This is a genomic window from Kitasatospora sp. NRRL B-11411 (genome assembly GCF_000721345.1).
Taxonomy (GTDB): Bacteria; Actinomycetota; Actinomycetes; order Streptomycetales; family Streptomycetaceae; genus Kitasatospora; species Kitasatospora cineracea.
In genome coordinates, this window is record NZ_JOGH01000009.1 from 1 (window position 1) to 57,671 (window position 57,671).

Here is a 57,671-nt window from a genome sequence, read left to right on the forward strand (position 1 = left end):
GCCATCGCGTGCAACCGCCTGAAAGCCATACCCGGCGCCTCTGGATCTCTGGACCTTACGACGGCCCGTCCAACCCACCAACAACGTAGGACCGCCTGAGAGCCCAGCCCACCCGCCGGCACCGGCCCGGCCAGGCTCTACAGCTCACCAACAGCCAGGAAGCGCGCTCCTGGCTGGAGTCGACGGCCCCCTCCCTGCTCGCCGTCCTGGCCGCCGCCCGCACTGCCCGCGAGGACGCCGCGGCCCTCGCGCTCGTCACCGCCTGCTACGCCTACTTCCACCTCTTGCGCGACCGCGACCTGTGCATCCCCGTCCACGAGCAGGGCCTGCTCGCCGCCGAGCGCTGCCACGACCAGGCCGCCGTACGCAGCATGCTCCACACCCTCGCCATGGGCCACTGCGACCAAGGCCGCCACGACGCCGCCATCGCGCACCTGACCCGCGCCCGCGATATCGCCACCGCCACCGGCGACGAAGCGGGCATCGCCCAGCACACCCGCGGCATCGGCGCCTGCCACCACGCCGCCGGCCGCTACGCCGAGGCCCTGCCGCACCTGGAGCAGGCCCGCGGCCTGCTGCGGCCGCTCGGTCAGCCCCGCGACCTGGCCCTGGCCCTCATCCTCCTCGGTTCCTCCCGCACCGCCCTCGGCGAGCCCGGCGCCGCGATCGACCTGCTGGAGGAGGCCCTGCGGCTGCTCGCCACCCTCCCGGGGCACGACGGCGTCAACGTCGGCCGGGCCCTGGCCTTCCTCGGCGAAGCCCACTCCGCCGCTGGCGGGCGCCCCGAAGCCACCGCCCACCTCTCCAGGGCGCTGGGCCAGTTCGCCGAAACGGGTGCCCAGCCCTGGGTCGCCCGGACCATGCTGCTGCTCGGCGAGGCCGCCCGCCGCGCCGGTGACGAGAAGACCGCCAGGATCTGGTTCAACGCCTCCCTCGCGATGTTCCAGGCGCTCGGCCGCACCACCGACGCCCAGCGTTTGGTCCTGCGACTGACGGGAGCCGCAGGCCAGTGAGTGTCACCACCACCCTTGAGCAGCGAGCCGACTCCTCCCGTGCGGCTCTCGTCGCCGCCGCCGAACTCCAAGGGCTCGACCCGAGCGGCGCCGAACTGATCTACGACGCGCTGAACCGGGTCTACCGCCTGCCCGACGCGGGCGCGGTCGGGAAGGTCCATCTCCGCGGCACGCTCGCCGACGCCCAGCGTCGAGTACGCGCCGCGTGCGCTCTGCTGGCCGCTGGCATACCCACCGCTGCGCCGGTCGGGTGCCTGGACGAACCGGTCGTCGTGGACGGCACCGTCGTCAGCTTCACCGAAGACCTCGGCCGGCGGCAGCCCAGCCCCGGCCAGTTCGGTGAACTGCTGGCCCGGCTGCACCGCATCCCGCCCCTGACCGGTATCGGACTGCCCCATATGGACAAGATCGCCAGGGCCGCCGCCCGGATCGGCCGCCTGGGGCCCGAGGCGCTCACCGACCGCCAACGGCTCCTGCTCCGCCGCCGCCTCGCCCAGGCCGCCGACACATACGGGCGCGTCAACTGGAGCCGTCCCTGCACCGTCCACGGCGACGTCGGCAAGAACAACTTCCTCCTCACCAAGGACCGCGGAACCGCGCTGATCGACCTGGAGAGCATGTCGATCGGCCACCCGGAGACCGACCAGGCCGCCCCCGCGTGGGCAGTCGGTGCATTCGGTCTCGACCCCTCCTACTACCAGCAGTTCGCCCAGGGGTACGGCTACGACATCACCACCGTCGACGGCGGGAAGCCCTTCGCCGCCCTCGTGCCGATCTTCGGCATCATGTCCTGCCTGTCCTACCTCGAAGTCTCCCGCACCAGGCCCGACGTGCGCCCGGAAGCCGAACTGCGTCTGGAGACGATCCTCTCCGGCACGCCACAACCCTGGAACTGGACTGTCGACCCCATCCTCGCCCCCACCCACGCATCCACGCGATGACAGCACAACCAGGGCCTACCACGGCCCCGACCACCCTGCCCGCACCGCCGTCACCGCGACCGGCCCGAGAGGTCCCCCGTTGACCTGGCTCACGCGCTCGTCCTGGTGCCGCGCCGCACGGCGACTCCTCCTGGCGCTGGCGCTACTGCCGGTGCTGACCGCCCCGGCGGCCCCGGCCGCCGGCCGCATGGTCCACGGAACGGTGCTCTCCAAGGACACCGCGGTGGTCCGTGTCCGCCCGGGCGAGCTGTTCTCGCTGCACTGGCGCCTCGCCGTGGCCCCTGGCACGGACCACCGGCCCGTGGCTCCGCTGCCCGACCCGGACGTGCTCACCTTCGTCGGAGCCGACAAAGTCCCTCCCCACGGATGGATCGAGACAGCTGGCGACGGCGGCGACCTCTACCTCGTCTTCAGGGCCCGGCACCGCGGCACCACCGTGCTGCACGTCGAGAGCTGCTCGGGCTGCAGGCAGGACTACGGCGACACCTACCGCGAGCGCAACGCCTACCAGGTCGTGGCCGGTGACGAGGACTCAGCAGCCTCGGGGTGCGCTGTCGGTGCCTCGTGGGACGCTGCCCATGCCGAGCTCCAACAGGGTTGCAAATATGACCAGTTGGCCAATTCACCGGATCGTGTGGCTTCTCCGGGGACATGCCGACACGGGCCAGGGCCGCCGCCTACGGTGAGACGTCCGCAAGCGCACTCACGTGCGACGACCGAGCACTCGGCCGATCGCTGCTCCGCCACGCCCGGACGCGGGCGGTTGCCCCGTCCGCGGCCGCGTCCGCGTCCCGAGGAAGGAGAAGTTCCGTGTCACACACCTCGGTGGTGGGAGTCCACCTGGTCCTGATCGAGGGCGGCAAGGTGCTGCTGGGCCGCCGTACCGGAACCTCGTTCGCCGAAGGCCACTGGCACACCCCGGCCGGCCACCTCGAAGCCGGGGAGTCGGTGCTGCGCGGCATGGCCCGGGAGGCGGAGGAGGAACTCGGCATCCACGTCCGCGAGAAGGACCTCGACCTCGTCCACACCCTGCACCACTTGGATGCCGACGACGGCCTGGGGCGGCTGCAGTTGTTCTTCACCGCCCGCTCGTACGCCGGGCCGGTCACCAACCGGGAGCCGGACAAGTGCTCGGAGCTGGAGTGGTGGCCGCTGGAGGCGCTGCCGGATCCGACCGTCGCCTACACGGCCGCCGCCCTCGCCGAGATCGCCGCCGGCCGCCCGCTGTCCGTCTTCGGCTGGCCGACAACGGGAACGGCCGCCGATCCGTCCGCGACGGCCGTGGGGAGTTCGGAGAGTCGGCTGGTGATCGTCCGGGGGAACTCGGCGTCGGGCAAGTCCTCGATCGCGGCCGGGCTCCGGGAGGCGTTCGGGCGGGGCCTGGCCGTAGTCGGCCAGGACGTCCTGCGCCGGGTCGTACTGCGCGAACACGACCGGCACGGCGGCGCGAACATCGGCCTCATCGACACCACCGCCCGCTACGCGCTGGACGCCGGCTACCACGTCGTCGTCGAGGGCATCCTGTCCGCCGCCCGCTACGGCCCGATGCTCCAGCGCCTGGTGGCCGACCACCGCGGCGTATCTCGCTGCTACTACCTCGACGTCCCCTTCGAGGAGACCCTGCGGCGGCACGCTTCGAAGCCCGACCCCCAGCTGCAGGCGGCCGTCACCGAGCGGCACCTGCGCGACTGGTACCGCGAACGCGACCTGCTCCCCGGCGGGATCGAGACCGTCATCGGCGCCGACAGCACCCTGTCGGACACCGTCGGGCGAATCATGCGCGACAGCGGCCTGGCCAACCTCCCCGCCCTCGACGTCTAGCCACCCTGGCCGGCCCACCGGCCGCCTCTTCCACCCTCCATCCCTTCCAACTCTGAGGAGAACCATGGCGCACGCCACGAGCAGGCTGTCGGTCGGTGTCATCGCCCACGACCCGGCCACCGACCGGATCGCCCTTGTCCACTACGGCAAGCCCAGCTGGGCGCCGGGCTCCGCCTGGACCATTCCCGGCGGGAAGGTCGACCCGGGCGAGGAGATCACCCGTGCCGCCGTCCGCGAGCTGTACGAGGAGAGCGGGCTCGTCGCCCGGCCGTCGGCCCTGCGCCTGGTGCACACCATCCACGCCAAGGAGGGCTGGGACGGACTCGGGTCCTTCGTGCTGTTCGTCTTCGCCACCACCGAGTTCACGGGCGAGCTGGTCAACGTCGAGCCGGACAAGCACCTGGAGGTGCGCTGGCACCCCGCCGCCGACCCGCTGCCCGCGCCGATGTTCCCCACCTCCGAAGCCGCGGTGCGGGCCTACCTGGACGGCGGCCCGGCCTACTCCACCCACGGCTTCGACCACGCCTCCGGACCGTACGCACCTGCCTGCGCGTAGCACCCGGCGCGGCACCGTCTTCCTCACGTCGCGGCGGCCCGTCGCCGTTCCCCGTTCCTCCGATGCGAAAGGGCGTCCATGACGCGCAGGACCGAGTCCGCGGATCCGCCGGTCTCCGACAGCGAGCAGCTGCTGTTCGGCGGGCCGATGCGCTATAGCTACGGCTGGGCCAAGCACGAACAAGCCGCCGGGAAGCTGTCGTTCCTCGCGGTGGCCCGGCAGGTCCCGCGGTTCCTGCTGCTGGCCGGGCGGATGGCCTGGACAGCCAGTCCGCGGGCGCTGCTCGTGCTGGTGGTCTCCGAGGTGCTGCGCGGCATCGCGGCGGCGGCGTCGCTGGTCGCTGTCAACCGGGTGCTGGCCGCGCTGCTGGCGCCGGGCGACGTCGGGCAGGTGGTGCGGGCGGCGGTGCCCGCGGTGGCGGCGGCCGGGGCGCTGGCCGCCGGATCGGCGGTGCTGGCGGCGCTGTCGACCTGGGCGACCGGGCGGCTGCAACCCGCGGTGTTCCGGCTGGCCACGCTGGAGTTCCTGGAGGTGGTCAGCCGCTCCGAGCTCGCGGCGATCGAGGACCCGGAGTTCCTCACCGAGGTCGACAGCGCCCGCTGGGGCGCGATGTCGCTGCAGAACATCATCGGGCAGGCCACCGCCGTGCTGACCGGGGCACTGTCGCTGGTCTCGGTGGCCGGGGTGCTGTCCGTGCTGAACCCGCTGCTGCTCGCCATGCTGGTGCTGATCACCGCACCGCGCGGCTGGGGCGCGGTGATCACGGCCCGCCGCCAGTACACCTCCACCCGGGCGATGCTCCAGCACAACCGGGCCAGCACCGCCATCGCCGACATGCTGATCCACCCCTACTCGGCCGCCGAGCAGCGCGTCCACGCCTGTGGCCCGTTCCTGCTGCACCACTACGCGCGGATGTCCGCCGCCTCGGTCAAGGAGCAGAGCCGCCTCGCCCGCGCCCGGGCCGCCACCGACACGCTCACCGCCGCCCTGGCCGGCCTCGCCACCGCCGGCGCGTTCGCCCTGCTCGGCTGGCTCGTCCTCGACCACGCCGTCCCGCTTGCCGCCGCGTTCACCGCCGTCCTGGCGATCCGCACCGGCGCCGCCGGCATCGCCGGCCTGGTGGAGCGGATCAACTCCCTCTACGAGGAGTCGCTGTTCGTCCGCGACCTCGACCGGCTGCGCACCGAGGGCCACCGCCGCGCCATCCCCACCGGCGGCACCCCGCTGCCCGAACGACCGAGGACCATCACCGTCGAGGACGTCACCTTCACCTACCCCGGCAAACCGGCCCCCGCCCTCGACCGGGTCACCCTCACCATCCCCGGCGGGCAGGTCACCGCACTGGTCGGCGCCAACGGCTCCGGAAAGTCCACCCTCGCCCACCTGCTGTGCGGGGTCTACCAGCCGCAGCACGGCAGGATCCGCTGGGACGGCGTCGACACCGCGGGCGCGGACCGGCACCAGCAGTTCCGCTCCACCGTGCTGCTCGACCAGACCTACCAGCGCTGGGCCTTCACCCTGGAGGCCAACCTCCTCCTCGGCCGACCCGAAGTCCCGCTGGCGCAGGCCCAACTGGAAGCCTCCGCGGACTACGCGGGCCTGCAGCGGGTGCTCGACGGCCTGCCCCGCGGCTGGCGCACCCTGCTGGCCAAGGGCTTCGAGGGCGGGGTGAACCTCTCCGGCGGCCAGTGGCAGACCATCGCGCTCGCCCGCACCCACCTGCGCCTGGCCACCCCCGACACGGACGGCCGCCACCCCGCGCTGGTCGTCGTCGACGAGCCCACCAGCGCGCTCGACCCCGCCGCCGAAATCGCCGCGTTCGAACAGATCCGCCGCCTGCGCGACCTCGGCGCCACCGTCATCCTGATCACCCACCGCCTCGCCGCCACCGCCAAGGCCGACCACATCGCCGTCCTCGACCACGGCCGCCTGGTCGAACAGGGCACCCACGCCCAGCTCATGGCCGCCGACACCCTCTACGGCCGGATGTACCGGATCCAGGCCCAGCAGTACGACACCACCCCGGACGCCGGACGGATCCCCGACCAGCCCCGCCCGGCCCCCGCACCCTGACCCCGGCCGGCACCGCCGTCCGGTCCTCGACGAGGATCGGCACCATCAGAACCTCGGTCTTGCCGCCGGCGCCGACCAGCGTCATCGGGACGTCGGCGGGGACACCCTTCTGGTGGATCGCGAAGGTCTGCCGGACCGACGAGCCGTCGACAGCCCGGTCGGCGAACGTCAACCCGCACCCGCCGCAGGTGATTTGTCCCAGACGACCGTCGGCGTGCAGGGCAAAACCTGTCACTGCCTGGCACTGGGGGCAGCGCAGTGTCCGCAGCCACGACTCCCCGGTGGCGAGGTCAGTGGTGGGAATCCACACCTCGACCGGCACGGTCAAGGTGACTCGGCCAGGCCACTCATGCACGTCGTCGTCCATGGACACCAGACGCTACCTGGGTGCCAAACACGCCGCTCGGAAAACGTCAAACCGGTTCGGCAGCGGACCAACTGGCCGCGGTCAGCCCCGAACCAGACCGGTTCGAAAACGGTGCGCCGATCTCGCCCTGGCCAGCCAGCTGCCTGCCTGCCACTGCCAGCATGACGCTCGTCGAGGAGGTCCCCGTCGGCGATGTCCGTGCGCTCGCCACCTCGGACGGAGAAGCTCTCCGCGCGAGCGGAGGGTACATGGCAACCTGCGCAATCTTGGCAACCGCGGCCAGCAAACTTCGGCGGGAGGCGAAGAGCAGGCCACAATCCTCACCCAGTTCTGGGCAAGCTGCGGCGAACCTCTGCACGGGCGGAGGGCACGTCCGCCGTATGGCCGTGGACCTGTGCGTGGTCGGCGAACCTCTGCACGGGCGGAGGGTACAAGGCCCAGGCGTGCGAGAGGTGCACCAACTGCGGCGAACCTCTGCGCGGGCGGAGGGCACCGGGGCGAGCAGGGCGGCGGTGAGGCGCGAACCTCTGCGCGGGCAGAGAGCACCCAGCCATGACCGTCATGTCTACCGCGATCGGCGGCGAACCTCTGCACGGGTAGAGGGCACACGAGGGCGAACCTCTGCGCGGGCGGAGGGCACTCGAACTGGGCGGAGCTGAGCATCGGGTCTCCCGGCGAACCTCTGCGCGGGCGGAGGGCACACGGTCCAGAAGTCCGCACCGAAGTGTCCCCACGGCGAACCTCCGCACGGGTGGAGGGCACCGCACCAGCGCGTTGAACCGCCCCTGCGCCGTCGGCGAACCTCTGCACGGGCAGAGTGCACTTGGTCGGCCGGAGCGCGTTCCACCCCGCGTTCGGCGAACCTTTGTACGAACGGAGGGCACGAACCGTGGGTTCCCAACCAGCCCACCACCGACGGCGAACCTTTGTACGGGCGGAGAGCGCGCCAGCCGCAGCATCCACACCGTCCCCTCTGCCGGCGAACCTCTGCGCGGGCGGAGAGAACCAGCCGATCCCCAGCATGCGCGCTGGCTGGTACGGCGAACCTCTGCGCGGGCAGAGGGCACCCGGACCGCGTGCTGTACGGCGTCGCTGGCGAACCTCTGCACAGGCGGAGGGAACCAGCCGATCCCCGGCATGCGCGCCGGCTGGTTCGGCGAACCTCTGCACGGCGGAGGGCACGCAAGGTTGCGCCAGCGGTCCTGGCCGGGGGCCGACGAACCTCTGCGCGGGCGAGGGACACCGGCCGGTGCCGATGTCGGGCCCGAACTCGACGGGCGAACCTCTGCACGGGCGGAGGGCACGTGGAGTGCAGCAGGTCGTAGTCTTCCTGGTACGACGAACCTCTGCGCGGGCAGAGGGGACGGCCAGCCCGACAACTCGTGGGCCTGGGCCCACGGCGAACCTCTGCGCGGGCGGAGGGCACCCTTTGTGAGCTGGGGCGTTGGAGAGGTTTTGCTGTTTCTTTGTCAAGGAGCGGGGAGGTGGTCGGTGTTGGTCAGGTGGTCCTGTTGCGGGTGGTGAGGCCGAGTGCGGGGTGGAGGTGGAGTGTGTGGGTTCGGGTGGTGTAGGGGCGGGTGCCTGCGGGGGTGACGGGTTGAGGGAGGAGTGCGAGGTGGCGTAGTCCGCCGATGGTGTGCCAGGAGTCGGGTGGGCGGGTGTCGGGATGGTGGCGTGGGAGGAGGGTGGCATGGATGGGGAGGGTGTGGTTCATGAGGTGGCGGATGGTGGTGAGGTCGTGGGGGTCGACGGTTTCGGGGAGGGGGTGGGTGCAGCGGGGGTTGAGCCAGCGGGTGCCGTCGGGGCGGGTGTAGACGGGTAGGACGCGCAGGGTGTCGGCGCCGAGGCGGGTGGCGGGGTCGTCGACGAGTCCTTCGGAGAGGTGGTGGAGGTCGTGGACCTTGTGGGGCGGGTTGATGGCGGCGATGGCGGCGCGGACGGTGTGCTGGGTGTCGCCGACGTCGCGGGCGCGGCCGTCGGGGGTGGTGAAGTCGTCGGCGTAGACGGCTTCGATGAGGGCGGGGACCTGTTGGGGGATGGCGAGGGTGACGGTGCGGGTGTTCTTCGGGGCGAGGGCGCGCAGTTCTTGGCGGGTGTGCAGGAGCAGGCTCTTGTCGTAGACGGGCAGCCAGCTGGGCGGTAGGGCGCCGGGCGGGGTGAGGACGACGAGGACGGGGCGGCGGGCCCAGGCGGGTCGGTCGGTGCGGGGGTGGCGGTGTCCGCGGCCGGCGCGTTGGAGGAGTTGGGCGGCGGGGGCGAGGTCGGAGACGACGAGGTCGAAGTCGACGTCGAGTGACTGCTCGCAGACGGGGCTGCTGATGACGACGAAGGGGCGTTTGGGTCGGGGGCGTCCGGGGCCGGTCCAGCGTTGGATCTGCTTGGTGAGGGTGGCGCGGTGCTGGTCGGGGAGTTTGGAGTGGAGCAGGAGCAAGCGGGGGGTGTGGGGGCCGATTCCCCAGGCGGCGCGCAGTAGTTGGCGGGTCTGCTGGGTGTCTTCGACGGTGTCACAGGTGACGAGGGCACTGCCGGTGCGGGTGTCGTGCAGCGGGGCGAGGGCCTCCAGGAGGGCGCGGGCGCGGCTGTCGGGGGCGGCGGGGTCGTTGCCGGGTTCGGCGTCGGGGATGCGGATGGTGAGGGTGTGGGCGCGATCGGAGGGGATGTCGGGGCGGGAGGCGGTGGTGGTGCCGGTGGCGTCGGTGTAGGTCCAGCCGGGGTAGGAGGGTTGGACGGTGATGGGCTGGGATTGGGGGTTCTGGCCGGTGCGGTAGGCGTTGACGAGGCTGGCGGCGGTGCGGCCGGTGAGGGTGGCGGAGAGCAGGACGACGGGGGTGCCGAGCGCGCCGAGGGGCCTCGTCGATGACGACGACGTGGCGGGTCAGGCCGAGCCAGCGGATCGCGTTGAACTTCACCGGCAGAGTGGCGATGGCGGCCTGGTCCCAGGTGCCGGCGCACGCGTGGGCGAGCAGGCCGCGGTAGCGGCCGCGCAGCCACTCCTCGACGATGGCCCAGTCGCTGTGGATGCTCCCGCCGATCGGGTTGTAGCCGTCGTGGAGCCAGGCGGCGGAGTGCAGCAGCACGGCCGGGTGGCGGCGCCCGGTGAGGCGGCCGAGGTGTCGGCAGTGCTCGCGCAGGCGTTCCCACTGGGGGTCGGTGGTGGCCATGGTGGGCAGCAGCAGGCAGGGCCCGGCGGCTCCGCTGGTGGCGGCGGTGACGGCGCAGGCGAACAGTCCGCATTCGGTCTTGCCGTCGCCGGTGGGCGCGGTGACGAGTAGTAGTCCGGGTCCGCCGGCTTCGACGAGGGCGGGGAGCCGGCGTTCGAGGTCTTCCTGGAGCGGGTGCAGGGTTTTGCCCGCGAGGCGGGGGAACAGGTCGGCGAAGGTGGTGGCCTTCGGCCGGGGTGCGGTGGTGAGCTGGGCGCGGCGCAGGGCGCGGGGTGCGGCGTGTTGGGCATCGTCGAGGTGGGCGGCCCAGTTGCCGGGGTGGTTCTTCCACTGGCGCTGGCGGGCGCGGATCCAGCCGGCTTGGGAGACGAGCCAGTCGGCGAGCATAACGGTGCCGGTGACGAGGACGGCCGCGGGGGCGGGGGCGGGCCGGGTGGGCATGGGCGGGTCGCCGAGGCGGTCGGCGGCCAGGCGGAGCAGGGCTTCGCGCTGGGTGTCCCACTGGTCGTGGCCGAGCGCGGGCGCCGCGTCGAGGGGGCAGGTGAGTTGGTCGCCCTGGTGGGAGAGAGCGGGGTGCCACAGGCCGTGGTGGCCGCCGAGGATCTGGGCGAGCTGGTGGGCGACCAGGCGCAGGGGGCGGTCGTCGAGGGGAAGTCGGTAGAGGCGGTGGAGGAGTTCGGGCAGGGCGAGGTGGACGCCGCGGTCGTGGCGCAGGTGTTCGCCGGGTGGTGCGGGCGGGTAGCCGGGGGTGCCGGTGTGGTGGTCGGCGTCGCCGAGTTGGCTGAGGAAGGCGGGGCTGATCTTGGCGAGGTCGTGGAGGGCGGCGAGGAAGACGAGCAGGGTGCGGGCCTGATGCTCGGTCAGGTTCCAGCCGGTGGCGATGGCGTGGCGCTGGTTGGGGGTGAGGTAGGCGTCCCACAGGCGTGCGGCCATGACGGCCGCGTCCAAGGCGTGGCAGCCGGCCGAGTAGGGCTTCTCGAGGCCGCGCTGCTTGGCGGGGAGACCGGGGTCGAGGGCGGACATGGCGGCTGCGGTCAGGGGCGGTGGGGAGCGATGGACAGCAGGCCCAAGCCGTAGGAGCGGCCCTGGCCGATGCCCTTGCGCAGTGCGGTGCGCAGGGCGTCGGGGTCGGTGATGGTGGCGGTGCCCTCGAAGCGGGTGATCCGGAAGGAGCCGGACTGGGCGGTCTCCCGCAGGACGGTGGCGATGGGCTGGCGCAGGTCGAGGATCGTGTGGGGTTGGAGGCCGGCGAGGAGGGCCTGGCGGTGCCACCAGTCGACGGCGTCCTGGCCGATGAGGCTGACGGGTTTGCCGCGGGGGCGTTCGACGCCGGGCCGGTGCGGTTCGCGGACCGAGCGCTGGGGCTGGGCGTCGATCCGGTACTGGACTGTGCGGCCGGCCTGCGCCCAGTCCAAGAGCGGGGCGAGGTCGCGGTACTCGACGTCGGCGCTGGTGTAGCCGGTGGGCAGGGCGTTGCGGTTGACGGGGATGGCCGACTGGACGAGGAGGGTGGCGCAGCTCTCGGTGCGCTCCAGGCGGAACAGGACGCCGGCGGCGGCGCGCGGGTGGGGGCCGAGTTGGTCGGGGAAGAGCGACTGGACGCGCCGGTGCAGGGAGCCGCGGTCCCTGAGGTCGGCGCGTACTTCCCGGCAGTAGCGGTTCAGGGGGATGCGGGCGAGGTTCAGGGGTGCGGTCAGGACGGTCATCGCTGTTCCTCCAGGTAGTGGGCGAGGGCGTTGAGGTAGGCGGTTCCAAGGCCGGCGTCCGGGGCGGGGAGGGTCCGGGTGCGGTACCAGATGTTGCGGTCGGTGAACTGCCCACCGGGCAAGGGCTGGTCGCGCAGTTGCCGGTCGGGCGGGGCGCCGGGTTCGGGCGGGGTGTCGTGGACGAAGCCGACGGGGCGGGGTTCCTTGTCCCAGGGCGGCGACGGGGGGCGGTGCAGAGGCAGGTGGTCGAGGGCGTCGAGGGCATCGGGGCAGGTGGTGAGGAAGACCGGCACGTCGGGCGGGCAGGAGCGGCGGCCGAGGTAGGGGGCGAAGACGGGCCGGGCCAGGGCCCGGGCGGCGTCGGCGACGGTGCCGGCAGGCCCGGTGACGGCGACGGTGAACGCGGCGTCGCAGAGGTAGGCGCGTTCGGTGACGATCGTGCTGGTGCCCTCGGTGCGGGGGCTGCCGTCGGCGCGGGGCACGGCCAGGTGGGCGGGCAGGCCGCCGCCGATGGTGTGGAAGTCGATCTCCCGCTGTCCGGGGCGGTCGACGCGGATGGTGAAGGCCAGTTGCCGCAGGTCCTGGTTGGGGTGGGTGTCGGGGCGGCCCATCGCGGAGGCGATCAAGCCGATCAGGCCGCTGCGGGTGGGGTGCTTCTCGGTGGGGTGGAAGTGGTGCTCGGCCTGCAGTCCCCAGGACTGCATCGGCGAGGAGAGGTGGAGGAGGATGCCGGTCACGGGGAACTCCAGGAGCGGCAGCGGGGCGGCCCGGCAAGGCGGGGCCGGGAAACGGTGGGGGCCTACGCGGTGAGGCGGGTGACGGCGTCGGTGGTGCTGCTGATGAGGTCGTCGAGGCTCTCCATGCGCTCGCCCAGGTCCGGGACGGCGTCCTCGACGAGTCCGGCGTGGGCGTGGAAGGCGCGGTGGGCGGTGCCGAGGAAGCGGTCGGTGGCGGCGGCGTGCCGGCTGAGGGCGGCCAGCGAGCCGGGTAGGAAGCCGCCGTCCTCGGCCGCCTGGACGGGGCTCTCGAACGCTCCGACGAGGTTGACCGGGCGGTCGGTGCGCACCACGACGTAGACGAGGTGCGGCACGGTGAACGCGGCGGTGTTGTTGCCCTTGGCCGGCAGCACGGTGGTGATGAAGGCGCGAACGAACGCCTCCAGCACCTCCCGTGCGGTGGCTTCGTCGCCGTCGAGGTTGTGCAGCAGTTCGGGCCAGTTCAGCGAGGCGTATCGATGGTACACACCGCTGGTGTACCGCTGGTCGCCGATGTGCCCGGCACCGCTCTCCGTTCCGCCTTTCAGCACGTCGTCCACGGCTGAGAAGAAGTCAGTTTGCACGGACAGGCGGTGGGTGGTCAGGCCGTGGGCGACCTGGACGGCGCCGTTGACGCTGGAGGCGGCCTCGTTGGCGAGCATCCGGCCGTAGGCGGCGACCGCGGCGTTGCGCGAGCGCAGGATCGCCAGCACCGGGGCCTTCAGCTCCTTCGGCGCGTGGGCGTCCATCGCCTTGGCCCGCGCCGACTCCCTCTCCTCTTCCTCCTCCCGCTCCTGGTCCTCGTCGGCGAACGGGGCCGTCTTCTTGCTGCCACGCTTCTTCGCGGGCTTCGCGAGGCCGGCCTCGACCGCGGCGACGGCCACCTTCAGCGCCTCGGCTTCGGCATCCGCGAGGTCGGCGAACTCGGTCAGCGCGCTCTCCGGCAGGAACAGCAGCGCGTTGGTGCCGCCGCTCTCGGCGATCCCCAGCCCCTTGACCCGGGCACAGTGGATGAGCATCTGCGCGGCGGCCAGGGCCTGTTGGAGATCCCAGCCGCGTTCGGCGAGGATCGCGGCCACCTCCTGGGGCACCTGCCGGGTGCGCAGCGCCCGTACGCCGAGTGCCTTCTCCACGTCGGCGCGGGTGTGGCGGCGGGTGTTCTGCGCGGACAGGCGCCCGCGGGTGACCGCGCCGTAGGTGGCGACCTTCGGGACGCCGTTGCGGTCGCGGTTGAGGTTGGAGTACGGGAAGGACTGGAGGAGGTGGACGTCGACGTGCACGGGTTGCGGGGGGTCGAACACGGTGCCCTCGACGGCCTTGTCGGCGGTCATGGGAGGAACCTTCTTCTCAAGGGGTGATGGGGTGGAAAGCCTGGAACCATTCGCGGCGGACCTGCTCGGCGTGGCGGTTCCAGCGGGTCAGGTCGCGCAGCAGCACCGACCAGGCCACCGGCGCCTTCTTCGAGCACAGCCAGCTGATCGCGCCGGGGAGGGCGAGCACCAGGTCGTCGAGTTCGCCGCCGGCCAGCGTCCGCAGCGCGGCCCGGGCGTTGGCCGCGCGTATGCCGTGCTGGATCGCCTCGTGGTAGCTCCAGCCGAGGTTGTGGCGCGCGAACCCGGGACGGGGCGGGCGGAAGCGGTACTCCCCGGCCGTCCGCGGGTTCGGGGCATCGTGGAAGGCGTAGAGGCAGGCGATCATGGTGAACAGCCGGGCCTGCTTGTCATCCTTGAGGAACGCGTGGACCTCCTCGTCGGGCTCGGCGTTCAGCAGTTCCTCGACGATCAATGGCGGAGCACCCTCGCTCAGGTCGTAGGCCAGCCCGTCGGCGAGAGCCCCCCGGCCGCCGGACCTCGTACAGATCTTCGCGACCAGGCGCATGAAGTCGTTGAACACCAGCAGCGGGTCGGGCCGGCCCTCGGCAGCCGCAGGTTGCTGGGCAGAGGCGGGGGACGTGGTCACGGGTTCGGCCTTCCTCGATCGGGTGCCGCGGGGGGAGATGACGGCACGGCGGTGGGCGGTGATCAGGTCCAGCTCCGCAACGGTGGCGGTCTGCGGCGCGCTCACCTCGTCGTAGACCTGCAGTGCGAGGCGGCGAAAGCCCAACGGCGACGCCTGTCTGTCCTCGGCGGGCAGCTGTTCGGCAGTGACCGCGGCCCAGAACGGCTCCTCGGCCCGGTCCCAGAACAGCATGTCCGCCAGCCCCGTCCACGGGTTGTGCTTCGGGTCGCCGCCCGTCTCCCGCCACGCGGCCCGCAGCGCGCCGCCGAGCGACTCCGCAGCGTCCTCGGCCGCCTGACGGGCCCGGGCGACCAGCGCCGCCCGCCCTGGATGCCGCGACGGCAAGAACGCGGCCACCGCCACCGGCGTCGTCTGCGACCACCAGTGCTCCATCCCCCCGGCCTGCGCCGCTTGTTGGCAGCCCAGCACCCGCACCCACACGTTTGACACCGCGTCAAGGACCTTCGGCGCTAGGTCCGCGAAAGCGCCCAGCCACACCGGCGGCATGCTCGGCACCCTGCCGCCCGCCGAGACGTCCCTGGCGTGCACCAGGGAGTCGAAGTCCCGCAGCAGCGACCGCCCGGCGTTCGCCAGCCTCGCTCTCCCCTCCGGCGTCGTCATGGTGAACGGGTCCACCGCCGCCGGCAGATCCTCCTGCGTTGCCCACGCGATCCAGCACGAAACCGTCTGCTCCCCGCCTTCGCCGGGTGCCAGCAGCACCGCGTGCGCTGCCCGCCCCGCCAGCAGCGACACCGGCCCGCACGCCACTACCGGCGCCAGCGGATCCGGCAACCCCTCGCGCTCCCAGGGCGCCAGGTCCTCACCCGGAAGCTGCGGCCACCGCCCCGGCGGCGGGCACCCCAGCACCAGCGACGTGAACAGGCTCGACCCCAGCGGGAAGTACGACACCACCCGCCGGTTCGGACCGGCCTTCGACATCTTCGTGGTCTTCCCCCCGTGACTGCGCAACGCCTCCGTCCCGCACGGCCCGTAGTCCCGCCACGCCAGCAGCCATCCGAACGCCTCCGCCGAGGCCACCGGCTCTTCCTGGGGCACTCGGCTGCGCCACGGCTGTGTGTTCCCCGACGGTCGGGTCATCGCCAACCGCCCCGGCACCGCGACCGTCGTGCACTCCTGCGCCAGCCGCGGGTCCTGCAGCAGCGGCCGGTCCGAGTACAGGTCGAACCGGTCCCCGAACTCCTTCACGTAGTCGTCCACCGCACCCGCGTCGAACCGGCCGGCCAGCAGCAACTCCTGCTGCACGTCCTGCCACACGTCCTCGTCCGCCACATCCAGGCCCCCGACCCGCACGGCCAGAGCGGTCAGGAACCGGCGCAGAGCCGCCTCAACAGCCACGTGTTCAACCTGGAGATCCGCCACCAGATGCGCCGCCTTGAGCGCCTGGCGCACACCGACCCGAGCGACCTCGCCCGCAGCCGCACCGGGGACGAACTCAGCGACCTCCTCGGCGGAAACGTCCTCGCGGAAGCGAACCAGGACGCACGGCGAAGCCATCACGTTGAAACCGGCCAAGGCAGACATGGCCCGCTCCTCTGATCGAAGGAGCCGACGGCAGAGCGGAAACCTGCCGTCGACGCCGCAGAGAGGCCGTAGGGCGGCGTGGTCCGGCCGAACGCTTAGACCCGCTCACCAAGGAGCCGGCCTGCTCCAACCAGACGATACGTATACATCGTATCTTCCAATCAGTTAGTGCATCAGAGCAATGGACGCCTCCGCGCGGTGCAGGCCGAGCCCGTAGGCCATCACGCGGAACACGAGCCCCTCCCAGCGCGCCCGGCGCGGCCACGCCCTGGGCAACGGCGGCGAACCAGCAGCCGACCGAGCCGCGATGCAGGTGCGGCAAGATGCCCCGACGGCGACCTGCCCAACCAGCAGGCCGTCGGTGAGCGCCACGCCCGGCCAGACCGGACCAGCCCGGTGCCCGACCAACAGCCGGTCGATCCGCACCGCCTGTCCATCCGGGGCGAGCAACTCGGCGGACTGGGGCCACCACCGGAACGGTGCACGAAACACTCTGCCGCTACGGCACCTTGACGGTTGAATCGCAGGCCGGACGACCGGGCGCCCCGATTGTGCCGATCTCGTCGATCCACTTCGTTGCGGTCACCGCGAAGACGATCCAGAGCCCGAAGGCGCAGAAGATGCACCCGTAGACGAGGGCTTGGCGCAGAATCTCAGCGCCTGTCGCTCGCGTCACCGCTCCCTTCACGCGGCGGCCCTGCCGCTGGGCACGTCGCCGATGCGCAGCAGTCGTTGGAGTTCGTGCTTGCGGACCCGGTATTCGGCACCCAGTCGCAGCACGTGGCAGGGGTACTGGTCGTTCCGTGCCAGCCTGTAGCCGGTGGTCCGGCTGAGGCTGAGCAAGTCGTTGGCCTCGGAGAGTCGGATGGCCGGCGGCAGGCTGGCCACTCGACGGCGAATTGGCAGGTCAGGCAGGTCCAGCACTCGAAGAAGGTCAGCTGTCACGACGCGGTGTTGATCTCCAACCTTCAGGACAGCGCACGGGTACGCGCCTTCCTGGATCATCCGGTGCCCCGTACTGCGCGTGAGGTCCAGCAACCTGTTGGCGTCCACAAGGAGCAGCGCAGGAGGGAGCTTGGCCAAGGCCTCGTGGGAGAAGCGCTTGGCGCGAACCCCCGATGTCATGTCATCTAAAGCAGCCTTCTCCCATCTGGAGTGTTCCCTGTGGGAGAAACTTCTACCACACTTGCTCACAAAGCAGCACTTCTTCACGTTATGCTGCTTCGCATGACGACAAAGCCAGTACCAACCGCACTTACTCTCCGCGTAGGCGAAGCCCTCCGGGACGCTCGCACTCGTCAGGGCCTGTCCGCGCCCGAGGTCGCCAGGCGCTGTGCCGATCTCGGCGTCCCGATCCCGCCTACGGCGATCAACAAGATCGAGACCGCCGGACGCGGGAGCCTCAAGGTCGAGGAGATCCTTGCGTTCGCCGCAGCGCTGAACGTTCCTGTCGCCTCCCTGCTCGTGCCGCTCGGGGCGGAGCCAACCATTGACCTCCTGCCGAACCTTCGCCTGTCCCCGTGGGAGGCCGTGCAGCTGATCACCGGCGAAGGTCCCTTGGCTGATGAGTCGGAGGGCAGTCCACGCTTCACGCTGGCGATGTTCCGCGAGCACGAGGTCGACGTGCAGACGGCGACAATCTCCACACGCGCTGCCCGCGACTGGCGGGAGCAGGCAGGCAAGTCCTCCGTCGGCTCGGACAGATACGACCAACTAACTCGACAGGCAGCCGAGATGGAGCGCATCGCCCGTGAGGACTGTCGACGTCTGTTGGAGACCCGCCAACGAATGCGTGATAGCGGCCTACACCCGGCGCCACTGCCGGAACATCTCGCATTCATCGCCCAGGAAGAGGAGGTGCCCTAACTGAAGGGCTCCATAACCCGCACGTGCTACTGCCGGGATGCGCGGAGATTGCATGACGGCCCCAGCGTCTTGCTCCGCTGCAGTTGCCCTGAACGGCTTCAGGGCCCGCTGCGAGATGTCGACCTACCGCAAGGAGTGCTGCCGCCAGTGCATGCCCGCGAAATCCCAACAAGATCCGGACTGGCCACCGACCCCTCTCTGAATCTCTTTCGGCCAGTCCAAGGATCACCAACGTGCACCGTCTCTTCGATCAACCCGCGTTCCCTGCGACGCACTCCGCCCGTTCTGGTGAGTGTGCGCCGTGAACGACCTGCAGCAACCCGGAGGCGACACGGGCCAGCCTGCGGTCGTGGACCTGCTCCACAGCGGCTGGTACACGGCGGATGAGCTGGCACCCCTCCTGAAGGTCGATCCGTCGACCCTCCGCCGCTGGCGCACCGCCAAGCCGCCGCAGGGGCCGCCCTTCGTCCGTCTCGCCCACCGAACCGTCGTCTATTCCATTCCTGACACCCAGGCGTGGCTCGAATCTCAGCGAGCAGTTCCCCAGAAACCGGAGGCCGCATAGCTTGGCTGACACTCCCGTGATCGTCCCGATCGCAATCGACCTGACTGACGACATTGAGTTCCGGCCGGACCGGCGCCCCGAATTCCGGTACCGCGCTCGTGTGCGCTGGTGGGATCCCGAGGGTGGCGGACGGAAGTCCCTGTCCAACTCGGTCGCCTCCGAAGACGAGGCGAAGGAGTGGATCGACCGCCTACGCAAGGCGGCCAAGCGCGGAATCGTTCCGTCGCTATCGAATGTGACGCTGGCGGACTACGGGGACCAGAACTGGGACCTGGCCATGCGCGGCCTGGAGCCGAAAACCCTCGATCCCTACCGGGCTGGGTGGAAGCTCCGGGTCGTCCCGACTATGGGACATGTCCCGGTCGTGTCGATCACCAACGGCATCACCGACCGAGCCCTGCACGCCTGGATATCCGACGAGGTCGGGAAGTCCTCCGTCAAGAACACCCTTGCCCCCCTCGTCCGGGTCATGGAGCAGGCCCGCCGCGACGGCCTCATCGACCTCAACCCGTGCCGAATGACCGGCTGGCAGTCCCTGTACAAGCAGTTCGAGGACGAGCTGGACAACCCCCGCGCCCTCGCCCTGCCCGACTGGGACGCCCTCGACACTCTCGCCGAGGCGCTCGTCGCCCGTTCCCACGGCGCCTACCGAGTCTGGGGCGACGTCGTCCGCTTCGCCGCGTGCACCGGCACCCGCATCGGCGAGGTCTCCGGCGTCCGGGTCAAGGACATCAACCGATTCGACTGGACGTGGGACCTCTGCCGGCAGACCACACCAAGTCCCGGCGGACTCGTCGACAAGGGCACGAAGGGAAAGCGCCGCCGGACCGTCCCGATCATCAAAGAGATCCGCGACATGGTGACCTGGCGGCTCTCCGTGGTCGGCAACGACCCGATGGCCCGCCTGTTCACCGGCCCCCGGGGCGGACGGATCAGTACGGCCGTCCTGCGCGATGCCACCCACTGGGACGAAGTCGTCACGAAGCTGGGCTATCACTGGCTGCGCCGCCATGGCCTGCGGCACACCGGCCTCACCTGGCTCGCCGACGCCGGCGTACGCCTGCACGTCCTCCAGCGCATCGCCGGGCACGGGCAGATCACGACGACCCAGCGCTACCTCCACCCCTCGCACGCCGACTACGTCGAGGCCGGCAACAAGCTCAGCATCCACCTCAACGCGGGCCGGGAGGCCGCGCCGAAGGATCCTGAGCCCACCGCTCCCCTCCGCCACCTCTACGTCGTCCGCTGAACGACTGCCGGGGTGTGCACCCACTGGTGGGTGCACACCCCGACCGCCCTATCAGGCGTCCACCTGGCTGGAAGACCCATCAGGCACTCCCGAGTAGGAGTTCGTTCCGGATCAGGTGGGGTAGCCGGTGCGGCTGCGGTGTTACATGCTCAGGAAGGCCGAGGCGAAATGGTCGAGGCGTTCCAGCGCAGTGGTGGCGAACGCCTGTACCAAGGCATCCGGGTGTGCCTTCAGCTTCTCTGCTGCCTCCCGGCGGGGGCGGATCACGGCGTCCAGGTCCGTGAAGACGGCGTTCACTGCCGTCAACCCGTGCAGGATCAGCTCCTCACCGTCAGGGGTCAGCCCAGCGACCAGGAGCTCCGGTACAACCTGTGCCCAGGTGCTGCTCGTCCAGGCAGGATGAACCGACTTCGCCGCTCGGCGGCGTGCGCTCGGCGGTCCTCCGGCCCACTCGACCAGAGCTCGTGACCAGGCGTCGGTGTCCTTGCCGATCGCAGTGAACGTCTCGCACAACACGTCTTCGACCAAGTCGTCGAGGACAGTGGCCGGTGCTGCCGGCCAGCGCTGCTCGAACGCGGCAGTGATCTCGTCACGCACCGCAATGTCGAGCCTCTCAAGGTGCTCCGTCCAAGAAGCCGGCAGGCGGTGGCCTCCGAGGGCACGTTCTGTCAGGATCTGGGCGAATCCTTCGGGAGATCGGCGAGCGATCTGGATCACCCCGTGGCTGATGAGGCCGAGGCCGTCGTCGTTCACGAGGTCGTTGCTGTCGGTGGTAAGCCCTCGCTCCAGCACGGCCATGCAAGCGTTCACCGCTTTGGGGTCCACCGGTGCGTTGGAGTGGAGCACCATCCCGATCGCCTGCAGCACCTCGGGCACTGCCTGATCCGGCCCCCGGGTGCCGAGCAGGGCCAGACGCCCCAGGCGGTCCTCCGCTGATCTCGTGCAGTGCCACGTATGCCGGGCGACCTGTGCGCAGATCGCGGCCGGATCAGCGGCTTCTGTTCCGGTTGCCGCGTCCGCGAGAGCGCGAAGGAGTTGCTCTTCCTGTTCGGGGTGGTCGTCCGCCATCGCGAGTGCAAGCTCCGCGATCCTGGGGTCACCCGCACGTTCGGAAACCCACTGCCAGACCTGCTTCGGGTGCCGGGTCGCCAGGCCGGCCAGCAGCCCAGCATCGCCTGGCAGTGGCCCTCTGGCGATGCGGTCCAGGATGGGATCAGCGCCGGTCGCGTTCTCGCCTACCGCTGCGGCGAAGGCCGGGAGGACCTCGCGCGCCGTACCGAAGCAGGAGGGATCTGCGGCTTCCAGCAGGTCGATGGCCTGAGCAGTGGTCAGCTGACCGGCCAGCGTGATGGCGGTGGACTTCTGGGCTTCGACGTCCTCGGCCCAGGTGGCGGTGAAGGTGTTGGGTGGTTGAACGACGAGGAGGCGCGAGAGCCCCGGGTCGTTGAGTGCCGCCACCGCGACGGGCTCGCCATTGGCTGCTGCTCCTACCAGGTCGGTCCGGCGGGTTCCTGTTCCGAGCGCGGCCTCGGCCGCCCGGCGCCGCACGGACAGCGGAAGGTCCGTCCACCGCGTAGCGATCTTCTTGGCAAACCTCGTGGCAGCCTCCACCAGGATCTGCTCGGCGTGCGCAGGCAGCGGCTGGTGATGATTACCGGGCAGGCCGCGGCCCGCGATCTGGCGCAGTTGCTCGGGCACTGCGACCAGCGTGTTGAGGAGGTTCAGGTGCTCGGGCTGGTGCAGGACCGGTTCGGCGAGCAGCGGTTCGAGTAGGTCGAGGGCTTGGTCGAGCTGGCGCTGGGTCTCTGAAAGGTCAGGAAGCGTAGCGGTCCTGATGGTGAGGGTGTTCGCTTGCTCGGGCGTGGCGTGCCGCACGAGTTCGATCATGACAGTCAGGTAGGGCTGCAGGGCCGCGAGGAGGACACGGGCGACGGACTCGGGGCCCCGCTTGGCCGCATCCGCGAGGTCGAGTCCCAGTGGTGGTTCGTCGGTGCGGTCGCGGACCCAGCGCGAGATCGCGCCGAGGAGGGTGCCTCGGCGGGCCATCAGTGCTTGTCCGTTGTGCCAGCTTTTTGGACCTGCCCAGGTCTGGAATGTACGCAGCAGGGTGTCTGGCTGGTGGCCGCCGAAGACGGGCCGGGCGGCATCCGCCAGCCAGGCGATGTCCAGCACGGATGCCACAGCCGCCGAGGTGGTCTCGGGGTTGATGCGTCCTGCCAGTCGGGCGAACTCCTGACACAGGCGGTCCAGTTCGAACCGGTAGTAGGCGACAGCGTCGGTGTTCCCCCAGAGCTGCTCGGAGGCCGGCACAGGCCACTGTCGGACCAGCCGTTCGGCGAGCTGCGCGAGAAGTGTCGGATCAGCGGGGACTGCCTGGGAGGCGAGGCGGACAACGCTGGTCCAGTGGCCGAGGTGGGCGTCTTCGGGGAGCAGACCGAGGACGAAGGCGGTGATCGCCGAGGCGGCGGCTCGGTTACCGCTGTCGCGGGCGGCTGCGGCCAGTACGCCGATCTGCGGATCGAGCCGACGAGTCGCGGCGTCCAGGGCGTCCGCGTGCTCCTGCGGGGTCATCTCCGGGGTGAGGCCCGAGTGGGCGGCCAGGCAGCGCAGGGCGGCTTGCGGGTCCAGCCGGACCTTGGCCCCCGGGGTGAGGGCGTCGGCCAGGACAACGGCGGCGGCCAGGTCGGGGCGGAAGGTGTACGGCGGCGTGTCCACCAGCCCGGCGTCGGCAAGGTCGTCCAGGAGCCGGTCGAGCCGGTCAGGCTCGGACGGCAAGCCGGAGACCGCTCCGTGGAGAACGGCGATGTCCTGACCTCCGTGGTGCGCGGCCCGGTCGCCGGCTTTGGTCAGCAGCGCGAGAGCGACCGCGACCGTCCGGTGCAAGCCGGGGTCGCCCAGTGGCGCGAGCCTGTTGGCGACCAGCTCCCGCAGCAGGCCGGAGGCGTCGCTCCAGTCGAACTTCCCGTTGGACAGGGCCACTTGGCAGGCGGTGTGAGCGATCAGGGGATTGCCGTCGGCCAGGCCGATGACGGCCGTGCGGAACTCGTCCAGTTGAATGCCGTGGTCCGTGATGATCGTGTCGATCTCCGGACGGTCCAGGCGGCGAAGTACGACCGGGATGCCAGCCTGGTGCTCGGCTCCGGCGGCGTAGAGCGTCCGCTCGCGATGGCCCGGGCGAACGGTGAGGACCAGCCGGACTCGGTCGAACCGATGGTCGGCGAGCATCGCGGCCACCGCCGTCAGGCTTTCGCTGCGATGGGCGTCGTCGATCACGAGGATCGGCGGCGCGTCCAGCCCCACCTCTGTGAACGAGTCAAGCGTAATTGAGGCCCCGGAAGGGACGACCAGGGTTGTGGCGACGGACTGGGCCGTCTCGATTGCGATCCTGGTTTTCCCGGAGCCTCCAGGGCCCTCCACCAGGACAACCCGGCCCTCAGGGGACTCCGGGGTGAGCTGGGCGCGGAGCTGATTCTGGATCTCGGCAGCCCCGCGGAGCTCAGCGGCCATCCCGGGCACCGTGCGAGCGAGCCGATCCAGGTACACCTCCGCGGTGACCAGGACCCCGGGCCGGCGCGGGCGGACTCCCAGCTCGGCCTCGGCTACCCAGCGCAGGTCGTCCGACTCCAGCTCGACGACGAGCTCGCCGAGGTCGACGATCTCCAGGTCCACACCGAAGTCCTTCTTCGCCCGCTCCTTCTGCTTCTTCTTCGAAATCTCGTTCGTCGAGCGGTTCGTCACGAAGATGGCCGGCGCGGTCCGCCCGTGCTGCTTGTGCTTCTTCAACTCGATGTCGAGCTTCTTGATCCACGTGCGCTGCAGGCTGACCCATAGCACCAAGTCGATCTCGTCCTCGAAGAAGGGGCGGCTGTAGCCGTCGAGGCCGGTGTCACCGGTGGCGCTGGTGAGGCGGAGCTTGGGTTCGCGCTTCCGGAGCACCCACAGGGCCACCCTCTCCAGGGCCCGATCGTCCGTGAGCTGTTCCAGCGCCATCTTTGCGGTTTCGTACAGCACCCGTCGCCCCTCCGCCTCGCCGAGACCTGCTCGGGGCCATTCTCCTCCGTCTCGTCCTCGGAGTGGGTAAGGCTCCACCGAGGTGCGCCGGGCGCCGAAGGCCAGCCATGGCGTACCCGGCCCGCCTGACCGCAGAGGGAGTACCCGTGCCAGCCTGCGCTTGTGGGGTATCCACAGCGATGCGCAGCGGCGCCGGTGAACCCGGATGGCGGTTGAAGCACGGTTCCAGCTCGTTGGGGACCTGCGTCGAAATCTGCTTCAGCATCAGGGATAGGGAGCCGACTGGCGATTGATCAGGTGCATTGCTCCGGCAGGTCCGGGATTCGTCGTGGCACGGCTGGGACCGAGGTGAGGGAGTTTCGGCGTGGGCGCTCCGCGCAACCCATTCCTGCGGCTATTCTGGCCGGGAGGGGACACGTGGGTCTTCGGTCGGCTGGTCCCCAGGGGGCGGCCCCTTGAGGGCGCTGGTCCCCAGCTGGTCCCCAGCAAGATCGTTTAGGGGTGTTCGCAGGTGGCCCGTCTTGCTGACGCGGTGTCATGCGAAAGGCCGCTAACCTGGGATTTCTCCCGGCCAACGGCCTTCCGACATCACTGTCGGGACGACAGGATTTGAACCTGCGACCCCTTGACCCCCAGTTATTCATGTCCACTAACGTGCCTATTGGCCACCTACTCGACGGGTCCCGAGTAGGTGGCCAATCACCGTATCATACAACAGAGTTGGCCCTTCTCCTTCATCTGAATGATTCACACGGACTGACGAAGGCTCAGCTATGGCAATGCCAGACATGTCCAATTGCGTCCACATGCGTCCACCGGCGGCCACCAGCGGCCAAAAAAGCTGGTCCCAAAATGGTCCCAGAGACTTCATCACACACAGCGACTGGCCACCAAGTTGCGTCATCAGACTACAGGTGACTCCTGGTCCGCACAGGGCGTTCATCACTCAGCGTAAGAATTCAGCGGATACTCAAGCCACATTTCCTGCTATCGACCTTCACCTCTTCTGTGGTGTGCGCAACATTCACTAGACAAGGCCCCTATTGCGCAGTAGGTTGGCCCGCTCGCTGATCATCGGCCGCTGCGTGAGGGGGATTGTTGCTGCAGGTGTTCCGGGTAACGGATGGGGCAGTTCGTAGGATCGAGGGCGGGGCGGCGGAGCTGGAGCGCCACCTGCAGGTGCTGATCGAGGCCAACATGCCGGAGATGCTCGGGATGCGGTTCCTGGCGCACGAGTACTCGACCGGGCCCATTCATCGTGGGCGAATCGACACCCTGGCTCTGGACGAGGACGGCTCGCCCGTGATCGTGGAGTACAAGCGGACCGGCAGCGCCAGCGTGCTTTCGCAGGGCCTCTTCTACCTCGCCTGGCTGGTGGAGCACCGGGACGAGTTCGAGGCGCTCGTGGCGCAGCGGCTGGGCGAGGATGCCGGCCGCACTGTCGACTGGAGCAACCCGCGGATCGTCTGCGTGGCGGCCGAGTTCACTCGCTACGACACCGTGGCTGCCGGCATGTCGCACCATCGGGTCGATCTCCTGGTGTACCGGCAGTACGCGCAGGACCTCGTGACGCTGGAGTTGGTGGCCTCGGTTGCAGGGGGCTGCGGCACCCGGGCGGCTCGGGTGGGTTCGTCGAACCGCCCGGAGAGCACTGTGCGAAAGGGGGTCCGCCAGTCGCTGGACTCGGCGTCGCCCGAGCTTCAGAGGCTGTTCTCCGAGTTGGAGGAGCGGCTGCTGGACCTTGGTGAGGGCACGTGCGTCGAGCTTCAGCACTACGTGGCGTTCCGCCGCCGCCGGAACTTCGCGTGTGTGCGCGTAACCCGCGAGGCTCTGGTCGTGGTGCTGGCCGTGGACCCCTCGACTGTCCGTCTGGCCCCGGGGTTCACTCGTGACCTGCGCGGTGTTGGTCATCTTGGCACCGGCGATCTGGAGGTGCGGATCGCCTCGGCGGCCGAGTTGGACAGAGCCGAGCCGCTCTTTGCCGCGAGTTTCGCTGCGGCGGCCTGACGGACGAGGGCGGGCCGGACAACTCGTTGTCCGGCCCGCCCTCATGTAGGCAGGTTAGCTCGTGCGGTGCCCGTCAGCGTCGGCGTGCCGGCGTGCGCGTGGTTCCGGTGACCGTCTCTCGGTCGCTGGACAGCGCCGGGGCTGATGCCCGTCGGCTGCTGGCGGCGAGCACGCGGGGCGATGTGCTGGCCTTCGGTGGGTCGTGGAGGACGTAGCCGAAGTCCGCGTGCGCGATGTACAGCGTGTCGGCGACGGTGATGTCCTCCAGCTTCTTCAGGTGAGCCATATAGGCGGGGATCCGGTCGTCCAAGGGGCCTGCTCCGGGCGGAAGTTCGTTGGCCCTGGCGATGACGTGCGCCATCTGGATCTCGACGAAGAGCTGCCAGTCACGGTGGTCGAGGCCGGCCAGCGAGCACGTCTCAGCAGCGACTTTGGCGAGCGCCTTGGCGATCGGGACGGTGCCGGGCTTCCACACGTCCGAGGTCTCCTGCCCGGTGAAGCGCAGTTCCGCGATCTGCAGGCCGGTGTACACCGCGGCGCCCAGCAGCTCACGCAGCTCGTTGTCGTGCAGCCACGAGGTGCGATCCGCGGGGGCGAGAGGGAGGCGGGGTGAGGTGGCCGAGGCGGTGAGGATCGGTACTGCGGTGGCAGCCTGCTGGGCCTGGGTGATGAGGGCCACGAGCCGGTCCGGCTCCTGGTGGTCGAGTTCACGCAGCAGTGGTGGCAGGCGGCCGTCGAGGGCTTGGTGGATCGCCGGGTCTGCGGCATGGGCGATGAGGAACACGGCGTCGGCTTCGACGGCGTGGGCCAGGGCCTGGTCGCCGTGGCTGTGGTGTCCTGCAGCGACGGTGATGGCGTCGGCGAGCGTGCGTCGGCCGACCAGGTGACGTACGTCGTGGAGAAGGTCTCGGACGACAGCGCGCCCATGGGGGTAGATGTCGAGAGGGCGGCCCGACGAGGTGGTGGGGGTCCGAGGCATCGGCTCCTCTGTGCTCAGCGGGTTGGCCGGGGTGCGGTGGTGGGTGGGTTCTGACGGGCGGTGGGGATTTCGGTGAGCGGGCCGTGGCGGGTCGCTGAGCTTCGGGCTGCGCGTGCTCGCGGTGCCGTGTGCGGGGCGGCGTCGGCCCTGCGCGGTTCGGCCTGGGCGCGCACGTATTCGGCTGTCTCGGCGAACCGGCGCCATGCGTAGTCGGTTCGGTCGGCGGCCCAGCTCGATGCTCGGGCGGTCAGGGCGGGGGCGAGCGTTGCGACCTCGTCGGCGGGGGCGGCGCCCCAGGCCAGTAGGGCGCCGTCGCTCGACCACAGGTCGAGGTACCACTCGCTGCCGAGGGGGAACGCCTTGACGTGGCCTTGGTCGGGCTCCTCCTGGTAGTGCCACAGGGTGCGGTGGAGCGGCTGCCAGCCGGGGCCGACGAACTCGGGGGGCCGGTTCTCTTCGTTGGGACGCGCGCCGCGGTCGGCGACGGTGAACAGGTCGTGCAGCGGCCCGTCGTTGAGCGCTGCCTGGACCAGGCCGAGCACTTCGGTGGCCTCCAGCCCTTCTCGGCTGTCGAGGACGCCGACGACGTTGCGCAGGGTGCGCAGGGTGTGGCGGGCATTGCCCGGGTCGATCCACTCCTCGGGTGGGTCCTGGTCCGCCAGGCCGGCCTTGACCCTCACGGCCGCCGACCGGAGGTCTTCCAGTTGTCGGGCTCCGGGGCGTTCGGGCAACTGCGATATTCGGTAGGCGAGTTCGGCGTACGGGCGCATGTGCTGGCGGACGAGGTGGAGGGCGTAGCGGTCGGCGCCCTCGCGGAAGTCGGCGACTGCTGCGGTGCGTACGGCCGCGTCGTGGCCGCGGAGCGAGGTGAGTACGGTCATGTACCGGTCGTGGGTGTCGATCTGTTCGCGCAGGACGCGCTCGTACGCCTCGTTCAGCACGTCCAGGTCGGACAGCTCCGCTGTCTGGTGGTCGCCGTAGCGCTCGGCGCTGGCGCGCAGTTCGGCGACGCGGTCGGCCGCCGCCTTGCCCCAGGGCCCGGTCATGGTGTCCGCCTGCGGGGTACGGGCGTCTGCGTCCGGGACGCCTCGGCGAAGAGGGGACCGTTGGCGGTGACCCCCTTGCCGTCGAGGGGCCGTCGGCGGGCGGCGGCGGCGCGGTCGCCCGCGGAGTCGGCGGGCCGCCACTCCAGGGGGACGATGTCCATGTCCGCCCGGTGTTCCTGCGGGATCTGGCGGGCGAGTCGGGTCACGGGCTCGGTGTTGGTGAGCGCGGCGGCGACGGCGGTCAGCATCGGGCGGGGTACTCGGTCGGCCATCTCGATGTACCAGCCCGGGCCTCCGGGCTGGAGGTCGCCTCCGCTGATCATCCAGTGGGGGTTGGCGCCGTCGGCGAGTGCGGACGCGCTGGTGGCGCGTTCGACCGAGGCCGTCTCGTCGCTGGCGTTCCAGATGATGTAGCCGGGCACGTTGTCCATGAACCAGTCGGCCTCGGCCAGGGGCTCAAGACCGCCGGACAGTGCGGGGTAGCGCAGGTCAGCCGGTGCGGCGGCCTGGGTGGCGGCGAGTGCCTGGTGTATCGCGGCTGTGATCTCGGCGGGAGTCCGCACGTCGGCGGTGATGTGCCAGAGCTGGTCTCCGGATGCCGGGTCGGTGTAGGCCGTGTTCCAGCTCGTGCCAGCTGGCGCGTGGACCGCGGTGGTGCGGATACGGCCGCAGGGGCTGAGGTAGACGTCCCCGGACGCGATCTCAACGCGGCTCCACCCGGCGGCCAGCAGCGGGGCGGCCGGGCTGGTGGCCGTGGTGTGGCCGGGCCCGGCAAGGTAGGCGGGAGCTGCGGAGACCAGTGCCGGGGGCTGGGGCATGCCCGGCGCGAAGAGGTCGCCGACCGAGTCGTAAACTGCGGTGAACCGTCGGCAGATCTCGTCGTAGGCGGGCTGTACGACGTGGTCGGGATGCTCGTCCCAGAACCGCTTGACGGTCTCCTCGCTGGCGCGGCTTGCGATCGGCTCTCCGTGGAACCCTTCCAGGATCCCGGAGGGGTCGTCGGTGGTGGCGATCATGTGGGCAGCGATGGTGCCGGCCGCGGCGTAGAGGTCGTCGTTGGTGAAGCGCAGGTCCGCGATGGGCACGGCCGGCACGTTCCCGCGGGTGAGGTGCTGCCACACCCGTCCGGTGGCGTCGTCGTGCAGGCCGAGCAGGCGATGGCTGTACCGGGCGGCGTCCGCGACGAGGTCGAGGGTGAGCATGGCGGCCAGTTGCTGCTGTTCCGGGGGGAGTTGGCCCCAGGTGGTGGCTGGGCCGGGGCCTGTTTCGGTGCTGGGCAGCGGCTGGTCGGCCAGCTCGTCGAGAACCTCCCCCACGGTAAGGTGTCCGTCCGCGGCGGCCAGCAGCGTGGCCAGCGAGTGGGCTGCGGCGCGGGTGAGGTCCTCGTCGGTGTAGGGCGGTGCCACCGTGACGAGACCGTCCTCGGTCACGGTGTAGCCGAGGTGGGCGAGCAGGTGCTCGTCCATCAAGTCCGCATCGCGCCGCAGCGGGGCCGGGTCGACCAAGGTGCGCACGAAGGCGTTGGTCACCAGCGCGGGCGTGTCCGCGGTGAACAGCGCCTGCCAGTAGGGGTCGCCGGCTTCCTCGGGGCCGACGAGGACGGCCAACGCGCAGTTGCCCATGAGGTCCAGGGGGTCGGCGCCGCGCCGCAGTTCGGCACGTACGAGGTAGTCGGGTGACCAGACGCTCCGGACACCGTGGGGTTCCCCGAGGTCGCGCCAGCCTGCGGCGACAAGCGCGTCGAGGAAGGCGTCGCCGTCGAACGCACCTTCCTGGAGTGCCGGATGCTCCGCGCCCGTCCAGTCGGTCCGGGGCAGCGCAACGTGGAGCGCCTCGGTGACGGCGGCGACCATCTCTTCCGGGGTGTCCTTGGAGAACGCAGCCATCCACTGGGGTGGACCGAGCGGCTCGCGGGCGGCGGTGATCCGCCACCACGCGCCCGGGTCGAGCTGGCCCATCCCGATGCGGAACCGGTGGTCGGGGCTGCTGACGAAGGTCTGGTCGAGTTCGCGGTTGTAGTCGTGCCGCCAGTCGAAGGCGAGGACCGCGCGGGCGACGGGGTTGGTCTCGCTGCCGGTTCCGGCGAGGTAGCGGGGTGAGACGTCGAGGAGGGTGTTCGGCTCAGGCTCGGGGGTGATCGGACGGGTTCCTTTCGGGGTCAGCGGTGGCGCGGGGAGGCGGTCGGACTCGGTGCTGGCGCTGCGGCGTCTCGGGATGTCGCCGACTGCGCGCCGGCTGCTCGACTGGTGCCACGGGATCGGGCGGCGGCGGCCCGGGCTGACGGCGGTGGTTGTGCGAGGTCGTCGATGTGGTGCTGCAGCGGTCCGGCGGCCGACGCGAGATTGCGCTGCGCCGCGGCAAGGGCGGCCTGGAAGCGTTCGGCGGCATCCGCGTGGCCCGGAGTGTGAGTGGGGACGGCGAGGTTCTCGGTACGCGCCAGGACCGGGCCCAGAGAGCGGATCACTGACTGGCGCATCTCCTTGAGCAGTCCGGCCTGCTGGCTGTGTCCGTTCAGCTCCAGTTCCTGGATGTGGCCGTTTGTGCTCACGATCGAGTCGAACAGGAGACTCATGTGGTCCACGGCCAGTTCCTGGTCCCAGTGGGCGAGGTCGAACATCTGCAGGCTCTCCTGCAGTTCGCCTTGGATGTGTTCCAGGTCCTTGGTCGCGAGGTAGATCACGAGGTCAGCGGGGTCTGCGGGGATGTGGTCGTCCGGGTAGGCATGACGCAGCGCGGCGATGTCGGCTTCGCTGTACATGGTTGCGGTTCCTCAACGGTGGTGGGCGAGAGAGTGCGACGGTGCAGTCGGAGAGGCGCTCGGAAAGGGACCGCTGACTACGGCCTTTGCACCAGGTCCGGCTGCTGCGAGGGCCGGGCTTGCCCCGGCTGCCGCGGCTGCGCGCCGGACGGGCGCCGGGGAGAGCGGCTCGACGGTCAGCCTGGCCTTCATTGCCTCGCCGAGGTAGGTGCTGTTGCGCAGCAGCGGCTCCGGGCTGGCGGCGGCGGTGGTGAAGGCCGTCAGGATCCGGACCGGTGTGTTGGCCGTGAACCGGGCGTCCCAACTCGTCTGCGAGTCGGCCGTGTTGCAACTGACGTGGAGGTAGGGGCTGTGCCAGGGGCCGTCCTGGTGCGGCGGGGGTTCGGTGAGGCGAAGGCGCGCGGTGGCGAAGCCGTCGGGTGAGGTGAAGGTGTACCGGCTGGCGGTGACGGTCTCCGACCAGTCCTGCTGGGCGAAGGGGAACAGGACCCGCAGGCCGGAGCCGCCGCGGGTGAACACCCGCTCGTCGTCTTGGGCCAAGGCGGCGGCGACCTCGTCGAGGGCTGCGGCGACCAGTTCCGGCGGGGTCTGCCAGCTGAAGGTGATGTGCCAGTCCGCAAGGCCGCCGGAGTAGGGGTCGCTGCGGGCCATGACCTGCCAGGGGTCGTCGAAGTCGTTGCGGAACCCCAGCCGGATCCGCTCACAGGGCGAGACGAACGGGGTGAAGCACTCGCCGGTGCTGCGGGGCGTGGGATGGGTGTACCAGCCGTACGCCTCCGGGATCGCTTCCAGGACGGTGTCGATGCCGTGCTCGGCACCGGCCAGGTGGCGCGGGGCGACGTGGACCATGTGGTCCTCGTCGTACCAGTTCTGCCCTCGGATGAGGTCGTCGGTGAAGATGCGGGGGGTCAGGGATCGTGCCTTTCGCGGTGGGTCGAGCTGCGTGGCGGCTGGTGCCGGTGCTCGGTCAACGCTCGCGCGGTCGACGTGGCTTGGCCTCGGGCATCGGCACGGGCTGGTCCGCAGGCCCGGCAGCGGCCTCGCGCTGGGGGCGGGTGCGGCGGTCGATGCGGGCGGCGTCGGCGCGTGCTGCACCGGCCGGGTTGGTCTGCGGCAGAGGGGCGTCGGGGTGGCGCGTCCAATCGTAGGCGTGCTCCACACTGGCGAAGTGCCCCAGGCGGAGGGTGAACGTCTCGCTGTCCTTCTCCCGGTGGCCGACGAAGACGGCCACCGGGAGAGCCGGGTCGGGGGCCTCGCTGTCGAGGGCGATCACCCACGTGGTGTACGGCGGGCCAATCGTGAATGCCGAGTCGTGGATGTCGAACCGGGTTCCGGAATGGCGCAGCATGGCCTCGGCTGCCTCGGTCTGGGCGTCGGCCGGCTCGAACTCGCTGGGGCGCACACGTTCTCGCAGCCGATCAGGATCAGCTCCCCGGGAGATGAGCCATGCTTCGGCCAATTCCGGCATGGCTACGTCGCGCACGGTGGCTCGCACCGACCCCGCGCTCTGGTCCAGCTCCAGGTGCACGCCGAGGTAGAACGGCTTGCCCTGTTCTGCCATCTGCTCGTCGTGCGCGAGGTAGAAGTGGTCCGAGCGGCCTGGACGCTGGCCGGGCTGGTCGTAGCTGGCCAGGGTGATGCAGGGGTCGTCCCAGTCGGCAAGGCGGGCGAGGACGCGCTCGGTGTTCTCGTCGGCCGGCGTCAGCTCGTCGAGGTCCAGGTCGGAGACGATGTCGGTGAACGGGGCGTAGTACAGCAAGGTCTCCAGGTCGAGGTGGTGGCGTTCGCCCCAGGGCTGGGGGCTGTGACGCGCGTGAGGGGCAGGCTCCTGGTCGGGGTTGAGCCAGATCGCGGGCAGGTTCAGCGCTTCTTCGTGGCAGCTGCGGCGTCGCGCTGCACGGCGGCCGGAGCCGAGACGACGTTGGCGCTGCCGGGGCCGGCGGCTGATGCGACTGGGCTGGCGGTGCGAGCGGCAGCTGCCCGGGCGGAGGCCGCGGTGTTCGGGCCGGTGAGGTACGGGAGGACTGCGGGGTCGAGGTCTTCCTGGTAGCGCTCGACAGGTGCCGTGGTGATCAGCGAGCGGGTGGCCGCGGCGACCAGGTGCATCGGAGCGTCGCGGGTGAACTTCGCCTCCCAGCGGTCGGCGCCGCCCTTCGGACCGCCCCACATGGTGATCGGCTCGGCGTAGGGGCCGAACTCCTCGTCCTGCCACGCCTCGGGGTACCGCTGGATGGACAGTCCGGCAAGCCCCGCGTGCTCGCCCTTCGGCGTGATGCGGGTGTGCGTGCCAGTGACCTCCTTGTCCCATCCGGCCTGTTCCAGGAGGCGGGCGGCCTCCGCGATGTGGATGCTGCGGCTCTGGGTGAGCTGGTCTGGGAGGTTTTCGAGGGTGTCGGCCAGGGTCTCGAAGAAGGCCGCGACGATCTCCGGCGGGGTGTTCCCGTCGAAGGCGGCGAACCAGGAGGGTTCCTCCATCGGCTCTCGGCTCACCCGGACCTGCCACGGGGACATGTAGTCGCCCATGAACGCGACGTCCACTCGCCCACAAGGGCTGTGGATGAACGTGTTGCCCGCGTCGAGGTCCTGGTGGATGGGCCAGCCCCGCTTCTTGTAGAGGACTTCGAGGGCCTGGTCCGTGTTGAGGCCCGGTCCGGCGAGGTAGCGGGGGGCTACCGGGATCGGCTGGTCGGTCTGCGTGGGGCGCTCCTCGGGTGGGTGTCGAAAGGTCAGCGGGACGGACCGCGATCGGGGCCGTCGCGGTGCGGCCCGGCTGCTGGCGGCCCGGTGGGTGAGGGGGGCGCGTTCAGGGCCCGTGAAGGCTTGGTCCGGGCGGCGTCGGCTCGGACGTCGGGTTTCGGCGTGGACTGGCTGACTGCTTCGGCCAGCATGCGGCGCAGGTCGGACATGGTTTCGGCGGCGAAGGCAAGCTTGTCGCGCAGGCCGTCGGCAGCGCCTTCGGCCCAGGGGCCTTGGGCACGCAGCGCGGTCGCGGTGCGGTCGATGACGCCGTCCTCGCCGACGAGCACGTCGAGGATCCTGGCGGCCTCCGCCAGGTCCGGGGCCCTTCCCAGGTGGAACTCGACGCTGTAGATCTCGCGTTCCAGGTCGGTCTTGGCGTCGGTCGGCATCCGGCCGCCGGTTCGGGCGACGTAGCGGACATCGGCCTGCACGCCGAGGGACTCGTCGAGCGCGACCTGGTACCCGGAGTGGGTGAGCAGCCGTGCGGCCTCGGTGGCCAGGCAGACCTTCTCGAGTTCGTCGTGCCCGTCGGCGAGCTGGTACTGCCTGACCCCTTCGGCGGGCACGCGGGCGAATCCGAGGATGCCCACCAGGAAGTCGAGGTGTTCGTCGCCGCCGGCAATGAACACCTCGTCGGTCTCACTGCGGGTGATGGCGACCACGTTGGGGCCTTGGGTCCGGTTCATCGGCTCCTCCTCGCCGGGTCGGTCGGCGTGTAGGCGAGCGCGGTTCCTGGGACGGCGGCGCCGATAACGGGAACCCCGCCGCCGGAGGTCGCACTGGCGGCCCGGCTGCGGCGTGCCTCGATGTGCACGTGAGCGCGGTTGGCTTCCGAGACCTGTCCGAACTCGCGGTCGGCGGGCAGCGGTTCGACCACCTCGTCCAAGGCCGCGATGATCAGGGCGGTGGGCGTGTGCTGGGTGAACGTGGCGGTCCACCAGTGCTGCTCGCGGTCGCTGCCGCTGGGACCGCCGGACAGCGTGGTGACGGATTCCGCCGGGCCGGGTGCCCACGGGTCGTGCGACGCCGGCGTGATCGCCGCGGTCCCGTCCGCCCGCCTCCACTGGCGTGAGTCGACGGCCTGCTCCCACGGCACGTCCGCGCCTTCCACGGCGTGGCGGACGGCGTCCTCGTAGGAGTGGCCGCCCCACAGCAGGTCTTCGCCGGCCAGCCGCGACGGGGAGTCGAGCGCAGCGGTCAGCCGGTGGGCGACGGCCATCACGATCTCGACGGGTGTCCGGGTGCAGAAGGTCGCCTGCCAGGCGAGTTCGTCCACCGGCGATTGGTAGGAGGCGATGGTCCAGCGGGGATTCTCGGTGGTCTCGTGGTCGAGTTCGATCACGGCGGTGAGGCGCTCGTGCAGTGCGAGGGTGGTCTCGTCGTACGGGCGCCATCGGCTCCAGGTCGGGCAACTCTCGAAGAAGTCCTCCAAGGCGGCCTCCGCGTTGCCCGGTCCGGCCAGGTGCCCGGGGGCGACACGGACGGGGGTGTCGGGGTTCATTCGCGCTCCGTGCAGGGGGAGTTGGCCGGGCCGCCAAGCTCGGCGGCCCGGCCGATGACGGTTTCGGTCAGGGGGAGGGCTCCGTGCCGGCCGTGCCCTCGCGGACCTGCCGGGCGGCTTCCGCCAGGCGCTTCTCGGCCACGCCGGCGTAGTGGTCGGTGACCTCGATGCCGACGAAGCTCCGGCCCTCCAGCAGGGCTGCCACTCCGGTGGAACCGCTGCCCATGCAGAAGTCCAGCACCGTGCCGCCCGGCTTGGCGATCTTGACAAGCTCGCGCATCACCGAGACGGGCTTCTGGGTGATGTGCACCCGGCCCGCGCCCTTGGGCTGGCTGGCCGTGTACAGGCCCGGCAGGTAGACGGGGTTGGCGTCGGCGTCCATCGCCCCCTTGCTGCCCCACAGCACGAACTCGCAGTGCTGGGTGAACCTTCCGCGCTGCGGACGGGCGGCGGGCTTGTACCAGGCCAGCGCGCCGCGCCAGATCCAACCGCCGGCCTGCAGGGCGTCGGCCGTGGAAGCGAGCTGGCGCCAGTCAGTGAAGACCAGCGCGGTGCCGCCGTCGCGGGCGGCGCGGTAGGACTCGGCGAGCAGCTGGCTCAACCAGTACGTGTAGGAGCGTTGGTCCTTGTTCTCGCCGGGGAACGACTCCAGCGTGTGGGCGCTGCCCGCGGTGGTGTACTTCTCACGGGCGGTGCGGGCCGTGCGCTCCTTCGCCGTACGCCCTCCCGAGTTGTAGGGCGGGTCGGTGATGACGCAGTCGACGGACTGCGAGGGGATGTCGGCGAGCCGGAGCAGGGCATCGCCGCGATGGATCTTGTAGCTCAGAGGGTCTCCTGCGCAATGGGGACAGGGTGTCATCGCCCTCGGCCGCCCGGGTGGTCGAGGGCGGCAACGCGAAGAGCGGACCGTACGGGCCTGGGGGCTTTCGCGGGGCGGAAACGGCACGTTAGGCGCTACCCGGCCGGAAACCTAAAAAGCGCCTCGCTTTCGACCGGCCCATGATCTTTTTAGGTTTCCGGCCGATCGGCGTCTACCGTCCTCCACGTCGCACGGGAACCCGGACCGACCCCGCCAGATCCGTTTTAGGTTTCCGGCCGGCCGGCTCCTACTGTGTGACCCCCCGGCAAGACCGGTCCCCTCCGCGCCAGGTGACGGCACCCATGGCCACGGCCGGAGAGGGCCCGAGCCTGCCGGCTCCCCCGCCCCTCGGGCAGGCCGATCCCCTGATTTTTAGGAAACGGCCACGCCGCCCCTACGGTCGAAAAACCACGTCCGCCGAATTCCGTCACGCCACGGAAAGGGCACCGCCATGCCTTTTCTCAGATTACGAGGGCGGCTTGCTGCCGCTCCCGACCCGTCCCGGCCGCCCCTTCGCGGCCGGGACAGCGCCCCCGCTCCCACCTGAAACGGAGACCCCCATCAGCTCCCTGAACCCGTGCCTGCCCCGGCCCCCGACCGACCTCCCGGCCGCCGTCGAAGGCGGTCGGCCGGCCGTCCGATGAGCTGGCAGAAGGCGGCGTGCGGCTGCGCCGCGTTCATCCTGGGCGTTCCCCTCGCGATCGGATTCCCGGCAGTGGCGGTGATGGCGAACGACACCGCCACCAAGGCCAACTGCAACACCGGCGCCCAGCAGGTGGATGCCGCGGCCGTAGCCGCTCAGGTCCAGCAGATCCTGTCCGGCAAGGCCGGGCCGACCGCTCCGGTGTCCGGACTGGACGAGCCGACGACCCAGATCCCGAACGCCAAGGTCATCGTGGCCACCGGCATCGCCATGCAGGTCCCGGCCCGCGGCCAAGTGATAGCCCTGGCAACCGCGTTGCAGGAGTCCGGCCTGCAGAACCTCTCCTACGGCGACCGGGACTCTTTGGGATTGTTCCAGCAGCGTCCGAGCCAGGGCTGGGGCACCCCGGCCCAGTTGCAGGATCCCGTCTACGCCAGCACCGCCTTCTACCAGGCCCTGCTGAAGGTGAACGGGTGGCAGCAGCTACCGCTCACTGAGGCAGCGCAAGCCGTCCAGAGGTCCGGTTACCCGGACGCCTACGCCAAGTGGGAGCCGCTGGCCGGCGCACTCCAGCAGACCATCTCCCAAGTCCTGGGCGGCAGTTCGACCACCCCGGTGCCGTCGCCCTCGCCCGGTTCGCCGCCTCCCGCCCCGACCGGGTGCGGGACGGACGGCTCGGGCATCGACTGGGGGACGATCCCGCCGGGCACCCTGCCCGCCGGGTACGTGATCCCGACCGACGCGCCGCCCGCCGTGCAGTCCGCGATCCGGTACGCGCTCGGGCAGTTGGGCACCCCGTACCAGTGGGGTGGCTCGTGCACCGCGCCGCACGGCCCCGACCCGATGGGGCGCTGCGACTGCTCCAGCCTGATGCAGCAGAGCTACAAGGCCGGCGGCATCACGCTGACCCGCACCACGTACACGCAGGTCACCGAGGGCACCGCCGTCTCGGTCGACGCCCTCAAGCCGGGCGACCTTCTGTTCACCGAACCCGGGCCCGAGGGCCCTGGACACGTCGGCATGTACATCGGGCAGGGCCTGATCGCGCAGGCCCCGCACACAGGGGACGTGGTCAAGATCTCGACCTTGGACTCCTGGCGGTCCGACATCGTCGCCGCCCGCCGCATCGTCCTCTGACGTCAACTGCGGCCTATTTCAGCGCACTTCGCGCTTCTCTTCCCCTTTCGCCTTGCCGCGGCCCGGCCGCGTCCACCCGTCCCCTAGCTCGTGGAGCGTGATTGACCACCTACCTCGCCAACGCCGCCGCCAAGGCCCAGCAGCTGGCGTTCGACCCCGGCATCAAGCCCAGTGAGGGCGGCCTGCCCGGCCTCGACGTGCTCAAGAGCACCGTCGGCTCGATCAACCTGTTCGCCATCGTGGCGGTCGTCGGGGCGCTGTGCGTCTCCGGCATCGTGTGGGCGTGGGGCCACCACACCGGCTCGCACGGCTCGGAGCAGAAGGGCAAGCAGGGCGCCCTTGTGGCGGCGGGCTGCGCGCTTCTCCTCGGCGCCGCGAACGGCATCGTGGCCTTCTTCTCCAACGTGGGGACGAGCGTCCACTGATGCCCTCCTCGCCCCAGCCGTTCAAGCCCGGCGGCCAGTCCCTCATGGTCCGCCGCGTGCTCGCCGGCCTGGTGGCAGTGGTGGCCGTCGCCCTGGTGGCCGGGCTCATCGCCCGGTTCACCAGCGGCGGCCACCGCAGCCAGGCCACCTCCTCCGCCACCAGCACCGCAACCCCCGGCCCCGCGCCCAGCAGCACGTCGCCCACCGCTCCGAACAGCCCTGCGCCCGCGCCGACCGGAACGGCGACCAGCAACCCCGTCGCCCCGCCACCTCACACCAACGACCCGGTCGTCTTCGCGAAGGCGTTCGCGCAGGCCCTGTGGACCTACGACGCCCGCACCGCGTCCCAGTCCCAGCAGCTCGCCGGCCTGCGCACCTGGTTGACCGGCGAGAGCAAGTACGCCGACCCGGCCGCCCTCGCCGGCCAGGTCCCCGACCCCACCCTGTGGGACCGGATGCGCGACAACGGCCAGTTCGCCACCGGGAAGGTCAACGAGGCACACCTGCCGACCGCGTTCAACCAGGCCGTGGCCGCCGACCCCACCAAGCTCACCGTCGCCTACGTGTACGCGGTCACCGTCACCGGCTCCCAGTCCATCACCTGGACCGGCGGCGGCCGGGGCGACGAGCAGAGGGCGATCACCATCGCCGTGCAGTGCCGCCCCGGTCACGACTGCGCGCTCGCGTCGATCGCCCCGACCGTCTATCCCTGACCCGCCCCCCATAAGAAAGGAGGGGGTGCCGCATCGGCTTCTGCGATATCCCTCTCGTCGGCAGCGTCTGCGACGTCACCCCCGGCGGCATCGCCGACTCGATCACCGGCTCCATCGGCAACTGGATCGCGCGTTCCTGCGGCGACCTCGCCCAGAGCGCTGCCAACCTCGCCTCCCAGGCCGTGGACTCCACCACGTCGGTCGACCTCGGAGCCTCATGGTTCCGCGAGAACTACGCGATCATCCTGCCGATCGGCCTCATCGCGATCGTCGCGACCTTCTGCCTGCAACTCGTGCGCGCCGCCTGGAGGCGAGACGGCCAAGCCCTGTCCCAGGCCGTGACCGGCACGATCAGCGGCGTGCTGTTCTCGTTCGTGGCCGTCGCCGGCACCGGCGTCGCCCTGAGCGTGGTGGACGCCCTGTCGAACGGCCTGTTCAAGGTCGCGAACACCAGCACCTCGGACGCCGTGACCCGTCTCATCAAGGTCGGCTTGATCGCCGGCACCTCCCAGCTCGGCTGGGCCGTTCCCGCCCTGGTCGCCCTCGGCTGCGTGGTCGGTGCCGTCATGTACTGGGGAACGATGGTGCTACGGAAGGTCGCCATCCTGGTGCTGGTCACCCTGGCGGTCTTCGCAGGGGCGGGCGGCGGCTGGGAACCGGCGGCCCGCTGGCGGCGCGCCTGGATCGAGGCGACCGCGGCCCTGGTCTTCTCCAAGCTGATCATGACCGTCGTCTTCCTCATCGGCGTCAGTGCCATCGGTAACACCAACAGCACGGACGGCCTCGCGGCCCTGTCGGACATCCTCGCGGGCATCGTCGTGATGGTCCTGGTCCTGCTCTGCCCGATGATGACCTACAAGTTCATCCACTGGGCGAGCGACGGCACCAGCGCAGACCTGCACCGCACCGTGAACGCGGGCATGCAGACCGCTGCGGGCGCCGCCCGCAAGGCCGGCACCATGGCTATGAGCGCGGGCACCGGCGGTGCCGGAGCTGTCGCAACGGCCGCGCCCCAGGGTCCGGCGAAGGTCCCCGGCCAGGGCAGCGCCATCGGCAGCACCCCTTCCCCGGCGAGCACCCCCTCCGCTTCCCCGTCGCAGACCAGCTTCGCCTACCCCGGCACGAGCACCGGCGGTGGCAGCGCGAGTGCCGTCGCCAAGCCGCTGATCACCCGCCGCGCCTCCGGAACCGGGCAACCGCTGATCACCCGCTCCCCCGACAGCCCTGCGGGCGGCGGGGCCGCGCCCGCTTCGGGCGGAGAGAGCACCGGCGGAGCGTCTCCGTCGGCGGCGGCAGCCGCAGCGCCGGGCAGCCCCGGCGCACCGGTACCGGTCGTCCGCGGCGTCCGCCCGGCCGCCCCGCGCGCCTCCTCGCCCTCACCCGCCGGTCCGGCGACCTCAGCCGCGCCGGTCGCAGGCCCCACTCCGGCCCCGGCGGCGGGTCCGCCGTCCACGTCGCCGCCCGCCTGATCCCGCCCCGGCCGGGGCACGACCCCGCCGCCCCGGCCGGGCTCCCACGCCAGGAGTCGCCCCTGTCCACCGAGTTCCTCTCCACCGTGCGGTTCCCGTCCCGCTCCCGCCGCGGCGTCCTGCTCGGCCTGAGCCCTGCCCAGCTGACCGTGGTCGGCCTCGCCGGCGCCCTGCTGCTGGTGACCATGGTCGCCAGCGGCCTGGTCGGCGCCGTCCTCCTGACGCCCGTCTGGGCACTGGCAGCCGCACTCGTCCTCATCCGCTTCCACAGCCGCTCCGTGGCAGATTGGGCCCCCATCGTCATCCGCTACTACCTGCGCCGTGCCAAGGGACAGCTGATCTGGCTCGCCCGCCCCAGCTCCCGGCCCCGTCGCGACGGCCTGCTCCACCTGCCCGGGACCATGGCGAGCCTGCGCGCGGTCACCGCCCCCGGCGGCACCATGGGTGCCGTCCACGACCCCCAGCGCGGCACCCTGGTCGCCGCCGTCCGTGTCACCTCCCGCGCCTTCGCCCTCCTCGACGCTCCCGCACAGTCCGCCAACGTGTCCGGGTGGGGCCGCGCCCTGGCCGCCCTCGCCCGCACCGGCTACATCAGCGCGGTCCAGGTCGTCGAGCGCACCGTGCCCGACTCGGGCGACGCGCTGCAGCGCTACTGGGCCGAGCACGGCGACCCGGACGCACCGATCGCCGGAGCGGTCTACCAGGAACTGCTCGCCGCCGCCGGACCGACCGCGGCCCCGCACGAGGCGTACATCGCCATCGCCCTCGACCTCAAGGCCGCGCGCCGCCTGATCGGCGAGGCCGGCGGCGGACTGGCGGGAGCCTTCACCGTCCTCTCCCAGCTCACCCCCGGCTTCGAACAGTCCCTGCGCAACGCGGGCCTCACCCCGTCCGGCTGGCTCACCGGCCGAGAGTTCGCCGCCGTGATCCGCAGCGCCTACGACCCCAAGGCCCTTGCCCCGATGGACCAGTGGTCCGACACCGGCCGCGCCGAAGCCGACCCGGTTGCCGCCGGACCGGTCGTCCTGGTCGAGGAGAGCGAGCGCATCACCAGCGACACCGCCTGCCACGCCGTCTACTGGATCGAGCAGTGGCCGCGCAGCGAAGTGAGCCACGGTTTCCTCCACGGTCTGGTCTTCTCCGCCGGCGTGCGCCGCACCCTGTCCCTGCACTACGGCCCCGAGGACCTCGACGCCGCGCTCAAGGCCGTGCAGCGGCGCAAGGCGTCGATCGTCGCCGACGCGGCAGAGCGCGTCCGCAAGGGCCAGGTGGACAGTGAGGCGGACTCCATGGAGTACGCCGATGCCAAGGAGCACGAGCGCGAGCTGATCTCCGGCCACGCCGATGTCGACTTCACCGGCTTCGTGGTCGTCAGCGCCGACACCCCCGAGGACCTGCGCCGCCAGTGCGCCACCATCGAGACCGCCGCCGCCAGCACCAGCCTGGACCTGCGCCTCCTGAAGTTCGAGCAGAGCGAGGCTTTCTCCCGCGCCGCCCTCCCGCTCGCCCGCCTGTGACGGGAGACCGCGTGCACCACCCTCCGGCCGACAGCGCCCGACTGCTGCGGTTTGCCAGCACTGCCGTCGACGTCCACCACCACACGAGCCTGCCGGACCAACTCCCTGCCTCACGAACCGAGTTGGATGCCCTCCACGCCCACTGCACGGCCTTGTTCCGGCTCGTCGACACCCACACCGCGACCACCCGGCCGCACCAGCCCGCCGAGGCCGACCAGCTCCACACCGCCCGGGTCCGCCTGTGGCAGACCGCGGACGCCCTCCACGCCGCCTACCACCGCGCGCCGCGTGCCGACGACCGCGCGCCCACCCGTGAAGCGTGCGCACTGCGACTGCCCGAGGGCGCGCCCGACCTGGGCATCTGCCAGCGCCACACCCTCGTCTCCGTCCGGATGCGGCGCGTCTGCACCCCCGCCGAGCTGCGCGGCACCCCGACCTCCTCCCGCGCCTGACAGGAGAAACCTTCCTGCGCACCTCCTCCGCCTCCCCCCTGTTCACCCCCAGCCGCTCCGACCGGGCCTCCCGACGCCAGGCCCGCCGCGACCTCGCCGCCGCACGGCGCACCGCCCGCGAAAACGCCCGCCCGCGCCGCACCCGCACCCGGCGTGAAGAGGCCGAGGAGCTACGCCCGTTCTACCCGGCCGGCGGACGCCCGGGCCCGTCCTCCCTGCGCGGAGGCAAGCTCAAGCTGCCGGCCCACCGGATGACCACCGCGACCGCCTCGGGCGCCTATCCGTTCCTCGCCGAAGGCGGCCTCGGAAGCTCCGGTGTACTGATCGGCCGCGACGTCCACGCCGAGGCGAGCTTCGTGTTCGACCCGTTCGCCCTGTACGGGAAAGTTGAAAATTTCACAAACCCGAACACGCTGGTCGCGGGCGTCATCGGTCAGGGCAAGTCCGCGCTGGCCAAGTCGATCGCGCTGCGCTCCACCGCCTTCGGGTACCGCGTCTACGTGGCGTCGGACCCCAAGGGCGAGTGGACGGGCGTCGCGCAGGCCGTAGGCGGCACGACCATCGCGCTCGGCCCCGGACTGCCAGGCCGCCTCAACCCGCTGGATGCCACCGCCGCCCCGGAAGGCATCGACGAGCAGGCGTGGGCCAGCGAGGTCCGCAAGCGCCGACTGCTGCTGCTGGGCAGTCTCGCCCGCACCGTCCTGCGCCGCGACCTGCGGCCGATGGAGTACACCGGCCTCGATGTCGCACTGGACACCGCTGTCCAGCAGGCCGCCGCCGCGGGCCGGGTTCCGCTGCTCGGCGACGTCGCCGCCGTCCTCGGTCAGCCCGACCTGCTGGACGCGGCGCTCGGAGACCCGTCCCGCCGCGTCGGCGAAGCCTCCCAGGACCTCTCCCACGCCTTCCGCCGCCTGATCACCGGCGACCTGGCCGGCATGTTCGACGCGCCGTCCACCGCCGTCTTCGATCCGCGCAGCCCGATGCTGACCATCGACCTGTCCCGGCTCGGTTCCACCGGCGACGACACGGCGCTGACCCTCGCCATGACCTGCGCGTCCGCGTGGATGGAGGCCGCGCTCAGCGACCCCAATGGCGGCAGGCGCTGGGTGATCTACGACGAGGCTTGGCGCATCATGCGGCACGCCGCGCTCCTGGAGCGGATGCAGGCCCAGTGGAAGCTCTCCCGCGGTCTCGGCATCGCGAACATGTTGATCATCCACCGGCTCAGCGACCTGCTGTCGGCCGGCGACCAGGGTTCCCGCGCACGCGCCCTGGCAGAGGGCCTGATGACCGACTGCGCGACCCGCGTCATCTACCGGCAGGAAGCCGACCAGCTCGCCGCCACCGCCGGTCTGCTCGGCCTGACCGGAGTGGAGACCTCCGCGATCTCCCAGCTCGGCCGTGGCCGCGGCCTGTGGAAGGTCGCCGGTCGCTCGTTCATCGTCCAACACCTGCTCCACAAGGCCGAGTTGGAACTGTTCGACACCGACGCCCGCATGCACGGCCCCGGGCAACTGGCGTGACACCGCTCGCCGCTGCGGCACTCCCGGCCCGGCCGCCTGCCGAGTACGTCCCGCATCCGCTCTGACCGGGGCTGCACCCAACCGACCATCCCTGCTTGGAGATTCATGCCGAACACCCTGACCCGACTGGACGAGCGGCTGGAGGCTGCCGCGGGTGACTCGCTCTCCTCCCTGGCCGCCAACGAGGCCCGTGCCGACACAGCGACCGCGAGGCTGATCGAGGCCCATCGCGCCCTGGTCGCGGCCGAGACTCGCGTCTCGTTCCTGCGCGTCAAGCTGATCAACATCGCGGCAGCGCGGCGCCGGGTGGACGACGCAGTCCTCGACCAGCTCGACGCCCAGCTGGAGGCGCTGGAGACCGCCGCCGACCAGCGCGACCGGCTGGAGGAGGAACTGCTGCTGCTCATCCAGGCCCGCGAGGACGAGGCCGAGCGGGCGGCGGCGAGCGCCCCGGCCCGAACAGTCCTGGTGGTCCAGGGCGCACCCCGGCGGCGATGACCATGCCCCACGTGGCCTTCGGCTGGGACCACGACGTGGGGGAGTTCGCCGTCATCCGGGGGCGGCACCCCCGGGCCGTCGGGGAAGTCCTCTACCAGTCGGGCTTCTGGTACCGCGCGGCCGACATCGAGCACAACGCCTGGCGCCAGCGCGCCAGCGTCGATGCGCACGACCAGATCAGGCAGGCTGCCGGCGCCGCGCGGGCCCTGGTGAAGGCCGGGGTGCAGGTGGCGAACTGGCACCGGCCGGAGCAGTCCGCGCTGGAAGTCCTGGCCCACTACGAGTGGCTCCAGTCGGCCGAGCCGTTCCCGGACGCCGACCTGGCCGCCGTGACCGCCCGCAGCACTGCGGAACTCGAGTTGCGCGCCGGGCTGGACGACCCGCTCAGCCGCGAGATCGCGGCCGATGTCCAGGACGGTCGGATCGTCGTCGAGGCGATCCAGAGGTTCGACGACGAGCACTGGTGGCTCGCCCGCCTCAGCGAACAGCTCGACCAGGCCCGGCCGTTCGTGATGATCCGCTACAACTCGCGCGACCGGAACCTGTCCGGGACCGACCGGTGGAACCCCACCTACGGGGACCTGCCGCGCAGGGACTTCCGCGCCTTCTACCAGCGCGACACCTCGCGACCGGAACCAGTCAGCCTGCGCGCCGCCGCCGCGGTCCGCGCCCCGCTGGCCCGGATGAGCGCGGCCCCGTCCACCCCGCCGCCGCACGCCTCCCCGGCCCCGCTGTCCGGGGCGCACCGCAGCCGCTGAACACCGAGCCCACGGAGCCAACTCGTGCACCACGCCGCCGAATCGAACCATCCCTCGCGCGTCACCTTCCGGCGTCTGCGGGAGGCCGGCGTCACCGCCACCACAGCCAGCCGGGACCAGGCGGTCCACCAAGCGCTGAAGGACGCCGGATTCGCACTCGGTCTACCCGCCGCTCCCGAGCGCTACTCGCTCGTGACCCGGGACGCGGAGCAGCAGAACCGCGCCGCAGACCGGGCCATCGCCGCCCTGGGCCAGCTCGGCGTAGAAATCGCCGTCCGCAACACCGCGCCCGGCCGCGCCGACGCCGCCCGCTCCGGCACCGGTCCCACCCGTGTCGTCGCCGCACCAGCGGCCTCGCCCAGTGCCCGCCAGGAACCGGCCCGGCCGACGGCGCGCCGCTGAACTTCCCCCCGTACCGCCACAGGAGTTGCGCATCAACCCCCATCACGTCGCCATCACCCGCGATCCGCAGTACGGCGTCGCCGCCTCCCTGGGCCCCGACACCGACCCGGCCGCCCGAGAGGTCCTGCTCCGCGCCGGATTCCGGCCGCTCGCTGACGGTCGCCTGACCATCGACGCCGCGCCCGACCAGCAGAACCTCTTCCTCCACGTCCGCCAGACCGTCGCCTTCCTGCGCCACAGCGGAGTCCAGGTCGAGGCCGCCGAGGAGTTCGACTACACCGCCGCCAGCCGGCCCTCGCTCCCGAGCCCCGCCCAGGCCGCCGCAGGTGCCACCGCCACCGTGCAGGCCGCCGCGCCCGCCCGGACGTCGGGCTTCGACGTCGCCATCGGCCGGCACCCCCGGCTGGGCATCGTCGCCCGCAACCTCTCCGACAGCCAGGAAGCCCGGCTCGCCTTCGCCGAGGCGGGATTCGTCCGCACCGATCCGCGCTCCGACCTGTACGCCCTGGACGAGCCGGAGTTCGAGGGAGAGCAGCGCGCCACCTCCGCCCTTCGGACCCTGCGCGACAAGGGCCTGCGCGTGGCCGCCGAACTCGACTTCGAACCGCTGGACGGCCCGTACGTGCCGACCGACCCGTTCGCCACCCGGCTCATCGCCGCCATGGACCGCACTCCGCCGTCCCCGGCGCCGAGCCCGGCTCCCGAGCGCACCGACCCGTTCGCCACCCGGCTCATCGCGCCCGAGGACCGCGCCCCTGCCCCGCCCGCTCGTGCCGCCAGCCAGTCCGACCCGTTCGGCACGGTCGTGCACACCGGGCCGAGCGCCCAGGACCGCGGTGCCGACGCGCTGCTGCACGACCGCGTGGCGATGAACAACGAGGTCGCCGCGAGCCTTCGCGCCATCAACGCCCAACTGCGTGCCGACCCGGCCGCCGTCGATTTCTCCCGCGTGGAATCCGTGATCGCCCAGGCCGACACCGTCCTCGCCGGCAACAGCCGGGACCTGGCCGCTGTCGCCGCCCGGCCCGCCGCAGCATCCGCCCGGTCAGGTCCCACCAGTCCCCGAGCCCGCGCAGCGCTCGCCACCGGAGGCCGGGTCCGCTCCAGCGCCGCGCTCCACGCGCAGAACGCCGCTTCCGCCGTCCCCGCCGTCGACCCGCGCATCCAGTGGGCCGCCGGACACTCGAACTCGCTTTAAGGAGAGCCTACTTGGCCGTCAAGAAGATCTGGGCCGTGGAGCACTCCTGCGGCCACAGCGTGGACCACGACCTGTCGGAACGCCCCGCCGACAAGCGGGCCGGCTTCGCCCGATGGCTGGCGGAACGCTCCTGCAAGGAGTGCTGGCTGGCCGAGCGCCAGTCGGACACCGCTTCCCGCGAAGCCTGGCTGGCCGAGCGACGCGCCGCCGAGCAGCAGGCCGCCACCGAGTGGGCCGCACAGTTCAGCATGCCCGACCTGGACGGCCCGCCCAAGGCGGTGCCGTGGGGCGAGCGCTGCCGCCACCAGTTGGTCACCGGCGCCTACCGAGCACTCGTCGAAGAGGGCGACCTGGCCGAGGCCGACTGGCAGGAGATCGAGGACCAGGTGCGCCTGCTCGACAAGGCGACCTGGTGGATCGACCAGCGCGACGCCGCGCCCGGCGACCTGCCCGAGCTGGTGGCCGCCGCGCACGAAGCCCGCACCACCGAGAACCCGTACTGAGCCCCGTGCCCGAGCGCCTCTTCCACTTCTTCGTCGACGCTTCGGAGCACGGCCCCTACCCCGGCCTGGTCGACCCCCGCGACACCATGGGGCTCATCGGCCCCTACTGCTCTCCCGCCTTCTCCCGGAGCACCGCCGAGCAGATCGTCGCGGACCTGCACAAGGACAACTGCGGGATGACCGCGCGCTGGGACGGCGAGATACTGACCTTCGACTGGACGCCCGACTACGACGGGGAGGGCGGCACCGAGTCCGTCACCCCGGACGAGCGCGGGCGCTACCGGATCGGCGGCCACTGGCCCTGGGACTACGACGGCCCCCTCGACGCCACCGAGCGCCACCAGGCGGCACTCGCCCGCTCGGCCGCCCGACCGACCACACCTGTGCCGCCGACCGCAGAACCCCTCACGGTCGCGGCAACCCGGCACGCCACGACCGCGCCGGGCAGGTGACCGTGCATCCGATGATCTCCCGCCACTCCTCCGCCCAGGACCTGATCGCCAGTCTGGCCGCAGCGGCAGCCAACCGGGGAGAGCCGCTGCGGCTGCTGGATGCCTGGCGGCCGGTCCCCGAACTCTCCGCGCTCGGCCAACAGGCGTTCGCCGCCGAGCTGACCGCCCACCTTCCCCGAGCGGCAAATCCGGCCCAGGCAGTGAGGTCCCGCATGGTGTGGCAGTGCACGCTGCGCACCGACCCCGACCGGCCCCCTGTTCCCGACCACCGGTTCGTCGAGGTCGCCCGGCGGATCCTGGCTGCCACCGGAATCGCCGAAGCCGGCGACCCCGGCGGCTGCCGCTGGGTCCTCATTCGAAACGACCCGCACGAGGCCCGTCTCCTGGCGCCGTTGGTGCGCGCCGACCAGAGCCTCGCCGAGACCTCTCGCGACCGCTCCCTCGCACTGGCCGTGTGCCAGCTGGCCGAGCACGAGGACCGCAACCCCCGTTCTAATGCGGCCCGTTCGGCCACCGCCCCTCGCGGGACCGTCGTCGCCGCACCACCGGCCGCCGCACCACAGGCCACAGCCCGTTCCCTGCACCGTTCCCCGTAGGAGCCCCTGTCCCCACCAACAACGCCCTCGCCCTCGTCGAGGCCGCGGTCGTACGCGCCAGCGACGCACTGCGGCAGATCGAGAAGCTCGCCCCCGAGCTGACCGCGGAGGACGCCGCCAACGTCGTTCAGTGGATCGGGCTACGGCCCGGGCCGGCCCACCAGCTCGCCGCCGCCGTGACCGCCCTCGGAAACCAGCTCGGCGCCGAGCTGGGCGACCAGCCAGAGGTGTGGGAGCCGGTCCTGGACGCGGGCGCCCGGTTCGCCGCCACCGGGTACCGCGCCGCTGCCTCTACCGCGCACGTCGCAGAAGGCCACGTCGACACAGGAGCCCGTCCCCGCGCGGCCGTCTCCGCCTCCCCAGCGATCCGGGCTGCCGGCCCGGGCCCGCAGATCCATGCCGCCCCGGCCGCCGTCGCCCCACACTCCCGGATCGTCGAACCGCCCCACCGTTGACTCAGGAGAAGCGAATACCTCCCCCAGCCGAGGACGAGTTCCTCGTCCGCCCCCGCTACCTCGCCGGAGCCGGAGAGACCAGCCGCGTGCTTCAGCCACTGGTCCACGTTCACGGTTGGCCGCTCCAGAACACCCCAGCCACCGGAAGGATCGCCGCCACCAGCCCCTGCGGCCGGATCGAGGTAGCCGCCGAGATCGCAGTGTTCCACCTGTGGCGGATCACTGTCCGGACCCACCCGGACGACGTGGAACCGCGGTGGTGGGCGACCTTCAGCAAGGAGACGCCTGCCGAGATCGTCAATGCGCTCGTCCAGGCCCTGGCCGCCGACCGGCACGTTGCCCCCGAGGAGATCGTCGCGGAGTGGCCCGGTCATCCGCCCGCCGGATGGCACCCCCTCCTCAAGGCAGGCTGGGCCGCTTCGGAGCTGACAGCCCTGCTCCTCCAAGACCAGGGCGGCACGAGCTCGATCATCGGCGCTCCCGCCGGGCCGGCCACGACGGTCGTGGACGGTGTCCGGTTCACCTCGCCCGACGGCACCGCCTCGCTGACGCACAGGCCCAAGCCGGACAGCGAGTTCGGAGAAGCGATGGGGCCCTGGATGATCGAGGTCGAGTTCGGCCCGACCTGGCAGGACCAGTGGAACGCCACTCTGTCTGCCGCGACCCCGATGCGCTACCTGAACATGCTCACCTCGGCTGTCGTCGATCCCGCCCCCGTGATCCGCACGACATCGCAGATCAGCGACGCCACTCGGACAGCCGCCGCAACTCGCCCCGCTCCGCCACCGCCACGCAACCCGCTCACCCACGTCGAGGCCGAGTTCGCCAGGACCGACCCACGCCATCCCACCCAGGGTCACCCCCACCGCTGAACAGAAAGGTCCTCGTCCTGACCGAGCCGATCGTCATCGCCCGCTTCCCGGACGCCAGCGGCAGCACCGCCAGCGCCTGGACCCAGGCCCCTGACATGGCCAGCCGCACACTGCTGGTGCGGGCGGGCTTCGCCGCCGAAGCCCCCGAACTGAGCAACCCGATCTTCACCGTCGAAGGCCACGGCCCCAGCGACACAAACCAGAGGGTCCGCCTCGCAGAGCGCATGCTCGCCGACGCCGGATACGCGCCCCGCGTGGTTCCGCCCCTTCCCCGGCAGCGCATCGAGCGGCAACCCTTCCATCCCCAGGACTGGTCCTACTTGGAGGGCCGCCTCGTCGCAGCAACCGCCCAGGCGTACACCGCGGACACCACGGAAGACGTCCACGAGATCGTCCGCCCGCTGATGGACCCGGAGTACGGCCTGATCGGGCGGATGACCGCCCTGCTGGACACCGCCGCCCAGCGGCTCACCGCGATCTCCACCGCCGACCCGGTCGCCGAACGGCGGGCCCACCTCCTGGCCGAGGCCCTGGAGAAGGCCAGCACCCAGTTGACCGCCTTCGGCTACACCGTCGCCGACGCCGACCTCGCCCCGGTCGCCGAGGAACCGGCGTCCTCCCCTCGGGTCGCCGCCGCCCTCACCCGAACCACCGCCCCCGGCAACGGCAGGGAGCCCTCGCCGGCAGCCGGCCCCGCCGCACCGGCCCGCCTCTCAAGCGCGGCCTCTCGCTGAGGCAGAAAGCCCGCCACCGACCTCAGCCAGCGGGTCCCGCCTCCGTCCGATGCGCATAGGCGAGCACCCCGTTGCCCGCGGCCATCTGACGCACCGCCGGCCCTCCTCCCGCCCGCGCTCACGCGGAAGACCAACTCCCCATCCTTGTAAGGAACCACCCCCTGCCCGCCACCCCGAAAAGCCCCTCGCAGAGTCCGGGCACCGACGCCCTCCTCTATGCCCTCATAGGTGCAGGATCCGCACTCGCCGTCTTCGGCTCGCTCGCCTGGATCGGCGGCAACACCGCCAACTCACTTACCGGCAGCGGCCCCTGGCGCGCCCCGTTCGAGCCGGTCACCGCCGCACTGCACCCCGATCAGCTCTACCCGAGCCTGTCGTCGCTGGCACTGCTGATCGCCACCCGCATCGTCCCAGGGATCACCGCGCTCGCCCTGGCGGCTACCGGCCTGTGGCTGTGGTCCCGCCACCGGAGCAAGCCCAGCGGCCTGGCGACCTCCCGCGACCTCTCCCCGCTGCTGCCCGCCGAGATCACGGCCAAGGCCCGCGACCTGCGTCCGAGTCTCGCGGACTGTAAAAGACCGAGCAATCCGCCCCGATGACAGCGGGTTGCTGCTCGGCAACCTCGCGCCGGCTGGCCCCGAGGTCCGCGCTTCCTGGGAGGACGTGTGCGTCGCCATCATGGCGCCGCGAAGCGGCAAGACCACCAGCTTGGCCGTCCCCGCGATTCTGCGTGCGCCCGGCCCTGTCCTGCTGACCAGCAACAAAGCGGCCAGGGATGCCTACACCGCGACGCTGGAGGCCCGCTGCGAGGCCGGCCGGGTCTGGACGATGGACCCGCAGGGCATCGCCCACACCCCACAGGGCATGTGGTGGGACATCTTGGCGGACGCCAAGGACCTCCCAGGTGCGCGCCGCCTGGCCGGGCACTTCGTCGCCGCGGCAGTCGACGAAAGCTCCCAGGGTGACTTCTGGAGCACCGCCGCCCAGAACACCTTGTGTGCACTCTTCCTGGCCGCCGGATGCGACGGCCGCCCCATCACGGATGTCCTGAAATGGCTTGCGGTACCTTCCAACCGCACGCCGATCGACATTCTCCGCGACCACAAGCTGCTGGCCATCGCGGACCAGCTGCAGGGCACCGTTTCAGGCGCGGTGGAGACCCGTGACGGAATTTATGAAACGGCCCGGCAGTATGCGGCGTGCCTACTCGACCCGAAGATTTCCCGGTGGGTCACCCCGAATCCCGGCCTGCCGCAGTTCAAGCCTGAAGAGTTCGTCACCGCCAAGGACACCCTCTATCTGCTGTCCAAGGACGGCGGCGGATCTGCCGGTGCCCTGATCGCCGCGGCAGCCGACTCCGTGATGCGCACCGCGGTCATCCAGGCCGAACGCGCCGGCGGGCGGCTCGACCCGCCGCTGCTGGCGATTCTCGACGAGGCCGCGAATGTCTGCAAAATTTCAGACCTCCCCGATCTCTATTCCCATCTGGGCTCGCGCGGCGTCATCCCGATCACGATTCTGCAGAGCTACCGCCAGGGCCAGAAAGTCTGGGGCGAGGCGGGCATGGACGCGATGTGGTCCGCCGCGACGGTCAAGGTCGTGGGTTCGGGAATCGATGACGCGGATTTCGCGGACAAGCTCTCGCGACTGGTCGGCGAGCACGACGTAGAAACCGTTTCGCATTCCACCTCGGAATCCGGGCGCTCCACCTCGACCAGCATGCGCCAAGAGCGCATCCTGCCGCCGGACCAGATCCGCGCACTGCGCAAGGGCACCGCCCTACTGTTCGCCACCGGTCTGCGGCCCGCCATGCTTGACCTGCGGCCCTGGTACAAGGAGCCGAGTGCCGGGGCGATCGGCAAGGCGTCCTCGCGGCAGACCGACCTCATTACCGAACGCGCGCTCGCCGCGGCGGGTGAGGCCGCATGAGTTACGCGACCGAACCCGCCAGCCGAATTTTGTCGCTCGGCGCGGGGGTGCAGTCCACGACGCTTCTCCTGCTATCGGCGATCGGAGAGCTACCGAAGCTCGACTACGCGATTTTCGCGGACACGGGCTGGGAGCCGGCAGCCGTTTACCGGCATCTGGATGAGGTGGAGCGCCGGATCGCCCGCCCCGCAAATATACCGATTCTCCGAGTCTCGTCGGGAAACATACGGGCGGACGCCCTCGACCCGGGACACCGATTCGCCTCCATGCCCTTGTACATTCTGAACAAGGACGGCAGTCCGGGAATGACGCGGCGCCAGTGTACGGGCGAATATAAGATTAAGCCGATAAAGCGCGAGGTGCGCCGCATACTCGGCTACCCTCATCCGGTCCGGGTACCGCGCGGAGTTTACGTCGAGCAGTGGATCGGGATCTCGACCGATGAATTCCACCGCGCCAAGGACTCCGACGTCAAGTACACGCGCCACAGCTTCCCCTTGATCGACCTTGGGTTGTCGCGCCAGGACTGCCTCAAGCTCCTTGCTGACCACGGATGGGAATCCACCCCGAAATCCGCTTGCCTGGGATGCCCATTTCATGGAAATTCCCAGTGGCGGCAGATCCGAGACGGATCACCGGAAGAATGGGCCGATGTCGTCGAGTTCGATGCCGCGATCCGCGAGGGAAACGCTCGGGCTAATTCGGAAGGGCGCCCGCTGCTCGGGCAGGCTTACCTGCACCGCTCCCGCCGGCCCCTCGCCGAGGCTCCGATCGACCGTCTCAGCCGCGCCGAACTCGCCGCTCTGCAGGAGCAGCTCCCGCTGGCCGAGGAGGAGCTGGAGAACGGGCCCGAGGACGGCTGCTCCCCGTTCAGCTGCCGCTCCGGCGAGGCAGTCGCGTGACTGTCCAGGCCAACGATCCCGATCTCCTCGACCGCCTGCACCGTGCTGAGCACAATGCCGAGCTGTCGGCCGTCCTGGAATCAGCGGAGGACGGTCTCCTCGCGCCGCTGCACCAGCTCCTGGAGCAAGCCGCGGAAGTCTTCCGACGGCGCGGCGACCTTCGGTCCGCCGATGCCCTCGACGCCCACGCGGCCACCATAGAGGGCGTCGGCAACGAACTCCACTACTTGGCCGAGGACTTGGCCGCCCCGGCCTACACGGGTCGTGCCATCGCCGCGAACACCACCTCGGTTCGCGCCGCCCCCGCTGCGGTCGCAGCGGCACCTGCGCCTTCGCCGGCCCCACTGCTCCGCTCGGCCCGCTCTCGCTGACCCCCTCACACCACCCGGAGGTATCCCCTGGCTCGGATCGAGTCCGTCGACCAGGCCGAGGCCCTGCGGCTGATCTGCCCCCTGCCGGATGGCTCTGTCACCGGACTGCGGCAGGTGGCCCGCCGTGGCGACATGGTTGTTACTGCTGAACTGGCGCAGACCATCCGGCAGGACACCTGGAACGGCATCCGCATCCGCGTCGTCTCCCCGTCCGCCGGCGCAGTCGACAGCAACTGGTTCGGCTTCTCGCAGTATGGCGTCTTCAACGAGAGGCACCTCGCACCGTCCGCGCGCGACGGAGGCGGCGAACTCACTCGCTACAACGCCGATTTCATGCTGGTTGTGGACGGCATCGATGCCCGCCGCCTCCGGGACGCCGTTTCCGTGTACACCGCCGCCTTCGCGCCGCCCCCCGCACCGGAGTTCACCGCCGCCGCCCATCTGGCCGCCCTGTTCAGCATGGCCCGTCGGCTCGACCACCTGGGCTCCATCAAACCGGAGACCCTGGCCGGGCGCGCCTTCGCCCACGCAGAGGTTCTTCGGGACATCGCGAGCGAGATCCATTTCGATCTGCTTCCGCTCATCGGAGAACGGCAGGCGGCCGACAGCGCGCCGGTCGAGGTGGCCGAGGGGCTCGCCGTTCTCCGCAAGCTGCGTACGACGCTGACCGCTCTCGCGCACTCTGCCGATGTGGGTGATCACCCGGACCACGGGGAGATCTTCAGGAGCCACTCGGCGAGCCTGGACGGAATCGAGCGAGAGATCACCGCCGACCTGGCGGCAGACCGCGCCGCTGCGGGGGGCGCCCGCGCCAATGCTGCGATGAGCGCCTCCGCGATCGCCCTGGCCTCGCCGTCAGCAGGCCGGTCGGCGGCCGGCACCACGGCGCTCGCCTCGGCACCGATCCGGGCGTCGGAGAGGGGGCGGCGCTGAACTACCGGTACCCCGAGATCCCGCCGCGCGACTACCGGCCGCGGCTGTCCACCGCCGGCGACCTGCACTGGCCCGACGAGAGCCCCCAGATGGGCCCGTGGACGCACGAGCAACTCGTCGCCATCGCCCACCCGTGGCCCGTGGCCTGGCTCTTCCCGCCCCGTCCCGGCGATCCCCAGCGAGTCGTCAACTTGTTCGCCGGGCCCGGCGGTTGGGAGCAGGGGCTGCGAGTCCTGGACCCTTCGGGGTTCGACGTGGTCGGTGTCGAGATCGGCTGGGACGCCTCCGCGACCGCAGTGGCGGCCGGGCACCGACGCATCGTCGCCGACGTCCGAACCCTCGATCCGATCCACCCCGCGCTGCGGTACGTCGAGGGACTCACCGTCAGCGCGCCGTGCCAGGTCTGGTCCCCGGCCGGCAAACGTGAAGGCCACCAGGAACGCAACATCGAGTTGCTGCTGGACACCTTCACCATGGCGTGCGAAGCGAGCTTCGGGCACTACCACGACACCGGGGAGTGCGAGTCCGCCGATACCTGCGGCATCTGCTCCGACCCCGAGTGGGACGGCTACAGCGGCTTCACCGGCCCGTTGCTGACCTTCGAGGAGGCCCGTTCCCTGGTGCCGCAGATGAGCGACGAGCGCATCGGCCTGATCGCCGAGTCGCTGATCTGGTCGCTCGCGCTCACCGCCCGCTACGACAACCTCCGCTGGATGGCGATGGAGCAGAGCAGCGCGCTGCCGGAGGTGGTGCTGGACGCCATCTCGGAGGAGCTGCAGATCGCCGACTGGTGCTCGGCCGACTACCAGGTCCTGGATGCCGCCGATGTCGGCGTGGCCGCCCACCGGCGGCGTGTCTACCTCGTGGCCGGCCGCCACCACTACGTCAACCTGCAGGCGATGCAGCCCTCCGAGCCGGTCCCCGGGCGCACCCTCGCCGAGGCACTCGGCTGGCCGGCGGGTGTGCGGGTCAACACCCGCGGAACCAGGCGGACGTCCGGCGGCAACGAGTTCTCGGCCGACCGCACCGCACCGGGCACCACCAGCAAGATTCGCGGCTGGTACTGGGCCGACGACAAGGACCGCAAGTACACGGTGCCGGAGGCGGCCCTCACCGTCGCCATGCCGGCCGACTACCCGTGGACGGGCTCCCGTTCGTCCGCCTGCCAGCAACTCGCGGACATCGTGATCCCCACCGAGGCCGCCCGTGTGGTGGGCGGCGCGATCCTGCGCAAGGAATGGGAACAGCCCGTTTCCAGCTACCTGGAGACGATCTACAGCCCGCAGAGCGTGGCCCTGGCAGCACCGGCCGCCGCCGAACCCGCGTCGCCCCGGGCGACTGCGGCCACCTCCACCGGCACCGCCCAGGTGCAGATGCTCCCCGGCTTCGACGACTTCTTCGTGAGCGCCGCGCCCAACCCCCGCAGCCGTGCCGCCCGCCCCCGGTAGCACTGCCCTCGCCCGGCCCCAGCCGCACGCCGGGGCCGGGCCGCCCCACCCCCACTGCCACTTCGGAGACCACCATCGACCGCACACCCGAGCACCCGCCCGCCGTACCCGACCGGTTCTCCGGCCCCGGCACCTGGGCCGCCTACCAGGCTGCACTCTCTCGCTACGCCGCCCGCCGGGCCGCCGTCCAACAAGCGCTCGACACCAGCAGCCAGGTCGAGACCGTCCGGCCCCCGCACTCGCCCGGTCCCCGCAGCGCACGACGTTGAGACTTCCCTTCGCGCGACCACGAACGACATTGATCTGCAACGGACTTGCTCACCATGACCCACTCTCTGCCGCCCTCCGCTGCGACGGCAACACCCGGCCTCGGCGCAGCCAGCGTCCCGCTGCCCGTCGCACGGATCGACGGACGCTGGTACCTGGCCGCCGGCCACGGTCACCTCTCGATCGACGACCGCGCCCTCACCCGCGACCTGGAAACGCTCGCCACGCTCCTGGCCCCCGCCACCTCGCCCGGACGGCACCCGTGAGCGTCGACAGCCCCGGCCTGAGCCCCCAGTTGGAGGCCGAGCAGGCCGTGCTGGGCGCCTGCCTCCTCGTCCCCTCACAACTGGCCTCGCTGCGAGCCTGGTTGGAGCCGCGCCACTTCCTGCGCCCCGCCCACGGCCAGTTCTTCGCAGTGATGCTCGCCCAGCTCGACGAGGCGGCACTCCCAGCCACCGGCGAACAGCGCCGCAACTGGGCGCTGCGGGCGTTGGACACCGGCGTACGCACCATTCCCGGCTTCAGCGCCAGCTACGGGCAGTCGCTGATCTCGGCGTGCCCGATCGCCGCGCACGCCACCGCATACGGGCGGATGGTGCTGGAGACCGCTGTGCGTCGCTCCCTGGAGCAGCACGCCCACCGGCTGCTGGCCGCCGCCGAGGGCGGCTCCGTGAGGACCACGGTCGCCCTGACGGCCTCGCTGCACACAGTGATCGACCAGCTCACGACGGCGTGGGGCACGATCGACGTCCGGTCGACAAAGCCTCTGCCAGAGCCGGATACCCGCACAGGTCTGCTGGCCGGCCGCGCCGCCGAGAGCGCCCACGACAACGAGCGCATGCTGCTGGCCTCCTTGGTCGCGTCTCCGACGCGAATCAGCGAGATCACCTCCTGGCTGAGCGGCGGCGACTTCCTGTCCCCTTCGCACCGAGCCGTCTACCAGGCCCTGGCTGCCCTCACGCACCGTGGCGAACCCGTAGACGAGCTCACCGCCCTCTGGGAGGTACAGCGGCGTGGCGCCCTGGCCGACGGAACGACCACGGTCGAGGAAGTGCGGACCCTGGTGGCGACGGGCATGCCGGGCGATCCGGGCTACTGGGCCGAGCGGGTCCTACGGGCTTCGCTCCTGCGGACTTCGGCCACTTCAGCAGGGATCGTGCGCGTCCTGGCGCTGGACGCCGCCGTCTCCGCCGGCACCCTCCTCGGCGACTCGCTACGCGCGCTGGAACCCGCCGACCGCCTCCAGCAACGTCATCGCGCCGCCCTCAACGCCCCCGCCTCGGACCGTCGCGGCCCAGTGGTCCTGGGCGTCCGACGCCAGGCCGCCACCCGCACCGCCGGCACAGCCGACCGGCCCTCCCGCCCGCCGATCGAGCCCTCCCCGCACCGGCGCTGACCTACGAGCGAATGCCCATGCCCCTACCTGCTTCCAACTCCCGCGCCTCCCAGCGCCTGCGAGCTGCCGCCGACCAAACCGAGGTGCTGGAGAACGCGCTGCCCCGCGCCTACCGCGAAGAGGGCGTACCCGACCTGGCCGAACTGGCTGTCCACGCGGACGCTATCGACGATCACCGCCGCGCCGTCCTGGACACCGCCGTCGTCCTGGCCACGCGCCCGCACCCAGCCGCCGCCGAACGGACCGAGACCCGGGCCCTGACCGTCGCAGCCGAACGGCTCGCCCGCGCAGGCGCGTCCATCGGGCGTGCCGCCACGATGGCCGCACGGCTGCACGAGGTCGACGGCGTCGGCGGCCAAGCCGCCGAGGAGACCCGGGAGCGCGCCACCCGGCACGTCCACCACTCTCTCTCCCACACCCGCATCGCCCTGCGAGAGGCCATCGAGCAACTGCGTTACGAAGCAGAGCGGTTGTCTCTCACGGCACCCACCGGGCGCAACCCCGCCGCCGTAGCGCGGTCGACCGCTCGCGGTGCCCGCGTCATCGCTGCACCTTCCCCTCGGCC

51 protein-coding genes and 2 pseudogenes (1 of these 53 running past the window's edge) are annotated in these 57,671 nt (G+C 71.2%); 35 read left to right on the forward strand and 18 right to left on the reverse strand.

Annotated features, from left to right (window positions below; all coding sequences use genetic code 11):
- Window positions 1-284 precede the first annotated feature (284 nt).
- The 6 genes and pseudogenes from IH44_RS0106330 (at window position 285) to IH44_RS0106355 (ending at window position 6,404) form a co-directional block, all read left to right on the forward strand.
- Window positions 285-1,013, forward strand: coding sequence for a tetratricopeptide repeat protein (locus IH44_RS0106330; protein ID WP_030458414.1), 729 nt, complete (start codon window positions 285-287; stop codon window positions 1,011-1,013).
- Complete coding sequence (locus IH44_RS0106335) at window positions 1,010-1,954, forward strand: aminoglycoside phosphotransferase family protein (protein WP_030458415.1); 945 nt, start codon at window positions 1,010-1,012, stop codon at window positions 1,952-1,954. Before IH44_RS0106330 ends, IH44_RS0106335 begins: the two co-directional genes overlap by 4 nt.
- A 651-nt stretch (window positions 1,955-2,605) precedes the next feature.
- Window positions 2,606-3,115 (forward strand): annotated as a pseudogene (locus IH44_RS47685) (NUDIX domain-containing protein); the annotation flags it as partial.
- 120 nt (window positions 3,116-3,235) lie between these two features.
- Window positions 3,236-3,775, forward strand: coding sequence for an AAA family ATPase (locus IH44_RS47690; protein ID WP_030458417.1), 540 nt, complete (start codon window positions 3,236-3,238; stop codon window positions 3,773-3,775).
- A 64-nt stretch (window positions 3,776-3,839) separates the two neighbouring features.
- Window positions 3,840-4,331, forward strand: coding sequence for an NUDIX domain-containing protein (locus IH44_RS0106350; RefSeq protein ID WP_035954149.1), 492 nt, complete (start codon window positions 3,840-3,842; stop codon window positions 4,329-4,331).
- 78 nt (window positions 4,332-4,409) lie between these two features.
- Window positions 4,410-6,404, forward strand: a complete 1,995-nt coding sequence (locus tag IH44_RS0106355) for an ABC transporter ATP-binding protein (protein ID WP_030458419.1) — start codon at window positions 4,410-4,412, stop codon at window positions 6,402-6,404.
- Window positions 6,405-8,269: 1,865 nt separating this feature from the next.
- Here IH44_RS0106355 and IH44_RS0106360 read toward each other — a convergent pair.
- The 6 genes from IH44_RS0106360 to casA form a co-directional block, all read right to left on the reverse strand.
- Complete coding sequence (locus IH44_RS0106360) at window positions 8,270-9,394, reverse strand: helicase-related protein (RefSeq protein ID WP_369794908.1); 1,125 nt, start codon at window positions 9,392-9,394, stop codon at window positions 8,270-8,272.
- Complete coding sequence (locus IH44_RS0106365; RefSeq protein WP_030458421.1) at window positions 9,276-10,955, reverse strand: CRISPR-associated endonuclease Cas3''; 1,680 nt, start codon at window positions 10,953-10,955, stop codon at window positions 9,276-9,278. The genes IH44_RS0106360 and IH44_RS0106365 overlap by 119 nt, the downstream gene beginning before the upstream one ends.
- A gap of 11 nt (window positions 10,956-10,966) precedes the next feature.
- Window positions 10,967-11,638 carry a type I-E CRISPR-associated protein Cas6/Cse3/CasE gene (cas6e, locus tag IH44_RS0106370; RefSeq protein WP_051816603.1) on the reverse strand — a complete coding sequence of 224 codons (672 nt, stop codon included), beginning with the start codon at window positions 11,636-11,638 and terminating at the stop codon, window positions 10,967-10,969.
- Window positions 11,635-12,375 (reverse strand): type I-E CRISPR-associated protein Cas5/CasD, encoded by a 741-nt coding sequence (gene cas5e / locus IH44_RS0106375; protein WP_030458423.1) that lies wholly within the window; start codon window positions 12,373-12,375, stop codon window positions 11,635-11,637. The genes cas6e and cas5e overlap by 4 nt, the downstream gene beginning before the upstream one ends.
- A 62-nt stretch (window positions 12,376-12,437) precedes the next feature.
- Window positions 12,438-13,724, reverse strand: coding sequence for a type I-E CRISPR-associated protein Cas7/Cse4/CasC (cas7e, locus tag IH44_RS40605; protein WP_051816604.1), 1,287 nt, complete (start codon window positions 13,722-13,724; stop codon window positions 12,438-12,440).
- Between the two features lie 16 nt (window positions 13,725-13,740).
- Window positions 13,741-15,933: a type I-E CRISPR-associated protein Cse1/CasA gene (gene casA, locus IH44_RS40610; RefSeq protein ID WP_035954151.1), complete on the reverse strand. Its 2,193-nt coding sequence runs from the start codon at window positions 15,931-15,933 to the stop codon at window positions 13,741-13,743.
- Between the two features lie 479 nt (window positions 15,934-16,412).
- Between casA and IH44_RS46245 the strand changes: the two genes are divergently transcribed.
- On the forward strand, window positions 16,413-16,565 hold the full coding sequence (locus IH44_RS46245) for a hypothetical protein (RefSeq protein WP_157852128.1): 153 nt from the start codon (window positions 16,413-16,415) through the stop codon (window positions 16,563-16,565).
- A gap of 52 nt (window positions 16,566-16,617) precedes the next feature.
- On the opposite strand, the gene IH44_RS0106400 is transcribed toward IH44_RS46245, so the two are convergent.
- Entirely contained in the window at window positions 16,618-16,857 is a 240-nt protein-coding gene (locus IH44_RS0106400; protein WP_063759560.1) for a hypothetical protein, read from the reverse strand.
- A 303-nt stretch (window positions 16,858-17,160) separates the two neighbouring features.
- Here IH44_RS0106400 and IH44_RS0106405 point away from each other — a divergent pair, with 303 nt between their 5' ends.
- The 3 genes from IH44_RS0106405 to xerC all read left to right on the forward strand — a co-directional run bounded on the left by IH44_RS0106405 (window position 17,161) and on the right by xerC (window position 19,613).
- Window positions 17,161-17,799, forward strand: coding sequence for a helix-turn-helix domain-containing protein (locus IH44_RS0106405; RefSeq protein ID WP_157852130.1), 639 nt, complete (start codon window positions 17,161-17,163; stop codon window positions 17,797-17,799).
- Window positions 17,800-18,100: 301 nt separating this feature from the next.
- Window positions 18,101-18,364 carry an AlpA family transcriptional regulator gene (locus IH44_RS0106410; protein ID WP_232794839.1) on the forward strand — a complete coding sequence of 88 codons (264 nt, stop codon included), beginning with the start codon at window positions 18,101-18,103 and terminating at the stop codon, window positions 18,362-18,364.
- Between the two features lie 16 nt (window positions 18,365-18,380).
- A complete protein-coding gene (xerC, locus tag IH44_RS0106415) occupies window positions 18,381-19,613 on the forward strand; it encodes a tyrosine recombinase XerC (RefSeq protein ID WP_198544952.1) in 1,233 nt (410 codons plus the stop codon).
- Window positions 19,614-19,754: 141 nt separating this feature from the next.
- On the opposite strand, the gene IH44_RS0106420 is transcribed toward xerC, so the two are convergent.
- Entirely contained in the window at window positions 19,755-23,624 is a 3,870-nt protein-coding gene (locus IH44_RS0106420) for a hypothetical protein (protein ID WP_030458429.1), read from the reverse strand.
- 1,107 nt (window positions 23,625-24,731) lie between these two features.
- On the opposite strand from IH44_RS0106420, the gene IH44_RS0106425 reads away from it, so the two are divergent.
- Window positions 24,732-25,631, forward strand: a complete 900-nt coding sequence (locus IH44_RS0106425) for a DUF5655 domain-containing protein (protein ID WP_232794849.1) — start codon at window positions 24,732-24,734, stop codon at window positions 25,629-25,631.
- A gap of 73 nt (window positions 25,632-25,704) precedes the next feature.
- Here IH44_RS0106425 and IH44_RS0106430 read toward each other — a convergent pair whose 3' ends face one another.
- From IH44_RS0106430 to IH44_RS0106475, 10 genes are all read right to left on the reverse strand, one after another.
- Entirely contained in the window at window positions 25,705-26,610 is a 906-nt protein-coding gene (locus IH44_RS0106430) for a hypothetical protein (protein ID WP_030458431.1), read from the reverse strand.
- A gap of 14 nt (window positions 26,611-26,624) precedes the next feature.
- The gene (locus tag IH44_RS0106435) at window positions 26,625-27,656 is read right to left on the reverse strand and encodes a hypothetical protein (protein WP_030458432.1); all 1,032 of its coding nucleotides are present in this window, start codon (window positions 27,654-27,656) and stop codon (window positions 26,625-26,627) included.
- Complete coding sequence (locus IH44_RS0106440; protein ID WP_369794909.1) at window positions 27,653-29,914, reverse strand: DUF317 domain-containing protein; 2,262 nt, start codon at window positions 29,912-29,914, stop codon at window positions 27,653-27,655. Before IH44_RS0106440 ends, IH44_RS0106435 begins: the two co-directional genes overlap by 4 nt.
- Window positions 29,815-30,414 (reverse strand): hypothetical protein, encoded by a 600-nt coding sequence (locus IH44_RS0106445; protein WP_030458434.1) that lies wholly within the window; start codon window positions 30,412-30,414, stop codon window positions 29,815-29,817. The genes IH44_RS0106440 and IH44_RS0106445 overlap by 100 nt, the downstream gene beginning before the upstream one ends.
- Before the next feature lie 12 nt (window positions 30,415-30,426).
- Window positions 30,427-31,263 carry a DUF317 domain-containing protein gene (locus tag IH44_RS0106450; protein ID WP_030458435.1) on the reverse strand — a complete coding sequence of 279 codons (837 nt, stop codon included), beginning with the start codon at window positions 31,261-31,263 and terminating at the stop codon, window positions 30,427-30,429.
- A gap of 118 nt (window positions 31,264-31,381) precedes the next feature.
- Window positions 31,382-32,173 carry a hypothetical protein gene (locus IH44_RS0106455; RefSeq protein WP_030458436.1) on the reverse strand — a complete coding sequence of 264 codons (792 nt, stop codon included), beginning with the start codon at window positions 32,171-32,173 and terminating at the stop codon, window positions 31,382-31,384.
- Window positions 32,174-32,274: 101 nt separating this feature from the next.
- Window positions 32,275-33,144 (reverse strand): DUF317 domain-containing protein, encoded by an 870-nt coding sequence (locus IH44_RS0106460; RefSeq protein WP_369794910.1) that lies wholly within the window; start codon window positions 33,142-33,144, stop codon window positions 32,275-32,277.
- Entirely contained in the window at window positions 33,141-33,839 is a 699-nt protein-coding gene (locus tag IH44_RS0106465; protein ID WP_030458438.1) for a hypothetical protein, read from the reverse strand. The genes IH44_RS0106460 and IH44_RS0106465 overlap by 4 nt, the downstream gene beginning before the upstream one ends.
- A complete protein-coding gene (locus IH44_RS0106470) occupies window positions 33,836-34,654 on the reverse strand; it encodes a DUF317 domain-containing protein (protein WP_030458439.1) in 819 nt (272 codons plus the stop codon). The genes IH44_RS0106465 and IH44_RS0106470 overlap by 4 nt, the downstream gene beginning before the upstream one ends.
- Before the next feature lie 67 nt (window positions 34,655-34,721).
- A complete protein-coding gene (locus tag IH44_RS0106475; RefSeq protein WP_369794906.1) occupies window positions 34,722-35,513 on the reverse strand; it encodes a site-specific DNA-methyltransferase in 792 nt (263 codons plus the stop codon).
- Window positions 35,514-36,153: 640 nt separating this feature from the next.
- Between IH44_RS0106475 and IH44_RS0106480 the strand changes: the two genes are divergently transcribed.
- The 24 genes and pseudogenes from IH44_RS0106480 to IH44_RS46255 all read left to right on the forward strand — a co-directional run.
- Window positions 36,154-37,293, forward strand: a complete 1,140-nt coding sequence (locus IH44_RS0106480; RefSeq protein WP_051816608.1) for a C40 family peptidase — start codon at window positions 36,154-36,156, stop codon at window positions 37,291-37,293.
- A gap of 101 nt (window positions 37,294-37,394) precedes the next feature.
- Entirely contained in the window at window positions 37,395-37,718 is a 324-nt protein-coding gene (locus tag IH44_RS0106485) for a DUF6112 family protein (protein WP_035954155.1), read from the forward strand.
- Window positions 37,718-38,431, forward strand: a complete 714-nt coding sequence (locus tag IH44_RS0106490) for a hypothetical protein (protein WP_081966750.1) — start codon at window positions 37,718-37,720, stop codon at window positions 38,429-38,431. The genes IH44_RS0106485 and IH44_RS0106490 overlap by 1 nt, the downstream gene beginning before the upstream one ends.
- A gap of 32 nt (window positions 38,432-38,463) precedes the next feature.
- Window positions 38,464-39,900: a hypothetical protein gene (locus IH44_RS0106495; RefSeq protein WP_051816609.1), complete on the forward strand. Its 1,437-nt coding sequence runs from the start codon at window positions 38,464-38,466 to the stop codon at window positions 39,898-39,900.
- 86 nt (window positions 39,901-39,986) lie between these two features.
- Window positions 39,987-41,417, forward strand: a complete 1,431-nt coding sequence (locus IH44_RS0106500; protein ID WP_369794907.1) for an SCO6880 family protein — start codon at window positions 39,987-39,989, stop codon at window positions 41,415-41,417.
- An 11-nt stretch (window positions 41,418-41,428) separates the two neighbouring features.
- Window positions 41,429-41,869 carry a DUF6238 family protein gene (locus tag IH44_RS0106505; protein ID WP_030458446.1) on the forward strand — a complete coding sequence of 147 codons (441 nt, stop codon included), beginning with the start codon at window positions 41,429-41,431 and terminating at the stop codon, window positions 41,867-41,869.
- Entirely contained in the window at window positions 41,866-43,392 is a 1,527-nt protein-coding gene (locus tag IH44_RS0106510; protein WP_030458447.1) for an ATP-binding protein, read from the forward strand. Before IH44_RS0106505 ends, IH44_RS0106510 begins: the two co-directional genes overlap by 4 nt.
- Window positions 43,393-43,497: 105 nt before the next feature.
- Window positions 43,498-43,890, forward strand: coding sequence for a hypothetical protein (locus IH44_RS0106515; protein ID WP_051816610.1), 393 nt, complete (start codon window positions 43,498-43,500; stop codon window positions 43,888-43,890).
- Window positions 43,887-44,648, forward strand: coding sequence for a hypothetical protein (locus tag IH44_RS46250; RefSeq protein ID WP_157852134.1), 762 nt, complete (start codon window positions 43,887-43,889; stop codon window positions 44,646-44,648). The genes IH44_RS0106515 and IH44_RS46250 overlap by 4 nt, the downstream gene beginning before the upstream one ends.
- Window positions 44,649-44,672: 24 nt before the next feature.
- The gene (locus tag IH44_RS0106525; protein WP_030458450.1) at window positions 44,673-45,050 is read left to right on the forward strand and encodes a hypothetical protein; all 378 of its coding nucleotides are present in this window, start codon (window positions 44,673-44,675) and stop codon (window positions 45,048-45,050) included.
- Between the two features lie 25 nt (window positions 45,051-45,075).
- Entirely contained in the window at window positions 45,076-46,248 is a 1,173-nt protein-coding gene (locus IH44_RS0106530; protein ID WP_030458451.1) for a hypothetical protein, read from the forward strand.
- 11 nt (window positions 46,249-46,259) lie between these two features.
- Entirely contained in the window at window positions 46,260-46,751 is a 492-nt protein-coding gene (locus IH44_RS0106535; RefSeq protein WP_030458452.1) for a hypothetical protein, read from the forward strand.
- 5 nt (window positions 46,752-46,756) lie between these two features.
- Window positions 46,757-47,203: a hypothetical protein gene (locus IH44_RS42410; protein ID WP_030458453.1), complete on the forward strand. Its 447-nt coding sequence runs from the start codon at window positions 46,757-46,759 to the stop codon at window positions 47,201-47,203.
- 11 nt (window positions 47,204-47,214) lie between these two features.
- Window positions 47,215-47,799: a hypothetical protein gene (locus IH44_RS0106545; RefSeq protein WP_030458454.1), complete on the forward strand. Its 585-nt coding sequence runs from the start codon at window positions 47,215-47,217 to the stop codon at window positions 47,797-47,799.
- 541 nt (window positions 47,800-48,340) lie between these two features.
- The gene (locus tag IH44_RS47145; RefSeq protein WP_030458455.1) at window positions 48,341-49,126 is read left to right on the forward strand and encodes a DUF317 domain-containing protein; all 786 of its coding nucleotides are present in this window, start codon (window positions 48,341-48,343) and stop codon (window positions 49,124-49,126) included.
- Between the two features lie 95 nt (window positions 49,127-49,221).
- Window positions 49,222-49,860, forward strand: a complete 639-nt coding sequence (locus IH44_RS0106560; RefSeq protein WP_030458456.1) for a hypothetical protein — start codon at window positions 49,222-49,224, stop codon at window positions 49,858-49,860.
- Between the two features lie 161 nt (window positions 49,861-50,021).
- Window positions 50,022-51,789, forward strand: a pseudogene (locus tag IH44_RS40625) (type IV secretory system conjugative DNA transfer family protein).
- Entirely contained in the window at window positions 51,786-52,691 is a 906-nt protein-coding gene (locus IH44_RS0106570; protein WP_030458457.1) for a hypothetical protein, read from the forward strand. The pseudogene IH44_RS40625 and the gene IH44_RS0106570 overlap by 4 nt, the downstream one beginning before the upstream one ends.
- Window positions 52,688-53,062: a hypothetical protein gene (locus tag IH44_RS0106575; protein ID WP_030458458.1), complete on the forward strand. Its 375-nt coding sequence runs from the start codon at window positions 52,688-52,690 to the stop codon at window positions 53,060-53,062. The genes IH44_RS0106570 and IH44_RS0106575 overlap by 4 nt, the downstream gene beginning before the upstream one ends.
- Before the next feature lie 114 nt (window positions 53,063-53,176).
- On the forward strand, window positions 53,177-53,995 hold the full coding sequence (locus IH44_RS0106580) for a hypothetical protein (RefSeq protein ID WP_030458459.1): 819 nt from the start codon (window positions 53,177-53,179) through the stop codon (window positions 53,993-53,995).
- A gap of 89 nt (window positions 53,996-54,084) precedes the next feature.
- Window positions 54,085-55,443 carry a DNA cytosine methyltransferase gene (locus IH44_RS0106585; RefSeq protein ID WP_030458460.1) on the forward strand — a complete coding sequence of 453 codons (1,359 nt, stop codon included), beginning with the start codon at window positions 54,085-54,087 and terminating at the stop codon, window positions 55,441-55,443.
- A gap of 323 nt (window positions 55,444-55,766) precedes the next feature.
- Entirely contained in the window at window positions 55,767-55,976 is a 210-nt protein-coding gene (locus tag IH44_RS47150; protein WP_030458461.1) for a hypothetical protein, read from the forward strand.
- Window positions 55,973-57,106 (forward strand): DnaB-like helicase N-terminal domain-containing protein, encoded by a 1,134-nt coding sequence (locus tag IH44_RS40630; RefSeq protein WP_051816611.1) that lies wholly within the window; start codon window positions 55,973-55,975, stop codon window positions 57,104-57,106. The genes IH44_RS47150 and IH44_RS40630 overlap by 4 nt, the downstream gene beginning before the upstream one ends.
- Before the next feature lie 17 nt (window positions 57,107-57,123).
- Window positions 57,124-57,671: the 5' portion of a hypothetical protein gene (locus IH44_RS46255; protein ID WP_157852136.1), read on the forward strand. 40 nt of this gene lie beyond the right edge of the window; 548 of the gene's 588 nt are visible here — the first part of the coding sequence; its start codon is at window positions 57,124-57,126; the stop codon falls past the right edge of the window.

What these genes read in the sequence shown, in the direction of transcription:
- IH44_RS0106350 (WP_035954149.1), top strand. Translation starts at nt 3,840, where the DNA reads ATGGCGCACGCCACGAGCAGGCTGTCGGTCGGTGTCATCGCCCACGAC.
- IH44_RS0106355 (WP_030458419.1), top strand. Translation starts at nt 4,410, where the DNA reads ATGACGCGCAGGACCGAGTCCGCGGATCCGCCGGTCTCCGACAGCGAG.
- IH44_RS0106365 (WP_030458421.1), bottom strand. Translation starts at nt 10,955, where the DNA reads ATGTCCGCCCTCGACCCCGGTCTCCCCGCCAAGCAGCGCGGCCTCGAG.
- cas6e (WP_051816603.1), bottom strand. Translation starts at nt 11,638, where the DNA reads ATGACCGTCCTGACCGCACCCCTGAACCTCGCCCGCATCCCCCTGAAC.
- cas7e (WP_051816604.1), bottom strand. Translation starts at nt 13,724, where the DNA reads ATGACCGCCGACAAGGCCGTCGAGGGCACCGTGTTCGACCCCCCGCAA.
- casA (WP_035954151.1), bottom strand. Translation starts at nt 15,933, where the DNA reads ATGTCTGCCTTGGCCGGTTTCAACGTGATGGCTTCGCCGTGCGTCCTG.
- IH44_RS0106405 (WP_157852130.1), top strand. Translation starts at nt 17,161, where the DNA reads ATGACGACAAAGCCAGTACCAACCGCACTTACTCTCCGCGTAGGCGAA.
- IH44_RS0106430 (WP_030458431.1), bottom strand. Translation starts at nt 26,610, where the DNA reads ATGCCTCGGACCCCCACCACCTCGTCGGGCCGCCCTCTCGACATCTAC.
- IH44_RS0106435 (WP_030458432.1), bottom strand. Translation starts at nt 27,656, where the DNA reads ATGACCGGGCCCTGGGGCAAGGCGGCGGCCGACCGCGTCGCCGAACTG.
- IH44_RS0106445 (WP_030458434.1), bottom strand. Translation starts at nt 30,414, where the DNA reads ATGTACAGCGAAGCCGACATCGCCGCGCTGCGTCATGCCTACCCGGAC.
- IH44_RS0106450 (WP_030458435.1), bottom strand. Translation starts at nt 31,263, where the DNA reads ATGGTCCACGTCGCCCCGCGCCACCTGGCCGGTGCCGAGCACGGCATC.
- IH44_RS0106465 (WP_030458438.1), bottom strand. Translation starts at nt 33,839, where the DNA reads ATGAACCGGACCCAAGGCCCCAACGTGGTCGCCATCACCCGCAGTGAG.
- IH44_RS0106470 (WP_030458439.1), bottom strand. Translation starts at nt 34,654, where the DNA reads ATGAACCCCGACACCCCCGTCCGTGTCGCCCCCGGGCACCTGGCCGGA.
- IH44_RS0106475 (WP_369794906.1), bottom strand. Translation starts at nt 35,513, where the DNA reads ATGACACCCTGTCCCCATTGCGCAGGAGACCCTCTGAGCTACAAGATC.
- IH44_RS0106480 (WP_051816608.1), top strand. Translation starts at nt 36,154, where the DNA reads ATGAGCTGGCAGAAGGCGGCGTGCGGCTGCGCCGCGTTCATCCTGGGC.
- IH44_RS0106490 (WP_081966750.1), top strand. Translation starts at nt 37,718, where the DNA reads ATGCCCTCCTCGCCCCAGCCGTTCAAGCCCGGCGGCCAGTCCCTCATG.
- IH44_RS0106515 (WP_051816610.1), top strand. Translation starts at nt 43,498, where the DNA reads ATGCCGAACACCCTGACCCGACTGGACGAGCGGCTGGAGGCTGCCGCG.
- IH44_RS46250 (WP_157852134.1), top strand. Translation starts at nt 43,887, where the DNA reads ATGACCATGCCCCACGTGGCCTTCGGCTGGGACCACGACGTGGGGGAG.
- IH44_RS0106545 (WP_030458454.1), top strand. Translation starts at nt 47,215, where the DNA reads ATGATCTCCCGCCACTCCTCCGCCCAGGACCTGATCGCCAGTCTGGCC.
- IH44_RS0106560 (WP_030458456.1), top strand. Translation starts at nt 49,222, where the DNA reads ATGGCCAGCCGCACACTGCTGGTGCGGGCGGGCTTCGCCGCCGAAGCC.
- IH44_RS0106570 (WP_030458457.1), top strand. Translation starts at nt 51,786, where the DNA reads ATGAGTTACGCGACCGAACCCGCCAGCCGAATTTTGTCGCTCGGCGCG.
- IH44_RS0106585 (WP_030458460.1), top strand. Translation starts at nt 54,085, where the DNA reads ATGGGCCCGTGGACGCACGAGCAACTCGTCGCCATCGCCCACCCGTGG.
- IH44_RS47150 (WP_030458461.1), top strand. Translation starts at nt 55,767, where the DNA reads ATGACCCACTCTCTGCCGCCCTCCGCTGCGACGGCAACACCCGGCCTC.